Here is a 57671-nt window from a genome sequence, read left to right on the forward strand (position 1 = left end):
AGTCGCGTCATTAGCGACTTTTTCATATTAACATTCTCACAAGAGCCTGTCAACATTTTTTTAAAATCTTTTTTCTTTCGACGCCGTCATCTCTTGGCGACATAAAATAATATAACATCGATAAAACGCAGCGTCAACACTTTTTGAACATTTTTTTTCAAAAAAAGATAAAAACTCTTTTCTTAAAAAATTAACATGTATTTGGACATACACTATTTAGTCATAATACTTTAGTACAAACAAGCTGAATACATTTAAAAAAGTACAATGAAAGTAACCTAACAGTAGGGAATTATTCAATTACATCTATCCGATTTAAGAGAGGTGTAATGAATGAATGATATCGTCTTGTTTTCAAAGCAACATATTATTACATTATTCTTATCTGTTTGATTTACTTCAGAAGTTTAATAAACACTCAGAACATTTGCTATACCTATTTATTACTGGATTATGTCTAAAATGGAAACTACTTATTTTTTGGGGGAGCAAACTTGCTAAGCCTTTTTGGGCCATGGCCATATTTCTTAGTTGTATTAGGCTTAATTCTTATCCCCTATTTTTTTGATTTTTTATCTCCCAATTCATTTTTTAACAAAAAGCTGAAGATAAACCCCCTACCATTTGAACATACTATCAATCAATTAATGTGTGGATGTCCTTTATGTACATTAAATTCAGAATTCATCTATTCCATTAAATAAGTTCCAATTGTTTTCCATGTTAGCACTAACATTTCCTATCTCATTTATGCTATATTTACAATGAATGGGGTGGACAAAGTGGCAAAGAAGAAAAGTAGTAAAATTAATAATATAAGAACGTTTGCACTTTCATTGTTATTTATTGGCTTCATCATTATGTATGGTGGTGTATTTTTCAGAGAGCATAAGATTGTCATGACGATTTTTATGCTTGTGGGATTTTTAGCGATTATTGGTAGTACAGTTGTTTATTTTTGGATCGGAATGCTGTCTACTAAAACAATTCAAGTCATCTGTCCGAATTGTAACAAAACGACTAAAATGCTCGGTAAAGTTGACATCTGTATGTATTGTAATGAGCCACTTACATTAGATCCTTCATTAGAAGGAAAAGAATTTAATGAAAAATATAATAGCAAACGGGATGCTAAACAATAGCATAATAAATAAAGCACATTACAAATTTTGTAATGTGCTTTATTATGATAATGTTTTTTCTTTACATTTAGGACAAATACCGTATACTTCCATTCTATGATTGGTTACTTCAAATCCCGTTTCCTTTTCAACATAAAGATTAATTCCTTCTAATCCGTCGTAATGAAAGTCATTCATTTCACCACATTTTTCACAAATAATATGATAATGATCAGTTGTTATATAATCAAAACGACTAGAAGAATCACCGAAGTTTAATTCTTTAACCATTCCTACTTCACGTAATACTCTGAGATTATTGTAAACTGTTGCCACACTCATATTTGGAAATTTTCCCTCAAGTGCTTTATAGATTTCATCAGCAGTTGGATGTGTTCCACTTCCTATTAAATATTCTATAATTGCATGCCTCTGAGGTGTAATACGTACGCCGCTATTCTTTAAATGTAAAATTGCATCTTGAATATTTTCCTTATGCAACGCCGCTCTCCCCGTTTCTATAAAATAGTTCCAAAATTAATTACTTATTATTAGTTTATTCAACTGCAAGAATATTTGTCAACTTTTTGAGAATTTCTTAAAAAAATTAGCAAATACTTGTATTCCTTAAACCAAAACAAAAAAAGGTGCGAGAATTCTCTCGCACTTCAATATGCTATCATCTGAGGAGGTATGCCCTATACTCCACTATATTCTCTAAAGTAATATAGGTATAGACGAAAAGCTCGATTATTTTAGATAAAACGATTCTTTCTCAAAAAAACTTAACATAAATCAAGTTAATTGACCCTAATAGTTTGTACAATTTTATGATCGACTAATTACATTATAAACATCTTCAACATGATTCTTGACTCTAACCTTTTGCCATACATTTTCGATACAACCTTCTTCATCAATTAAAAATGTTGTACGTTCGATTCCCATATATTCCTTACCAAAGTTATTCTTTAACTTCCATACATCATATAACTTTGCAACTTCAGTTGTTTCGTCTGAAAGTAATAAAAATGGAAGCTGATGTTTTTCTATAAATTTTTCATGTCTTTTTATAGGATCAGGACTAATTCCTAAAATGACAGTTCCACTATTCATAAACCTTTCATATGAATCTCTAAAGTCACAAGCTTCCGTAGTACAACCTGGTGTCATATCCTTTGGATAAAAATAAAGAACTACTTTCTTACCTCTAAAGTCTGATAAAGTTACATCTTCTCCATTACTTGCTGGTAAAGTAAATTCTGGTGCTTTAATTCCAATTTCAACAGTCATATTAATCTCCTTAATCATAAATATTAACGTTCTTCTTTAAATACTTGTAAAACAAAAGCCGCTGGCATCGTATAACCGATGAGCGCTTCAATCATAGCAACCCATCTTCCGATCCCCACTGGTACAATATCCCCATAGCCCACAGACAAAAGGGTGATTGCGCTAAAATATAAGCATAACCCCATTATATGGTAATTAGTCCCTTGAATAGGAATAGAATGCTCAATTAAAATTGGATGTGGCCCTCGCTCTAGTATAAAATACACTGCGCTAAAGCCGATAAGTACTGTTCCATATATTAAAAATAAAAGAATGTAATTATTAATTGAAATAAGACTTTTATTGACTTTTGTAGTTGAAGTATTCCATAAATACACTAGACTATACAAAATTGCAAAAATAGAAATAAAAAAGAAAAAAGCAGTTCCCATTCCAATCACCTCATTTCAATTTATGAAACAAGCTATTGAAATAGAATACTGCTTAGTTACCCGCACCTTTATATTTTTTTACACCTTGATTCCAGATTAACACAGATAGAACAAAAACAACTAATCCCATTACAGGCGTTAAAAATGAATAGACATACCATTCACTTCTACGTAGAAAATACGCAGCCGGATAAACACCAACAAATGCAAATGGTAAAATCCATGTTAATACAAAGCGAATGATTGGATGATAAATATTAATCGGATAACGACCATAGTTTCCTATATTATACATTAACGGCATAATAGACGTTCTTGCATCTGACCAAAAACCGATACTTGCTAATGCAATAAAAATGCCGGCATAAACAAACATTCCACCAAAAGCCATAAGTAGAAATAAAAATGGATCATACCAAGTGATTGATAGACCTAATTTAAAGCCTGCATACATCATAATAATTAATCCAGTAATAGCACCAAGTAAAGATTCTAACTCCATTTTCTCTAATATAACTTGAAAAAGACTATGAATTGGCCGCGTTAAAATACGATCAAATTCTCCCTTTACAATATAACGATCATTAAAATCCCATATATTAAAAAATGAACCAAAGAGAGCAAACGGAACTAAAAAGAAACCATAAATGAATACAATTTCGTCTCGGTTCCATCCTTCAATAAGTGAAGTATGATTGAAAACTAATAATATAAAAATTAAATTCACAGCCTGAGCCATTAAGTCTGATAAAAATGATAAAAAGAAATTTGCTCTATATTGTAATTTTGTTTTTAAATATTGCCCTGAATATTGAAGAAATATATTTAAATAAAACATTCTTTAACCTCCTTGTATAACAAGATGCTTTTTAGCTTTATACCATATAAGAGTAATAGGGATACATAAAATAATAATCCAAATCACTTGAAATAAAAGGCCTCTTAAAATCAATTCGCCTTTTATGCCATGAGCAAAAATCATACTAGGAATATAACTTATTCCTTGAAATGGTAGGTACTTCATTACATCTTGTGCCCAAACCGGAAAGAACGTAATCGGAATCGTTAAACCTGAAAACAAATCAATTATGACACGTTTAGCTTGAATAAATCCCATATTATTTTGAAGGAAGAATGCCATTAAACCTGTTAATAAATTCAATTGTGTATTAATTGCAAAACTGAAAATCGAAGCAATTAAAAATAAACCTAAAGTTTTTAAATTAAATGAAACATTTAAACGAAAAATTAAAGCTACTATAATAAAGCCTGGGATTGAAAAGAAAAAGAATCTGAAAATCCCCTCACCTAGCCCTTGCATCACTTTAGTAAGTAAATAGTTATAAGGTCTAATAAGTTCTATTGCTACTTTACCTTCTACAATTTCTTCAGCAATTTCACGGTCAAGATTATTAAAATAAAACGCCCTTGCCATCCAAGCAATTGCTACATAAGTAGTCATCTGGTTTACTGAAACACCTTGAATTGATCCTTGGTGACCATAGATCGCTTTCCATAAAAAGAAATAAGCACCTATATTAATCGTATAAATAATAATACCGGTGTAATAATTAGTACGATACGCTAACATCATTAAAAAACGGATTCGAATGATTTCAATATACTTACTCATTACTAATACCTTCTTGGTAGATGTTTCGTATAATTTCTTCCGTAGAAATCTCTAACATCTTCATATCTTTAACGGGATTTGATTGAACTACTTTTGCAATAATCAACGAGATAAGTGTTTCATCATTCGGTAATGTAACACTCCAAATATTTTCGCCTTCTTCTTCTTTCCATTTTACATCGGTTCGTCCGATTAGTTCATTTAAAGTAGTATGATTTACAGGCTTAATAAACTGGAATTGAATTTCTTTTTCTTCTCCCCATTGCCCTTTTAACTGATCAAGTTTTCCATCATATATTATTTTCCCTTCATCTAGCATAACTACACGATCACATAATGCCTCAATATCAGAAATATCATGGGTTGTTAAAAGAATTGTAGTGCCATATTTTTGGTTTAACTCTTTTAAAAACTCGCGAATTTTTAATTTTACTAATACATCTAATCCAATTGTTGGCTCATCTAAAAATAATAAAGGTGGATTATGAATTAACGCAGCTGCTAATTCACATCTCATTCTTTGACCTAAAGATAACTTTCTAACAGGTTGATCTAATAAAGGCTCAATATCCAAAGTCTTTATGATGTAACCCATATGTTCTTCATATTGCTTATCTGGTATTTGATAAACTTTTTTTAGTAATCGAAATGATTCTTGTACAGCAATATCCCACCATAATTGAGACCTTTGCCCAAATACGACACCTATTGATTTAACAAAACGCTCACGATCTTTTTGAGGATGGTAACCATTTACTGTTACTTCTCCAGAAGTAGGTGTAAGTATTCCCGTCAACATTTTAATTGTCGTCGACTTCCCTGCACCATTCTCCCCGATATATGCCATCATTTCACCTTTTTTTACAGAAAAGCTTATATTATTAACGGCTGTTTTTGTTTTATAGTTTCTTGTAAACAAATCTCTAAATGCACCTTTTACACCAGAGCGACTCAAGAAAGTTTTAAATTCTTTGTGTAAGCTTTGAACTTCGATTATGTTTTCCATAAGACTGCCTCCATTTTTTATTCCGTCGCTTAGTGTATTTGAAATATGAACTAAGTACAATTAAAAAGTACTAAAAAACAGTTTCCAATTTTTTCGGACTATTTTTTGTAAAAAATATAGATTCTACAAAATGTTCAAATTTCTTTTCAATTTGTAAAGGCTTACATTTACCACGCGCTAAAATTTCGTGCTAGAATGTAATTTAACCACATAATAATGTAAAGATGCCGGTTAAATTCTTTCATTTTTTAATCAATATGGGAGGTACTCCATGAATAATCAAAAGTCAATTGAAATACATAATGAAGCTTTAGAACACATCGTTGGAGGAGTAAACAGTCCTTCAAGATCGTTTAAAGCAGTTGGTGGCGGAGCTCCTGTCACAATGAAGCGTGCAAAAGGCGCATATTTTTGGGATGTTGATGGCAATCAATATATAGATTATTTAGCAGCATACGGTCCTATTATTACTGGCCATGCTCACCCACATATTACAGCTGCAATTACAAAAGCGGCAGAAAATGGTGTCCTTTACGGTACTCCTCATGAACTTGAAGTACAATTTGCCAAAATGCTGAAAGAAGCAATCCCTAGTATGGATAAAGTCAGATTTACAAATTCAGGTACTGAGTCCGTAATGACAACTATTCGTGTAGCAAGAGCATACACTGGTCGAACTAAAATCGTTAAATTCGCTGGGTGCTATCACGGTCATTCAGATTTAGTACTTGTTGCTGCAGGTTCTGGACCATCTACTCTTGGTACTCCTGATTCCGCTGGTGTACCGCAAAGTATAGCGAATGAAGTGATTACAGTTCCATTTAATGACACCACAGCATATGCAGAAACAATGGAAAAATGGGGTCATGAAGTAGCTGGTGTACTTGTTGAGCCAATCGTCGGTAACTTCGGAATTGTTGAACCAAAGGAAGGATTCCTAGAAGCTGTAAATGAAATTACACACAATCATGGTGCATTAGTCATTTATGATGAAGTAATTACGGCCTTCAGATTTATGTATGGGGGAGCACAAAATTTATTAGGAATTGAACCAGACTTAACAGCTCTTGGAAAGATTATAGGCGGTGGATTACCGATAGGAGCCTATGGTGGTAAAAAAGAAATTATGGAAACAGTAGCCCCACTTGGTCCTGCATATCAAGCTGGTACGATGGCAGGTAATCCAGCATCAATTGCAGCTGGAATTGCGTGTCTTGAAGTATTAAAGCAAGAAGGTGTCTATGAAGAATTAGATCGTCTAGGTACTATTCTTGAAAAAGGTATTCAGGAAAAAGCAGATGAACACAACATCCATATAAAAATCAACCGCTTAAAAGGTGCCTTAACAGTTTACTTCAATGTTGACGAAGTAACGAATTATGAAGAAGCAAAAGAATCAGATGGTGAAGTTTTTGGTAGATTTTTTAAACTTCTTTTAGAAGAAGGTATTAATCTAGCACCATCAAAATATGAAGCTTGGTTCTTAACTACAGCTCATACTGAACAAGATGTTCTTACAACAATTAACGCTGTTGGGAACGCGTTCAAAAAATTATCTACGATTAAACTATGATATATGTGAGGTCACTACAACTTGAAGTGGCCTCTATTCATAAATAGTTAATTCTGAATAATCAATTTTTTTACCATAAATTAGGAGGTAGTTAAATGAAATTTCAAACAAAAACAGAATGGTCACCAAGTTTATTTAGAGATTATTACAATAACGAACATGATGCATGTGGAATCGTTGCCTTTATCAATCGTTCTATAACTCAAACAAGAGATACGATCGATATCGCTGCCGAAAGTTTACGAAAGATGAATCATCGAGCGGGATTTACGAACGGTGAAGGTGATGGTGTAGGAATTCAAACTGACATCCCTACTCTACTCTGGCAAGAAAAACTTACATCAGTAGGAATTAGTCCAGAAGTCGTTTCGCATCCGTCATTTACAGTTGGACATTTCTTCTTAGATGAAAAATCAGAAATACAAACTTTGCTCCAAATTTTTGAAGAAAATGGTTATGAAACTTTATATCATAGCTTTAATCAAACCTTTACTTCAGCACTTGGTCCGATCGCTCAAGCAGTAGAACCTGAGTTCTTACAAGTAGCATTACTCCCAATTAAAAATCACCAAAACACAACTCTATTTGATTTATCAAATATAATTAACAAAAAAACAAACATAACTGTTGTCTCTCTCAGTCAAACAACTTGCGTTTATAAAGTAATGGGAACAATCGACACTTTATTGTCATACTATTCAGATTTACAGCATCCTAATTTTCAATCATCTGTTGTGGTAGGTCATAATCGCTACTCAACAAACACAACTTCATCGTTTTCAAGAGTTCAACCATTTAGCATCCTAGCACATAATGGAGAAATTAATACAATCGAACAGTTAAGAATTGAAGCAAAACAAATTGGCGCTAATATAAAGCATGGAAATAGTGATTCACAAGATGTAAATATAACACTTGAGACGCTTATTCATAAATATAACTACTCTTTGAAAGAAGCAATGGAACTGTTATTCCCACCTGTACCTGCAGAATATGAATCTGATCCAGGAGTAAACTCCATTTACAATACGATTCGAAGTACATTCGGCCCATATTGTCAAGGTCCCGCTGGTGTACTTACAAGAGAAGGAAATGAATTTGTTGCTAGTGTCGATGCTTTAGGTTTGCGTCCAGTTTGGTTACTTGAAACAAATGATTATTATGTATTTTCATCCGAGCAAGGTATCCTTTCACCAGAATTATTTATATCTGAGCCACATGCTCTTTCGCCGGGGGAAAAAGTCGGTATTAATTTATTAAAAGACCGTGCTCAACTATTAACACACCGTGAATTAACGCATTTCGTTACAACAAAATTAAACGAAAAATTAACAATGAATCTAGCAAATAAAGAAGCAAATTTAACTGAATATGTTGAACACTCACCTCCTTCAATTCATCCGTTTGAATATGGAGCTTTTGGATGGCAAAAGGAACAAATCCAATTAGTTGAACAAATGGCTGAAAAAGGTGCAGAACCTATTCGTTCATTAGGACATGACGCACCATTAGCATGTTTAGATGAAGCTAGAAAAAATCTTTCTGACTTTATGAAAGAAACAGTTGCGGTAGTAACGAACCCTGCAATCGATCGTGATCGTGAAACAGAGCATTTCTCTATTTCTGTCATATTAGGAAAAAGGCCATCCATTACAAAGAATGATTCTGGAACGGTTCTACAACTCCCTTCTCCGATTTTAGGTGATGGTTTTGTAGGAAATACGTTAAAAGCAAGTCGTCAACAAATTTCGTATGAAGAAATTCTAAATCTATATCAATTAGAAAATAAACTTTATACAATTCAAAGCACATTTTCTAACTTACCTTTAGAAGAAACATTGTCCCAATATAAATACGAAGCAGTAGAAGCTGTAAAAAATGGTGCAGAATGTATTGTAATTACCGATGATGAAGCTCATAAAAATAATCAATACTGGATTGATCCGGCTCTTATTACAGCAATAATTCATAATGGACTAGTGAATGCTAGGTTAAGAAGAAACTGTTCGATTGTTTTAAAGACAGCTGCTGTCCGTAATCTTCATGATTTAATGGTAATGAAAGGATTAGGAGCAGATGCAATTAATCCTCACTTCCTTTTTGGAACTATTTCAGAATTAGAGGCTCCTGAAAAAATAGTAAAACTTTATGATGTTTTAAATAAAGGAATCGAAAAAGTAATTTCAACAATAGGTATGCATGAGCTACGAGGATATGCAAAAATGTTCAGTAGCATTGGATTACAAGAAGATATCGCTTCGTCTTTAGGCGTTATAAATTTCTTCGGTGATCAAACCGTTTCTGGATTCAAATTATTAGAGGCTGATTCAAGAAAACGTTCTGAAGATTACAACGCAAATAACGTAGCTATGCCAAAATCTTTCCACGTATTCCCTCGAATTTGGAAAGCTATTGGTGAAACAGCTCAAACAGGTAGTTATGAAACATACCGTCAAAAATTAAATCAAATTGAAGAAGAGAGACCAACTACAGTACGTCATGCACTTTCTTTAGTTGAGAGTAATAAACCAGTTGATCCAAGTCAGGTTTCATTAGAAATAGGTACTCACTCACTACCATTTATTATTAGCTCTATGTCATTTGGCTCTCAAAATGAGGTCGCTTTTAGAGCATATGCTGAAGGTGCAAATCGACTGAACATGATTAGCTTAAATGGTGAAGGTGGAGAAATCCAAGATATGATTGGAAAATATCCAAACACTCGCGGACAGCAAATTGCTTCAGGTCGATTCGGAGTTAACGCTAATTTACTTCACTCTTCTAACTTAATTGAAATTAAAATTGGTCAAGGTGCAAAACCTGGTGAAGGTGGTCATTTACCTGCGTCAAAGGTTACACAAAAAATTGCAGAAACAAGAAATGCAACACTTGGTTCTGATTTAATTTCACCTTCAAATAATCATGATATCTATTCAATTGAAGATTTAGCTCAAATGATTAGTGAAATTAAAGCTGTTAATCCAAAAGCAAAAGTTGCTGTAAAAGTCCCTGTTGTTCCTAATATCGGCACTATCGCTGTTGGTATTGCAAAAGCGGGTGCAAACTTTATCAATATTAGCGGTTTTGATGGAGGAACTGGTGCTGCCCGTGTTCATGCAATTCAAAATGTAGGTTTACCTGTTGAAATTGGTGTTCGTGCAGCCCACAATGCACTACTAGAATCTGGTTTACGTAATTCTGTCGAGATTTGGGCAGACGGTGGAATGAAAAGCGTAAATGATGTAGTAAAAATGATGATTTTAGGTGCAAATCGAATAGGATTTGGAACTTTATCAATGATTGCAATCGGTTGTACAACATGTCGTGGGTGTCATTTAGATACATGCCACGTTGGTATTGCAACACAAATCGAGTCAGAAATTGAAGCAATGCGTCACGGTTTACGAAAATTCACTCCTAGACAATTAGAAACAGCAGTAACAAATTTAGTACAATTCTTCACTGCATTTAAAGATGAATTGCAAGTGATTGTTGGTTCATTAGGAGTAAAAAATGCTCAAGAGCTTGTTGGTAAAACTGAATTCCTAAAACAAACAAGATTTTTAGATACGTTAAGTTTAACTAACTTATTATCTACTAACGAAATTGAGGATAAAGAATATGTACTTTCGGATGGAGAATCTGCTAAAGTACTTCAAAGTAATGACGTTGGAGTTTATGCAAAGGTTGACAATGAATATCGTCATGCCGGTAGCTTATTAATTCATGACCTAGTAGTAAAAAAACAATCGCAAGGTGTAGCTTCCCCTGTCGAGATTAGCTTCGAAGATCAATCTATTCCAGGAAACGGATTAGGAACCTATACTGTAGAAGATTATTCTGTGTTCGTTCAAGGCGGAGCTCAAGATGGTGTAGCCAAAACTGCTTTTGGTGGAACGATTTTTATTAGTAAAGCTGTAGGTGCTAACGGACAATACTATGGTGGTTCGGTCGGAAAATGCTTTGCATATGGAGCTCAAAAAGGACAATTCTTTATCCAAGGTAACGCTGACTCTCGAGCAGGCATCCGTTTATCAGGAGCCGATGTTGTAATTGGTGGTCGTAATCATTCGGGTCAACCTATTTCACAGAAAACTCGCCTTGGTGCTAAAGCAAATATAAACGGCTTTGCTTTTGAATATATGACTGGTGGTCGTGCAGTTGTTCTTGGAGATCCAGGTCCATGGATGTGTGCTGGTATGACTGGCGGAGTAATTTACGTTCGAAACGCATCTGAATTAGGCCTTACTAAGGAAGCTTACCAAAATCGAATCGCAAAAGGTGCAAGTGTGAGCATTGTACCCGTCGATGAAACTGGTAAAAATGATCTAAATGAATTGTTAGAAAAATATATATCACTTTTAACTCAGCATAATCAGCATGCCGAAGCTGAATTTGTTCAAAGTTTATTAGAAGACATTGAACAAAACTTCTTACAAATTAAACCTAAAAAAGAACAAGCAGATCCATCTGTATCAACTGAATGATTTTATAAAAAAGAAGCGAAAAATTTCGCTTCTTTTTTCATAGCTCTACTACCTTTTTAATAGTAAAGCCCTTTCATTTTTAAGTTCAAAATCTTTTAATTTAATTAATAATTTAATCTTTTTCCTCATTCATATATTTAACATAAATTCTTAAAAAATTGTATTGATAATGCGTGTAGTTCATTGTATAGTTACAGGATGTTACATGAGAAAAAAATAAAAGTTACTTTTAATTGAAGCAATTTTGAAAAACACTCGATGTAATAAATAGTAGTTTAGTAGTAATATAGTTAAACGTTCATATTTCATTACAAGCATTAAGCTAGACAAACAAAAAGGAGTAATACAATGAGATTAGGAGCGCGTGTTCTAAAAACTGGTATAGCTATTACGCTCGCCATTTATAGCGCGATGTTTTTTGATTTATCAACAGCTTCGATTGCTGGTATCTCTGCTATTTCGGCATTAAAATCATCAGTAAACCAATCATATAAATCGTTAATTGAACAACTTCAAGCTAACTTGATTGGTGCGATACTGTCAATTATTGCAGTGATAACTCTAGGAAATAATCCAGTAATTATAGGATTTACATGTATTCTCGTGATTATCATTACATTAAAACTAAAACTCGAAAATACAATTGCTACAACATTAGTTACTGTAGTTGTTATTATGGAGGTAAGTACAAGTACCGAACACTTTGCCATTTTTACATTCGATCGTATTTTGGCAGTAACAATTGGTGTTTTAGCAGCATCATTTGTAAATATTTTCTTAATGCCTCCAAATTATGAAAAAAAATTATCTCGTGGCATGATTTCGATTACTGAACAAACAAATAAATTAATGATGATGGCTCTACACAAAACTGTTAGCCATAATGGATTAAAAGATGAAATTTATCAATTAAAAGAAATCATGAGAAATGTTACGAAAATATATCGCTTATATAAAGAAGACCGAATCATTCTTGTTGGTCGTAAGAAAAAAGAGCATGAAAAATCGCGTAAAATCGTATTGTTTAGACAAATGCTTGTCACAGCCGATAATGCATTTGATACGTTAAAAGCTTTAAACCGATTAGAATATGAGATCAATGCATCACCAAAAGAGTTCCAAGATTTGATTAAAAATGAACTAACATGCTTAATGCAATATCATGAGCATGCACTGATGAAATTAATCGGGAAAGTAAACTGTGATCAAACGTCACCACTTCATAGAGAAGAAAATATATTAAAAGATAAATTAACAAAGGCATTCTTGGACCACCATGATCTTAATGACGAAGAAAAACAAAAAACATGGTTACATTTATTCCAGGTAGTATCTGCCATTTTAGAATATAGCGAAAATGTTGAGCATTTAAATACGCTAGTTGATAGCCATCAAACTTATCACAAAGAATACCAAGTTCAAGTTGAACAGGTTGAAACAATGTAAAAAGCCTCCAATTTTGGAGGCTTTTTGTTTTGAGTATAAACCAAAGTAAAGGATGATCTCGACGGGGTTGTGTATTTGATTTTGATTTTTTTCAACCCTTGGCATGATAATTCACAATTTGCATCTCCTCACACTTATTTGTAGCACAGATTTAATTCATCACTACTCTTCTTCTTACAAACCGAATTTCACATCGTCATAAAAAAAGCACAAAGGATATCTTTGTGCCAATCGACTATACCGAACTCGAGCTAGTTTCTAAATTTTGAATTTCAAATAAGTGATAGTAAGCTTCTTTTTTAGCCATTAATTCCTCATGCGAACCAATTTCGACAATATGACCTTGATCAATATAAACGATTTTATCTACATGTGTAATCGTAGATAATCTATGTGCAATAAATATTGTTGTACGGTTCTTTGCTAGTTCATGAATCGCGTCTTGGATATACCTTTCATTTTCTAAATCAAGAGCTGAAGTAGCTTCATCAAATATTAAAATAGAAGGATTTCTTAAAAAAACACGGGCTATTGCTACACGTTGTTTTTGACCACCAGAAAGCTTTACTCCTCTTTCCCCAACAAGCGTGTCATATCCATCTGGTAAACTCATAATAAAATCATGTGCATTGGCTGCTTTAGCTGCTGCAATAATTTCTTCTTCACTAGCACTCGGATTCCCATAACGAATATTCGATTTTACAGTATCACTAAATAGAAAATTATCTTGTAAAACGATACCGATTTTTTCACGCATACTTTTTAAATCAAAATCTCTTATGTCGACACCATCAATTTTAATTGACCCTTTCGTTACGTCATAAAAACGTGGTATTAAACTAACTAACGAAGATTTTCCACCACCGCTCGATCCAACCAATGCGATTTTTTGACCAGGTTCAATTTGAAAAGTTACATCTTGAATGACCTCATCATCAACGGCATTATATTGAAAAGAAACGTTATTAAAGTGTATTTGACCATCTAACTTCTTTGCATAAATTGGATTATCTCGATTAACGATGTCATACTTTTCATCCATTAGTTCAAAGACACGATCCATTGATGCAAACGATTGTGTTAATGCTGTTGAAGAATTCGCTAATCTTCTAAGTGGATCATATAAACGATCAATATATCCAACGAATGCTACCATCTCACCAAGTGTTAAGTGACCATGAATGACTTGATATGCAGAAAAACCGATAATTAATAATGGTCCAATATCAGTTAATGTATTAATAATTGTAAATGTACTCGCATTCCAACCTGTATGTTTAAGTGCACGATCTAAAAACTCACCATTTTTTTCTTTAAATAGTCCGCTTTCATAATCTTCCAATGCAAAACTACGTGTTACTTGCATACCCTGAATTCTTTCTGTTAAGAACCCTTGTAAAACAGCTAATGCTTGAGATCTTTGACGAGTCAAAAATCGAAGTCTACCGAAAAAGTACTTTACTGCTAATGTATAAAATGGCAAAACGATTAATGATACAAGCGTTAACTTTACATCCATTGTTAACATGATTGTAACTGTGATTAAAATTGTTATTAAATCTAACCAAACATTCATTAACCCAGTAATGACAAAGTCTTTAGTAGATTCAACATCATTTATTACTCGTGAAATGACTTCACCAGTCTTTGCATTAGCATAATATCTTAAGCTGAGTTTTTGTAAGTGTTTAAATAAATGATCCCTAATGTCAAATAAAATTCGACTACCGATATATTGAGCATAATACTGTCTGAAATACTCAATAGGTGGTCTTACAATAACAAAAATTCCAAACGCAATTAGCATGATGTAAATTAGATGTGAGCTTTTCGTTGCAATTGGTAATGATGAATTAATGATATTATCAACTACATATTTTAATAAAAACGGTAAAATTAATGGGATTCCAAATTTAACGATACCGACCGCAATCGTTAAAAAAATATGAAATCGATATGGTTTAACAAATTTTAAATAACGTTTTATACTACCCATATTTTCATCCTTTCATATCATTCAAAAAGAAACTGTTGAGCTATCCTTTTTGAGATGATTCATTCTCAAAAGACTAAGTCCGCTCAACAGTTTCAATTAATCACGATACATTAAGAATCGTTCATACCAATTATCAATAAAATCGGTAGCAAACGGCCCTTTTCGTTGATGAATTAATTCCTTTAAATAACCTAAGTTCTTTTTTAAAATTGGGTCAATAATAGGAGGATAATTCATAATTTGTCGATGATTCTCATATTCATCTTCATCTAACAGCACGTAAGTCATGTCTGGAAAAACTTTAATATCTAGATCATAGTCAATATACTTAATGGCACCATCTTCATAGACGAATGGTGAGCTAATATTACAGTAATAATAAACTCCATCTTCTCTAATCATTCCAATGACATTAAACCAATAATCCATATCAAAGTAACAAATTGCTGGCTCTCGTGTAACCCATGTTCTACCGTCCGATTCAGTTACAAGCGTGCGATCATTTGCGCCAATTACTAACTGCTGCGTCCCTTTTAAAATGGTTGTCTCTTCCCATATACGATGAATATGTCCATTATGTTTATAACTATGTATCTGTATCTTTTCTCCTGGTTTGGGAACGTTCATTGTTTCTCCCTTCTTTCTAGTGTGGACGCATTTCAACACTTTATTTATACTTTACACTTCTATTATAACTAGTTCTTATCCATTTTTAAACAAAAGGGAGGTTAATTTGGTAAAATGCCCCATTGTTTTTTATTTTAATGCAATTTTCCTCTCATCTGAGAAAGATTTAATAATTTGCTGTGTTTGTATTAAAAAGGTGTCTTGGATAGCTTTTAATTCAGATCTCATTATATGTATTTCATCTTGGATAGAAGACAATTTTGACAAATCCTCTAATTCATATAGTTGGTTTTCAATTTCTTGACATCGTTCAATTTCTTCTTGAATCTTTATTAACTGATCCATTGTTTCAAGCTGACGACTTACCAATTCATCGAATACTTGCATACCATTCACCATCCTTATTTCATTATTACACTATTTCTTGAAAACTAACATAATCCCTTTGACTACATTTGACGATATTTGACTATTGAGAAGAAATTAATAATTCTATGTGGATTTAAAATGTTGGATATAATTTTCACGTAGGTAAAAGAGCACCCTTAATATAAGGGTGCTCTTTTTGAACGTTCTTTATAACAACTAGACTGTATGATCTCTCATCAGACAGGAAGATGAATATAGAAAGTAAATTACCTTACTCACTAACTCTCATCAACAGCGCACTTCTAGTAGTTTCTTTTAGATAATTATTGTTGGTTTTGTTGACCAAAGTTGCTAGAAGAAGATCTTTGTGCAGATTTTGCATTAGCTTCTCTTACAGCTTGAACATCAGTTTCACTTGCAAACTCTTGTCCAAAACTTTGGTTTTGTTGTCCAAAGTTTTTAGAAGCAGCTTTTTGAGTAGATTGTGCATTTGCTTCTCTAACTGCTTGAACATCAGTTTCACTTGAAAACTCTTGTCCAAAACCTTGGTTTTGTTGTCTTACTTTGCCAATGTTAGTTCCAGATGCTGTTTTTCCAGCATTGAATTGATTGTTGTTGTTCATGATTTATCACCTCCACGAATAATATGATGTCCATAAGTCGGAGTAATATGTAAAAAACTTTACTTTATTTTTTTGTTTAATGAACTGTTGGAGTGGAAAACTATGAGAAGAAATGAAAAGGAGGGCTTATTATGTACGTTGGCAGAGATCTTTCAGAATTATCAATGACTCCAAAAACGCAATGGAAAGATAGTGAATTGGAATATTATCATCATTCATTTCAGCAAATAACTGGTTATTTAAATATTGAAGGTAGCACAATGCAAAAAGAAATAATAAAAGAAATTGAATCACGTGGTGGTCTTCATCGAAATGAAGCAGACTGGACTAGTGGTACTCGCCCTACTATAGACTAAAGTGACTCATAAAGCACAAAAACCCCAACTCTTAGTCGGGGTTTTTTAAATTACTGAAGCTTTTCGATTTGCTGATAAATTTTTTGATGAACTACCGGGAACGGGAGCTCTTTACACTCATCTAATGTTACCCATTTCTGATTACTTGATAAACTACCTTCATTTATAGCTTTTCCAACATATACTTCCATTTTCCATACAAGATGTGAAAAAATATGCTCAATATTAAATTGATAAGATAACCCTTCAACTACTAATTGTGATTCTTGATTTAAGAAAAAACTAAGCGTATCACTTTTAGATAACATCGTTGATTGTAGCTCTGCAGTTGGAAACTCCCACATATTAGCAAGTAATCCACTAGAAGGTCTTTGTTGAATTAAATATTTATTATTACTATTCCTAATCACACCAACTGCTAAATTAATTGGTTTTGGTGCCTTCTTTTTACTTTTTATAGGTAACTCTGTCACAACTCCAGTTTCAAAAGCTAAACATTGTTCTCTCACAGGACATAGCAAACATGCAGGATTTGTTGGTGTACAAATTAATGCACCTAACTCCATTAAACCTTGATTAAACGCAGAAGGGTCTTCATGACTAATTAAAGCTCTTACTGCTTGTTCAAAAATTTTTCGGTTTTTAGGTATGCCAATATCCTCCCAAATTGTTAATATCCTAGATAATACCCTCATTACATTCCCATCAACCGCTGGCTCTGGTTTACCGTATGCAATACTAAGGATCGCTCCAGCAGTATATGGTCCTACGCCTTTTAATTTGCTTATTAATTCCGGCGTATCTGGTACCTTCCCTGAATACTCTTCATGGACTTCACGTACAGCCGATTGCAAATTTCTAGCTCTAGAATAATAACCAAGTCCTTCCCATGCTTTTAGTACTTTTTCTTCCTCAGCATTCGCTAAGTCAGCAATAGTAGGGAAATTTTGCATAAACTTATTATAAAAAGGGATTACTGTATCTACACGTGTTTGCTGAAGCATTATTTCTGAAACCCATACTCGATATGGGTCTTTATTCTTTCTCCAAGGTAAATCTCTTTGTTCTGCTAAAAACCAATTAACTAAATTATTTTTAAAGTCATTTTTGGGGAAAACTTCTAATGTATTATTTAAATCATTATTCATAACTTATACCTTTCTCTAACAACGATATGTTTTTGATAATCGTAAATACTATAAAAAAATAAAAGGGTAAAGTAAAGGGAGGAACTTAATGGATACTGGTACTCATCTTGTAATGGGATTTACACTTGGCGGATTAGCAACCCTGAGTCCAATTGTCCTACATGACCCACATTTGACAAACTCACTCTTATTAACTACCATCATCGGATCACAATTACCAGACAGTGATACGATATTAAAATTAAGAAATAACGCAAAATACTTAAAACATCATCGTGGAATTACGCATTCAATTCCAGCAGTCATTTTATGGACATTATCACTTTCTGCACTTATGACATTTTTTAACAATAGAGATCATTTTGGACTCTATTTATTTTGGTCTTTACTAGCAGTAAGTGTACACGTATTTGTTGACTTATTTAATGCCTACGGAACACAAGCACTAAGGCCTTTTTCAAAACGATGGATTGCTTTTGGCATTATAAATACTTTCGATCCAATCATTTTTGCAATTCATTTAGTTGGAGTTCCATTTGTCATTTTTCATTTTAGGGCCGGTCCAATCTGTGTCATGCTCTATGTGATTATGATTTTTTACTATGCATTTAGATATCGACAAAAACAAATCGTGATTCAAACAGTCACAAAAAAATTACCAGATGTGAAGCGTGTCTATGTTTCACCTTCTATAAAATACACTCATTATCATATTGTAGCAAGTACAGATTCTCATCATTACGTTGGCAAAATAAAGAAAAGAATCTTTAAAATTCACGACGTATTTAAAAGAATCCCCTTACCAGTAATTGAAGACGTAAAAGTAGCCTTTAAGGATGAAAACGTTAAATCATTCCTTGCATTTTCACCAGTTTATATTTGGGAATTGATTGGACATGACGACCATAAAGAATTAAGACTAATTGATTTAAGATACAGGACCGAAACATACTATCCGTTTGTTGCGGTAGTCAAATTCGACTACGAACATAATATTATCAGTTCATTCACCGGCTGGATCTTTAGTGAGAAAAAATTACAGAAAAAATTAAAAGTGGAATCTTGAAAAACCAAAAAATAACCCTTAGCAATTTATTGCTAAGGGTTATTTAATTAATGAAGAAGATTATCCTTTTCTTTCGTTTCTATAATTTCTAAACCTGGTGGCTTTGCAATTTTTATATCTGTTTCATGCAAATATTTTCCATATTGGAAAATAAATTGTTGTACAACCTTTTTAGACATTTGTTCTCCATGATATTCTCCAGCTTTAGCATAAGTTGCTTCAAAATCTTCCCATAGCCATTCAACCCAAATTTTTGCTTGTGAGTATGTTAAATGACTATTTTCTTTTAATAAGAGCTCAGTTAATTGCTCTAAATATTTCTCCATTTAATTACACCTTCCAATTTTTAAACATTTATTATAATCATATCTGAATTCAAAATGGTCATCATATTGATGATGGTTTATTTCATCAATTCGTTTTAATCACTAGGAGGGATTTTTAAGATGACAACAAAAAGTGAACGTTTTTCAAAACAAAAGCATGATATGGCTATTGATGGTAATATAGATTACAAATCACAAAATGCTTCTATCCGTCCAAACGGGAGCATTAATACAAATCCACGAGATCGTATGGCAAAAAGTAATCGTGATGAATAGAAATGTTACCAGGGTTTTTACATCCCTGGTTTCTTTAATAAAGCGATTGGAATTCCTATTTCTTCTTCACTAGTGCTTTTATGACCCCAAGCAAAAATACCATTCATATATGTGATCATAAATAATACACCTGGTTCTTCAATTAATTCATATTGCTCGCCAGGAATAAATTGACTTACGTCTAATAAATATGATTGAGCCATTGTTTTTTTACGAAGTATAACTTCAAGTTCATTGATCATATCCATTTGTTCAGCTTTTCTAGCTTGATGATTCAAATTGCTGATTTCTTGCACTAATTCATCTTTCGTTAAGTCACTATATCGTTTTGGAATTTCCATTTTAAGTCTCCTCTAAATCTTTTAGATATTTTTATTATATCAAGCTAATAACAGACAACCAATTAATTTAGTTTTAGGTCCGTTGTCAAACGCTTACTTACTTCGTTGCTTCGCCTTTTTCGCGTACGTAATACCTCGAAGGACAAGCGCTTGCAGTCAGTACTAATTTAGTTCTTCTTCTTCTAAAATTAAAATTGCTTTTTCAATTAAATCAATTGGGAAACCTTTTCGAAATAATACTGTTTTCATTTTTTGAGAATATTCCCAACCACTTAATTTTTCATATTTCTTTTTTGCTTTTCTAGCATGTATTAATAGAGCTTGTAATTCATCATCTTCTTCACTTTCATATTGTGTTTCTTCTATTGCAATCGAAGTAATGTTAGCAGAATATCCTTTTCTTCTCAGCAGTTCTTCAAGCTTTGCCTTTTTTTGATTCGTTGAGTACTTCGAAAGTGCAGAAACTTTTTTTTGACAGAGTGAAGTAGCATGTTGAATTTGTTGATCTTTTGAAAATAAAATTAAGCTTTTCTCTATTACTGAATTTTGAATACCTTTTGCTAATAGTTCATTCTTAATGATTGTTGGTCCTTTCAATGTCGTATTAATAGACGTTCGGACATAACTTTCAGCGTATTTTTCTTCATTAATATACCCTTCTTCTACAAGTCGGATAATTGTAGTTTGAATTGTATCAATTAAGAATTCTTGCTTTGTTAAATATTGTTCTATTTCTTTTTTTGTTCTCATCATTCTAGATAAATAAACAATACTAGAAAGATATGCCTTTCTAAGCTGGTCAGCATTTAATATCTCTTCTAGTTCAAATGGCTCAAATGATTGACCTTTTTTTATGTTAAATTTAACAAGAGTATCAGCGTCTACACTAAATGAATACTCTTCACCATTACCATTATCTGTGTAAATATTAAATCGTTCTTTATTTAATTTTTGAACTTGAATTTTCGTAATTATAGACATAATTTACCTCAAAAGAAATTTTGTTTTTATGTACACATAAAAATAATAATAACATATTATGTATTAAGGAGATGCGTGGATGAAGATTCTTCTTACAGGTGGTACAGGGTTTATTGGATCTCAATTAATAAATGAATTTATTCGACATGAATTTCAATGTTATATTGTCACAAGAAATATAAGAACATCATCTAATCCATTTATTACTTATATTAATTGGGATCAATTAACCTCGAATTCTTTCGGGGAGTCCATCGATGTAGTCATTAACTTAGCCGGTGAATCAATAAACAGCGGTAGGTGGACTAAACAATTAAAAGACAAAATTCTACAAAGTCGTATAAAATCAACAAATAATCTAATTACATGGTTTGAAAGACAAGCCCATCGTCCAAACCTTTTTATTAATGCAAGCGCAATAGGGTTTTATGGAACCTCGGAATCAATAACTTTTAATGAAGATGACAAGCCTATTTCAAATGATTTTTTAGCATCAACCGTAAGAGAATGGGAAGCTGTTGCCAGTAAAGCTGAACAACTGGGAATTCGGACTATTTTTGCTAGATTTGGTCTTGTGTTAGGGTTAACTGGTGGAGCACTTCCAAAAATGATTTTGCCTTATAAATTGTTTATTGGTGGTCCAATCGGAAAAGGTACTCAGTGGATATCTTGGATTCATGAGAAGGATGTTGTTGGACTCATACTTCATTCGATAAAAAATACCGATATTAGAGGGCCAATTAATTTAGTGTCACCTAATCCAGTAACAATGAACGAGTTTAGCAGATCCCTTTCAGAAGCTTTACATCGACCAAATAAATTGAAAGTTCCAAACTTTGCCCTTCAATTATTACTAGGTGAAATGAGTATGCTAGTTTTAGAAGGTCAAAAAGTTATGCCTGCTAAAGCCATTCAAACTAATTATAACTTTCAATTCCCATCTTTAAAAGAAGCTTTACTGTTAACTTTAAATTAGTACTTGAAAGGATTTATCATGAATCTATTATTTAAAAATGCAACCATTTTCCCGGTTACATCTCAAGTTTTATATAACCATGATTTGTTAATTGAAAATGGGAAAATTAAAGAAATTGCACCTGAGATTTTTTCGAGTGAAGATCAAACGATTGTTATAGAATGTGCAGGAAAACCACTTTTTCCAGGTTTTATAGATGTACACACTCACTTAGGGCTATATGACGAAGGAACTGGTTGGGCTGGAAATGATGCGAATGAAACAATTGAAGTATTGACTCCACATATTCGATCTATGGATGGAATATTGCCACTTGATGTTGCTTTTACTGATGCCATCCAACATGGAATTACAACAGCTCACATTATGCCCGGTAGTGGAAATGTAATCGGTGGAACAACTTGTACAATTAAAACATATGGTAAAAGTGTCGATAAAATGATTATTCAAGAACCGTCTGGATTGAAAATTGCTTTTGGTGAAAATCCAAAAAGAACTCACAGTAACGGGAATAAAGAATCAATTACTAGAATGGGTATTATGGGAATGCTTCGTGAAGCATTCTATGAAGCTAAAAACTCGCATAACCCAGATGACTTTCGCATCTTACCAATTATAAAAGCTTTAAATAGAGAAATTCCAGTACGAATTCATGCTCATCGTGCAGATGATATTTTATCAGCTATACGTTTTGGCGAAGAATTTAACTTAGATATACGAATTGAACATTGTACAGAAGGTCATTTAATTATTGACCATCTAAAGGATCGAAACCTTCAAGTATCTGTTGGTCCTACATTAACTAGACGTTCAAAAATCGAATTAAAAAATAAATCCTGGACTACATACAAAGCTCTTGCTGATATTGGGGTAAGTGTTTCAATTACAACTGACCATCCTTATACGCCAATTCAGTATTTAAATGTATGTGCAGCTATAGCAGTTCGAGAAGGTTTACCTGAGCTCGAAGCTCTAAAAGCAATTACGATTAATCCAGCAAAAAATCTTAATTTATCTCATAGAATTGGTAGCTTAGAAGTTGGTAAAGATGGTGATGTAGTATTATGGTCCCATCACCCGTTTCATTATATGGCTAAACCATTACTAACTGTCATAGATGGTAGAATTGTGTATAAAAATATCGAATAATTTTAGTTTGCAATTTGTACAAAATCGTTTATTATAGTATAGTAAGAACGTTTGCGGTAAATTAAATAGAAAGTGTGAAAACACTTTTCTTATATAGTATTTTAACGGGAAAGGCAAATGGTGAGCCACCAGTAAATCGCTGGTCCTAGTGGGTTCGATTCCCACCCCGAAATTTTAGGGTGCATTAAAAAATTATTCATAATTTATTCATAGTTAATGCACTTCACAGGACTTTAAATTTTATTGTTTTAGTCCTCACAAAAATTTCGCGGGTGGCGTAACCTTCTTTCGCTACCCTTATTATGAGGAGGAGTAGAGATGCTGAAACAGCGAGATTTACAAGATTGTTCTGTACTTTTTGAACTTATGGTGCATCCTGATGTCTTTCCCTTTGTGCGCCATAAAGCAAATTCGTACGAAGAATTCTTATTTATCACAAAACAAGCAATCGAACTAGAAGAACAAGGAAAAATGATATCAAGAACAATCTTAGATGAGTGGGGTAACCCTATTGGTAACATTTCTTTACATGATATTGAAGATGGATATGGGTTTTTAGGAACTTGGTTAGGCAAACCTTTTCACGGAATGGGTTATAATAAACCTGCAAAAGACGCGTTCTTCCATGAGTTATTTCACGATTTAGGAATCAACTCTATTTTTATGCGTATTCGTAAAGTTAATAAACGCTCTTTTTATGCTGCAAGTAAACTACCATATGCATCATTAGCAAATGAATCACGTAAATGTTTATACGATGAAATAAATCAAAATGAAGAAATTTACGATTTATTTGAAATTACTAAAGACAATTATTTATTGCATACAATGCGTGAAGATTACCAACAACATGAAGTTACACATTTAAAAGAAGCATAATTTAGTATACCAGCCACAAAAAATGGAGAGACTTACTAAGGATTTTATAACTTAGCGAGGTGTTTTTTGTGGAAAAACGAAAAGATAAAACGAGACGTAATTTAAGTTCTACTCAAGAAGTATTATATGCAAAGGAATTTAAGAGAGCTGATCGTGCTGCAGGTTATACTAATTTTAATGGCATAGGCAAATAATTTTATTCAAAAAGGCTTTCTTAGGAAGCCTTTTTTATTTTTCTAGAATAACTTTATAACAAGAAATGCTCCTTGTTAACATCTTTCAAAATTTACAATATCTTAATTAAATTTCACTTGATTCAATAATATAAACCGAAGACGGTCTAACATAATATTCCTTACTAAGTTTTTCTTTTATTCGATGCATTTCATCTTCTATTTTTTCTCCTCGAACAAAAGATCCCCCTTCGATTCCATTTTGATCATCTAGTAAAACATACCAAAAAAATCGAAACTCCTTCATTAAAGTTCACCCTTTAAAATAAGAAACTATAAATAACTATTTTTCATTATATTCACTAACCTCAAATTTATTTTAGTCAATCGTCTAAATAATAATAAAAAGCTTATAAAATAAACTGTCCTTTAAATGTTAGTCGCCTACTAACATTTAAAGGACAGTTTAAGGTAATTCGTTTTATTAACAAATTTGTAATTCTTTCTTTTGAGTTAATAATTGGTAAGCATGATTCACACTTTCATTTGATGGTGGTTGAATATCTTTTAAAGGATATTTTAATCCTAATGCTTCCCATTTGTAGACTCCTAATTGATGATAAGGTAGTACCTCTACTTTCTCCACATTATCTAATTTGTTTATAAAATCACCTAGTTTTATTAGATTATCTTCTGAGTCGGTGATTCCAGGAACTAAGACATGTCTAATCCAAACCGGGATATTTTTTTTGTCCAAGTATTTTGCAAAACTTTTAATCTGCTCATTTGATTTCCCCGTAAGTTTTATATGTCTTTTTTCATCAAAGTGCTTTAAATCTAATAATACTAAATCGGTATATTCTAATACTTCGTCTAATTTTAAAAGAAAGCTTGGGTCAGTACTGAAACATCCTCCAGATGTATCAATCGTTGTATGAATCCCAATTTTTCTACAAGATTTAAACAGTTCTAATAGAAAGTCTAATTGTAATAATGGTTCTCCACCACTAACCGTAACACCACCTCCAGATGATCTCATAAATGGAATATACGTCTTGATATCCTTCATTAAATGATCAACTGACATTTCTTTACCTGCTCCAAGTTTCCACGTATCTGCGTTATGACAATATTGACATCTTAATAAACATCCTTGCGTAAAAATCACATATCTAAGACCTGGTCCATCGACAGTTCCACAAGTTTCAATTGAATGAATATTTCCTGTAATCATTGTCATTCTCCTCTGCACTGATTTTTTCTTTTTTTAGTAATACATTAGAAGCCCAGTGAAGCATGTCCTTCACTAGGCTTGAAACACAGAGATTTCTACATAGAACCGTGGAAAGTTCTATTTATTACGTCAATTTGTTGTTCCCTAGTTAGTTTTATGAAGTTAACTGCATAACCCGACACCCTAATCGTTAATTGCGGATATTCTTCAGGATGTTCCATCGCATCCATTAATGTTTCTCGATTGAACACATTTACGTTTAGGTGATGACCACCTTTTTCAGTATAACCATCTAACATTGCTACTAAGTTTAATATTTGTGTACTCTCGTCCTTACCTAAAGCTTTTGGAACGATTGAAAAAGTATTTGAAATTCCATCTTGTGCATCTTCGTAAGGTAATTTCGCTACTGAACTTAATGATGCTAGCGCTCCATTTGTATCGCGTCCATGTAATGGATTGGCACCAGGAGCAAATGGTTCACCTGCTTTTCTTCCGTCTGGTGTATTACCTGTCTTCTTACCATAAACAACATTAGACGTAATCGTTAGTACTGATGTTGTATGAATTGAATTACGATATGTTTTATGCTTTCTTACTTTTGCCATAAAGCTTTCTACAAGTTCTACAGCAATATCATCTACAAGATCATTGTTGTTCCCGTACTTTGGATACTCTCCCTCAATTTCAAAATCAACAACGATTCCATTCTCATCCCGAATGGTTTTAACTTTTGCATGCTTAATAGCTGATAATGAATCAGCACATACTGACAAACCTGCAATACCTGTTGCCATCGTACGTTTTACATTTGCATCATGTAACGCCATTTCAATTCGTTCATAACTATATTTATCATGCATATAGTGAATACAATTTAATGTATTAACATATAAGCCCGCTAACCAATCTAATAAAACGTCGAACTTAACCTTTACTTCCTCATAGTCAAGATATTCAGATGTAATCGGGGCATACATAGGTGCTACCTGTGCTTTTGACTTTTCGTCCTTCCCCCCATTAATCGCGTATAATAGTGCTTTAGCAAGATTTGCACGTGCACCAAAGAATTGCATTTGTTTACCGATTGTCATAGCGGAAACGCAACATGCAATACCATAATCATCACCATATTCCGGACGCATGATATCATCATTTTCATATTGAATTGAACTAGTTTTAATTGACATTTTAGCGCAATATTGTTTAAATCCATCTGGTAATTTTGATGACCAAAGGACAGTTAAGTTAGGTTCTGGAGCTGGTCCTAGGTTATCTAAAGTATTTAAAAAGCGGAATGAATTCTTTGTTACAAGTGGACGACCATCTAAACCTATTCCACCGATTGACTCTGTTACCCAAGTAGGATCGCCAGAAAATAATTCATTATAATCAGGCGTACGAGCAAACTTGACTAATCTCAGTTTCATTACAAAATGATCGACTAATTCTTGTGCGTCTTGTTCAGTTAAAGTATTTTCTTCAAGATCTCGTTCAATATAAATATCTAAAAATGTTGAAACTCGTCCTAAGCTCATAGCAGCCCCATTTTGCTCTTTTATTGCTGCTAAATAGCCAAAATATAACCATTGGAAAGCTTCTTTTGCATTGGTTGCAGGACTAGCAATATCAAATCCATGTTTTGCAGCCATTTGTTTCAATTCATTTAATGCACGTATTTGTTCATTAAGTTCTTCACGATCTCGTATTACTTCTTCTGACATAACACTTGTTGTTTTATTTAAAGTATCAATTTTATCTTTAATCAGTCGATCTACCCCATATAACGCTACCCTTCTATAGTCACCTATAATTCTTCCACGACCGTAAGCATCAGGTAGACCTGTAATAACACCAGAACGTCTTGCTGCTTTCATTTCTGATGTATAGGCATCAAATACGCCTTGATTATGTGTTTTTCGAAATTCTGTAAATATTTTACTTATTTCATCATCAACCTTATATCCATAAGACTCGCATGATGCTTCAGCCATTCGAATCCCACCAAATGGTTGTAATGATCTTTTAAACGGTTTATCTGTTTGGAATCCAACAATTTGTTCTAATTCTTTTTCTAAGTATCCTGGCTCGTGTGAAGTAATCGTAGATACAATTTTTGTATCCATATCTAAAACTCCGCCATTTTCGCGTTCTTCTTTAGATAGTTTAAGTACAATATCCCATAGTTTGTTAGTTGCATCCGTTGGGCCTACAAGAAAAGAGTCATCCCCAACATATGATTTAACATTTTTTTGAATAAAGTCCCTTACATCAATCGTTTTTTCCCATCGTCCAGTTTCAAATTGTCTCCATTGTTCCATCGTATTACTCCTCCTCTTCTGCAATAATACAGAAAATTAATTAAGTATATAACAGATTACGTATTTAATTTATCATACGATGAACCGAAACAACCGTTTGGATTATGAACATATTGTGAAATATTGAACAAAGTAGTCGGAAGATTAACTCATATAAACATTTAATTCTTTCCACTAAATGACAGTTGCTTCATATATATAGTAATTCAATCTGAAAACTTTCCAGTTAATCCACAAACTGTTATACTCTAAAGATAGTAGCTGTATTAGCAAATTCATGAAAATTTGTGGACAAGACATTCACAATCCAAATATGCGTTAATACTATGGTTAATAAACAAATGAATAATCCAACTGAACAATGTTTATTTAAAGGAGTATTGTATGAATACAAAACTGAATCTTTCTAGTTCGATTAATGAAAAATTAAATTTAATATATAATGAACAAATTCAAAAAGTTCTAAAAGAAGAGCAACTATTAATCGGAACAAAACAATATGTTTCTCAAGACAAAACGATTTTAGAAGATGCAATCACTGCCCTTCTTCTTGGTAAAAATATATTATTAAAAGGTCCAACCGGAAGTGGTAAAACGGTTTTAGCTGAAACTCTTTCAAAATTGCTTTATCAACCGATGCATAGCATAAACTGTTCAGTCGATTTAGATTTAGAAGGTATTGTTGGATACAACACAATCGCCTCTAATACGAACGGATCTGAAGTAGTATTCATCGATGGACCTTTAATGAAAGCAATGAAAAAAGGTCATATTTTATATATCGATGAAATTAACATGGCTAAACCAGAAACATTACCATTACTACATGGTGCACTTGATTATCGAAAAATGATTACAAATCCATTTACTCAAGAAGTAGTAAAAGGTAACGAAAACTTTAGAGTAATCGCCGCAATAAACGAAGGATATGTAGGAACAAGTGAATTAAATGAAGCTTTAAAAAATCGCTTCATTATTATAGATGTTCCATATATTAACGGGGAATCATTACTTCAGTTATTAAAAGATGAATCTGAGCTAAAAGATGAAGAACTACTGAAGAAATTCACAAGCTTTTCAAGTGATTTAATTCCATTAGCAAGTGAAGGCAGAATTAGTGAAGATGCAGCAAGTATTCGTGGTGTTCTTGATGCATGTGATTTATCTGTTCATATACCAGTACTACGAGCAATTGAACGCACAATTATCGCTAAGTTAAGTGATGACATTGAACGTGAGACTGTTAGAGAACTAGCTGAAAGTTATTTTCTTTCTTGAAATGAGTGATGATTAACATATGAAACAAATCATTTTTAACAATAAAAAAATCGACGCTTCCACTTTTCTTCAAATGGAAAATTTATCGATTTCTCTTTCAAAAGATCGTAATTCATTTTTAGAATTTGATTTTCAGGCGTATTACGACGATGAAGAACAAAAATTTACTGTAAGTCATTTTTGGGATACACAAGAGCATAATACACAGTTACAAGGTTTGAAATCAGATGTGTACTTAAAAGCTTTAGGTAATAAACATTACTCAGATTTTAGAGAATTCAAAGAAACACTAAAGGAATTACAAGAAACTCATTTAAAAAGTTTTTTCACACAATTGTTTGTCCTTCTTGAGGATATCCGACTTGAAGAGTTAATTATTCATCAAAGACCAGGTACAAGACAATTATTTTTAACAAGAAAAAAAATATATAGACATTATTTTCAATCACAATTCAAAGCAAATGAAATGCGTAATTTCCAATTAGATCAATTGTTTTGTTTAATTTATCTTTCACTTACTTCTACTCAATTAACTTATCAAACGAATGAACAACTCGAGGATATTCTACCCATCCTCTTCCAAGCGTTTGAAGCTAAAAAAACAAGTGATATTTCTTCTATTGTATTTAGAGTGCAACAGAGACTACTCTCACTGTATAAGGAAGATATGATTCACACATATTTTGGCTATTTACCGTTAAATAAAATTAACGAATTAGCCTCATGTAATAGTAAGGTAAAAGAGCTTCAAAATGATGACCAGCAAGAGGGTCTTGATGAAAGAAATAGCGAAGATGAAAGATTATCAACCTGGCATAGAGAAAGTAAAAATAACGAAACAGATGATAATTTTTTACGATTTGAAGTTGAAAGTGGTACAAAAACTTCTATTAAAGCAAACTTTGCACGAGAAGAAGAGGCCAGCGATCAGGCAATTGCAAATGCATTTGGTTCCTCCAAGCAAGGAGAGAATAAAAAATCAAAACAAACTGATTCATACGAAGCTTCGAATTCATCCTCTTCTCAGCAAAATCCTTTTGGGAAATATAATAGTAATGTTTCTATTATATATAAAGAAGCAACTGGGCAAACAGTTACTGAGAAGAAACAGTATTCTACATTGTCTTCAATGGTATCTAAAGATGTTAAAGATCTAAGAAAAACGATTGAAAAATCATTAGAAAATAAACAAAATGCACCTACAGATAAATACTATGGTAGGTTAAACAAAAAATGGATTCGACTTTTCACTGAAGAAAATCCTAAAATGTTTTATAAAAAACAAACTGAATCGAAAGAATTAGATGCTGTTTTTTACTTGTTAGTTGATTGCTCTGGATCGATGTTTAATAAAATGGATGAAGTAAAGAAAAGCGTCATTTTATTCCATGAAACATTAAAACAATTAAAAATCTCTCATAGCATTAGTGGCTTTTGGGAGGATGCTTCAAATGCTACAAAAGAAAACAAACCTAATATTTTACATCAAGTCATTCCGTTTTCAAGCTCTTTATCACCTTCTGTAGGACCAAATATCATGCAGCTCCAAGAAGAAGAGGACAATCGTGACGGCTTAATGATTCGAATTGTTTCAGAAGAACTCGCTAAACGTTCGGAAAAGCATAAATTTTTGCTCGTATTTACAGATGGCGAACCTTCAGCATTAGATTATTTCCAAGATGGGATTATCGATACGCATGAAGCAGTTAAACAAGCTAGAAAACTTGGAATTGAAGTAATTGGTACTTTCATTGAGGAAGAAGAACATCAAGAAGAAACTTCACAATTAATGAAAAATATTTATCAGCACCATTACTTAATCGCTTCAAACGCAGAAGATTTAAGACTACAATTAAAACCAATGTTAAAAAAATTATTATTAAGAAGCATAGAGTAAGATAGTTGTCCATAAAATGAAAAGAAATAGGCTGGAGCAAACAAAGCTCTAATAACTTGATGATCAGACTGATTCCAGGCGCTTGTCTTTCAAGTCACGAAGGCTGATGGGGAGCAGATTTCCCATAGACGGTAATGACAGACCAAGTAACGAAGAAAGCTAGTGCTTGTCAACTGCCTGATCAGCTTACTAGTAGCCTATTTCTTTTTATTTTATAAGGAGTTAGAATATTTTGTCGAACGGATTTACATAACGATATCGTATTTCCTATTGATTTTTAAAATTAAACGGAGTACGATAAATTTTGACGACTTAGAGAGATGCATATTTAAAAGAAAAGCTAGTGAATGACCGCTAGTTTGTTTTGTATTTAAGGGGGATTAGGACTATGCCTACTTCAATTAAAGCAACATTTTCACGTGTACGATTCGTATTACTGGTTGCGTTAGTAGTTTGGCTAAAAACGTATATTGTTACTCTGTTTGGATTCGATTTAAAAATTGATACAGTCTTTCAAAATGTAATATTATTTATTAGCCCTTTGGCATCCTCATTATTCCTTGTAGGGATCGCACTTTTTTTCAAAGGGAAAAAACGGAATACGATCGCGCTTTTGATTAATTTCATTTTAACCTTGCTATTATGTGGAAACGTTTTATTTTACGGATTCTTTAACGACTTTATAACATTACCAGTACTATTCCAAACTAGTAATATGGGTGATTTAGGATCAAGTGTAAAAGAACTAGCAAACTTTAAAATTCTATTTATGTTTATTGATATTCTTATCCTATATTTAATCTCAAAGAAATTTCCTAAATTTTCAAACACTGGTCGAGTACCTTCATTTATGAAGTCAACTTACTATTTAATTACGATTGCAATTGCAGTTTTAAACTTAGGTTTAGCTGAAATGGAAAGACCTGAATTACTTACTCGTTCGTTTGATCGTGAAATGCTTGTAAAAAATCTTGGATTATATGTTTACCAAGGTTATGATTTATCACTCCAAACAAAGACTTCAACACAAAAGGCCTTTGCGGATAGCAGTAAATTAACTGAAATTGAAAACTATGTAAATAGTAACGGTGTAAAAGCAAATGCAAAGCTTTTCGGTAAATATAAAGGTAAAAATGTTATTGTTATTTCTTTAGAATCAATGCAAAATTTCACAATTGGCGCAAAGGTTAATGGTAAAGAAATAACTCCATTTTTAAATAAATACATTAAAGAAAGTTATTACTTTGACCACTTCTATCACCAAACAGGTCAAGGTAAAACATCTGATGCTGAGTTCATTATTGATAACTCTTTATATCCGTTAGACCGTGGTGCTGTTTATTTTACACATGCAAATAATGAATATATGGCTACACCTGAAATTTTAAAAGATCACGGATATTATTCAGCTGTTTTCCATGCAAATAATAAAAGCTTTTGGAATCGAAATGTAATGTACCCTTCTTTAGGTTACGATCGCTACTTTAATGAAGTAGATTATAATATTACCGACGAAAACTCAGTAAACTGGGGATTAAAGGATGAAGATTTCTTTAAACAATCGCTTCCTCTTTTATCGCAAGTGAAACAACCGTTTTATACTAGATTCTTAACTTTATCAAACCACTATCCTTTCGTACTTGATCCCGGGGATCAATACATTGATCAATATAATTCTGGTGACGAGACACTTGATCGTTATGTAACGACAGTACGATATATGGATGAATCAATTAAACACTTTATTGAAGGTTTGAAAAAATCAGGTCTATATGATAATACAATTCTTGTTATGTATGGTGATCATTATGGAATTTCTGAAAACCACAATCGTGCAATGGCTCAGTTCTTAGGTAAAGACGAAATTACTCCATATGACCATATGGATTTACAACGTACGCCACTTATTATTCATTTACCTAAGCAAAAACAAGGTCAAACAATCTCGAAGGTTGCTGGTCAAATTGATGTAAAACCTACGATTCTTCATCTGTTAGGCGTTGATACAAAAACAGATATTGAATTTGGTAAAGATTTATTTAGCCCAGATTATTCGGAATTTATTGTTTTCCGTGATGGAAGCTTCGTTACAAGTAAATATTATTACGTAGCTGGCTCAAATGAATTTTATAATCGATTAACTGCTGAAAAAGAAGAAGTTCCTGATCAAGAAGCGAAACTATTAATTGATAAAGCAAAAAAAGAACTAACACTTTCAGATAATATTGTTTACGGTGATTTATTCCGTTTCTACAGTGGCAACAAGCATAAAACAGGTACAATGCAAACAATAACTGAACCAAATAAGTAGAAGGTACTTCAAAAGAACCTACAGTCAAGTATATAATTTTTTAGTTTTTTACACCGAGAGATGCTTTTACAAGCATCTCTTTTTGTTATAATATGTTATTTATACATAGTTTTTTAATTAAAATATAGAAGGAGGATATTAATTGTATAAAAACTCTAAGTTATTATTTTGGACGATCGAACTACTATTATTATTCTTAGTATTATTCGTTGGAACAAAAATATCATTCTTATTTCAACCAATTGTCATTTTAATTAGTACTTTATTCGCGCCAATACTTGTCTCAATCTTTCTATATTTCCTATTTGCACCAATAGTTGATTTTTTAGAGCGAAAAAAAGTGCCTCGCTCAATAGGCATTCTTCTTCTCTATCTCGGATTAATCTTAATTGCTGTAGTATCTATCATTAATGTATTCCCAACCTTAACTGAACAATTTAAAGATTTAGTAAATAATATGCCAACAATTGTAAATGAAGCAACAAATAAGATTGGCCTATTAGAGAAGTGGTTAGGAAGTCAAAACTACGTTGAAATTAAAGATTTAGAAAAGAAAGTTGCAGACTATGCTCTAGTATTTATCGGTGGCATAACTGGTGGAATTGGTGCGTTTTTCAATATTTTAAGTAATGTAACGTTAATCATATTAACGGTTCCATTTATACTGTTCTATATGTTTAAAGATGGTCATAAGTTTCCAGCTGCGATGTCTCGTTTTTTACCACAAAGCTTAAGGAATGAAGCGATTCATATTGCAAATGAAACTAGCGAAACATTGGCTTCTTACATTCAAGGTCAAACGATTGTTTGTATTTTTGTTGGAATTGGAACATTTATTGGATATAGTATTATCGGAATACCGAATGCCTTAATTTTAGCGTTAGTAGCTGCTATTACAAATATTATCCCTTACTTTGGACCGTTTATCGGTGGAGCTCCTGCGGTGATCGTTGCGGCACTAATTTCTCCAAAATTAGCGTTATTTGTTGTACTAATCATTGTAATCGTTCAACAAATCGATTCAAACTTAATCTCACCTTATATCATGGGGAAAAAATTAAATATTCATCCTTTAACGATTATTCTATTATTATTATTCGCTGGTAACTTTGCTGGTGTACTTGGTATGGTTTTAGCTGTACCAACCTATGCAATTTGTAAAGTAGTGATTGTTAATATAGCTAGGATCATCAATTTAAGGAAAAAATCAAAATTCGCAGATAAGATTATTGATGACGACATTGAAACAAATATCGAAATAAACATTAACAACGATAACGACCAAAAAGAATAAAAAGGAGCAAGAATAATGAAGTTGGAGTGATATGCACTCTTAATACTTCAGTTATTCCTGCTCTTTTTTTACAACTTAAACGTCTCTCTTCCCTGTTCTCTATTTAAGAGCCATTCTTTCCTCCACAGTCCACCAGCATAGCCAGTTAACTTACCATTTGACCCAATAATGCGATGGCATGGAACAATTATACTTAATGGATTTCTTGCATTTGCATTTGCAACAGCTCTTACTGCTTTTGGGTTCCCTATACGACTAGCAATATCTGCATATGAAGCAGTTTCACCATATTTAATTTTAACTAATTCCCTCCACACACTTTCTTGAAAAGGAGTGCCTTTTGCAATCGATTGAATACTAAATTCCTTCCTAGATCCACTGAAATATTCAATCAATTCATTTCCTGCATCCTTCAAAGAAGGTGGTACTATTTTTTGAATTTCGTCATTCTCTTCTTTGACAAAATCAATGTATGCTACCCCTTTTTCATTTCCAACGATCCTTAATGTACCTAACGGAGTGTCTATATAAGCTGTATCTAATTGGGTCATTAATCATTCTCCTATGTATTAAATTAGATTATTTATCTTTTGGAAAGTACTCCATTGCTTCAATACATTGATTATAACCGTTCCGCTGATAAAAATTAACTCCTTGCTCGCTTGGCCAAACTATAACAAATTCAAACTTCATTTCGCTTACCCATTTATTAACTTTGGAGATTAATTTTCCTCCAATCCCCTTCCCACGATACTCCTTTAATGTATACACATTCGTCATATAAGCAAAAGGATTAGTCACTCTACCAGGCCGGGGTACTTTTTGAATAAGTTCAATATACATATGGGAAACAATTGTACCTTCTATTTCAGCAACCCATATATACCATTGTCTACCGTTCATTGCATTTAGTAAAAAATCATGACATTCACTGTAAAAGTCATTGTATTCACTCTCTTTTATTCTTCCCGTCTCGAAATCTTCTAAAGTAAAGTCCCATCTCATCTTAATTAACTGATCAATATCTTTTATTTCTGCTAATCTATAATTCATTATATCCCCCCTTAATCCGCGGTACCTAAAACATCAGTATTAGGTGGAATATAACCCATCTGGCGAGCCATCGAGACAATTTGTCCTTTATGATGATATTCATGTGTGATCGTATGTACTAGCAATTTCATCGGTGTGATCGATATTTCTTCATTATGATCTCTCCATGGAATCTTTCTAACAATTGGTTTATTCAAATGTTCAGCTGTCATATCCAATAATTCACTCACGAATAAATCAGCTTCTTCAAATCTTGATTTAATATCATTGAGATTAAGATTTACAACGTTTTCCTTTGGTGTAATTGGCTTTTTCGTTTTCAATAATATAAAAGATCCAATCCATGCAATATAACATTCAGCCATATGTAGTAGCGTTTCTCGAACACTTTGAAAACCAAACCCGTCTAATTTACGAGTAAAATCCTCTGGCTTTAATTCACCACAAAAATTTAACAATGCTTCACGATTTTCTTTTACCCATTGATATTCCTTCAAATTCACTGCAACCACCCCTTACAATTTCGATTAATTAAGCTATTCTACCAAGTGGTAAAAATCACCTTTAAGCTAAAAAAATAAAAGGTCTGTATATACCTACAGACCTTGTTGTGTTTATACAAATAACTTTAAACTTACTTGAACAATTAATAAAACAGAAACTGAAATTAATAGAATTCTAGCTAGCTTCATTGGAACAAATTTTGCAAATCTTAACCCAACTTGATTACCAACAATTGAAGCAGCAGCCATCGTCACAGCAATTTTCCATTGGAAGTGACCTGTCATATAAAATATGATAAATGCGGATAAACAACTACCAAAATTCAATACTCTAGCCAACTGAACTGCATTAACATATGTAAACCCTTTTTTAATAAAATACAAGATTGCAAATGTAGAAGAACCCGGACCGAAGCCCCCATCATAAACACCAATGCCAGTTAAAATGCCCCTATCTAGAAATGTTTGCTTTTCAACACCGCTTTTATTCGTTGTTTCATAGTTCCACTTTTTACTTGCAAAAGTTAACCATAATGAACCAGTTAATAAAACTAATGCCACGATATTCATTACATGTTCATCTAACATACTCGTTACAAATGCACCAATACCCCCACCAATAAACGAAACGAATATAAATTGAAAAATGACTGAGGCCTTAAAATCTTTCTTTTTAATTGTATAAAGGATACTACTAAACGACCCCAAACCTGAGGCAAACTTATTTGTAGCAATACCAGTTTGAATAGGAATACCAAGAAAAATCATCATCGGGAGTGTAATTAATCCTCCACCACCTGCTAATGTTCCAACTACTGCAGCGCCAATTCCTAAAATAAAAAGTAATAATAATGAGTCCATTTTCCTATCTCCCTTTTTTGCGTCTATCCTTACTATACACATAATATTCAAAAAAAGGGAAACTAAAGACCTCATTATATGTGAATGATTTATGTATAGCAGGACAAAGGCGAGAAATTAAAAGAGGGTTGGGACTTTATCACTAAAGTGAGGAATGTGATGAAATGTTAAATTTAATTTAAGAAAGCACTGCAAATAAGTGTGAGTGGACTGTATAAAAGAGGACTAACTGTGTTATTGAATGGAGTATTGATGTAAATTAACGTCGAACTGAAATTAAATGTAGAAAATCGAAAATAAGTTAGAAAAATATCTATAGTGGTACAGGTATTAAAACGTAATTAGTAGGTTGAAGTAGCCAATTTTAACTGGAATAATAGCTAAATCGTTCAAAGTATTCTCTAATCGAAGAAAAAACGAAAAAATTTGCTAGTTTACTATAAAGAGTTGCAGTAAAACCCCTTACAAATGAATAGTACTGACGAGTTACCACATCAACATAAAAAGGGCTTGTCCATATGTCAGGTTAGCCAGACTTATGGACAGCCCTCTAGTTAAAAAATACTCAAGTTATATCGGGAAGCTAGTAACTCTAATAATTTTATACCGGCTATACTATTTCCTTTTTCATCAAGTGACGGTCCATAAACACCAATTCCAAATCGGCGAGGTACCGCACCCATAACACCGCCAGAAACACCACTTTTAGCAGGAATTCCAACTTTAATTGCAAACTCACCAGATGCATTATACATTCCACATGTAACCATAAAAGTGTTACAAATCTTTGCAATTTTTTCAGGTATAAGCTGCGTTTTAGAAATAGGATCCCATCCATCAAGCGCAAAAATAAGTCCGATTCTCGCCATTTCTAAACAGTTAACTTCAATTGAACATTGTTTAGTATATAAATCTAGTAACAATTCGACATCCTCAGTAATAATTCCATACTCTTTCATAAAGTAACAAAGGGATCTATTCAAGTGCGCTGTTTCAAATTCAGATGCAGCAACTTCTTTCGAATAAGATAGATCTTTATTATCTGTTAAAATCCTCATAAAGTTTAAAAGTCGTTGAAAGCGATCTTTTATACTATGACCTTTAATCATACTTGTAACAGCCAAGGCTCCCGCATTAATCATTGGGTTTAACGGCTTTCCAGCAGATCTAACCTCTAATTTTGCAATTGAGTTAAACGGATCACCTGTAGGCTCCATCCCTACTCGCTCAAATACAAAATCTTCTCCACGATCCATTAAAACTAAAGCGAGCGAAATTACCTTCGAAATACTTTGCAAAGTAAAACGAATGCTCGTATTTCCAGCCTCAAAATGTCTTCCATCAGGCAAAAACACAGCCAACGATAAATCCTTTTTATTTGCCTTTGCAAGAGCAGGAATATAATTGGCTACTTTTCCATACGGAATAAACTCTTTTGCCTCTTCAATAAGGGCTTTCAATTCCTCTAAATTGTGTACTTCTTTTTCCTCTCGATATCCATTCTGCGTCATAATATCACCTGTTTATTTAATTTTTAAGGGAAAAGACCTTCCCAAAATCACTTTATAAGATTATTCCTACAACTATTAACTACCTACACTTCACGTTTTTCTTATCTACTTCTTCTACTAGATCTGCCGTCATTTCTTGATTTCCCTGCACTTCTTGATCTTCCAACATTTTCTGTTCTTTCGCCTCTCCTAGAATTCCCCGCATTTCCCGTTCTTTCCGCTCTACCTGCAGTTCCTGTTCTTTCTGCTCTGCCCGCATTTCCCGTTCTTTCCGTTCTACCTGCATTTCCTGTTCTTTCTGCTCTGCCTGCATTTCCTGTTCTTGCCGCTCTGCCTGCATTTCCCGTTCTTTCCGCTCTACCTGCAGTTCCCGTTCTTTCCGCTCTGCCTGCATTTCCTGTTCTTTCTGCTCTGCCCGCATTTCCCGTTCTTTCCGTTCTACCTGCATTTCCTGTTCTTTCTGCTCTGCCTGCATTTCCCGTTCTTTCCGCTCTGCCTGCATTTCCCGTTCTTTCCGTTCTGCCTGCATTTCCTGTTCTTTCTGCTCTGCCTGCATTTCCTGTTCTTTCTGCTCTGCTTGCATTTCTCGATCTTTCTGTTCTGCCTGCATTTCTCGATTTTTCTGTTCTGCCTGCATTTCTCGATCTTTCGGTTCTGCTGGCATTTTCTGTTCGATCCGCTCTGCCTGAGCTTTCGCCTCTTTCCATTTCTATTCTCTTAATTGAAAGATTAAGTTCTTTTTCAATTACTCTCATATCTTGAAAATCTTTTGGAGTAGCAAATGTTATCGCAATACCAGTATCTCCCGCACGTCCTGTTCTTCCAATTCGATGTACATAGCTTTCTGTATCCAACGGTATATCATAGTTGAATACGTGAGTAACACCTTCGACATCTATTCCTCTAGCTGCTACATCTGTTGCTACGAGATATTGTATTTTAGCTTCGCGGAACAATTTCATAACTTTCTCGCGCTTGCCTTGGGTTAAATCTCCGTGTAGTTCTTCAGATAAAAGACCTTTTCCTTTTAGCTGTTCATTTAATTTATTAGCTCTTCTTTTTGTTCTGCAAAAAATGATTGCTAGAAACGGCTCTGCCTCTTTGATTTGGTTCAATAAGGCATTAAATTTTCCGCGATCTGTTGTTTCAATAATTAATTGTTCAATTTCGTCTAATGTAATTCTTTTAGCTTTTACTTTAATAATTTCTGGTTTTTTCATGTAACGCTTTGCAAGTGATTGGATTTGATCTGGCATTGTAGCAGAAAATAATAAGGTTTGTCTCGATACAGGAGTTTGATTGATAATATCTTCTACCTCGTGTAAAAATCCAATATGTAACATTTGATCTGCTTCATCTAGCACTAGAAAATCAACTTTATCTAATTTTATTGTTCCTCGTCTTAGATGGTCTAAAAGTCTACCAGGTGTTGCAATGATTAAATGTGCACCACTTTTCAGTTTACGAGCTTGTTGTTCAACATCTTGTCCGCCGTATACAGCAAGTACTCCAAAATCTTCACTAACAATCCTTTTAGCCTCAGCAGTAATTTGAAGGGCCAACTCCCTAGTTGGAGCAACGACTAATGCTTGTGTATGTGGTAATTCTAAATTAATTTTTTCAAGGATTGGAAATAGAAATGCAAATGTTTTACCAGTTCCTGTTTGTGCCTGCCCTATTAAATCTTTACCTTCAAATACGATTGGAATTGCCTTCTCTTGAATCGGTGTAGGCTCTGTTATCCCTAATTCAGTTAAATATTCAATTAATTCCTCACTTAAACCTAAACTAGAAAATTTATTCATTATATTTACCTTACTTTCTATTTTCTATCATTATAAATAATAATGGTTGTTTCATATATTTGTTCAAAAAGTGACTTATTCATTGTATCACATCGTTTATTAATCTTTTAAAATTATTCTTATATAACTGTATATGTATAATTGATTAGATTCTTCTGCATCAAGTTATTTTTGACAATTCCTTGGTAAAATAATCAAGGGTTACTGAAAATTAGGATATTGGAAAAAATAAGGGAATTTATATAGGTTTCAAAAAAGTTGATTTCTACTACATGGTGCCCTTTTTCCATGGGGCTATAAGGAATTTTGCTTAAGAGATCCAGACGGTTCCATATGGGCATTTGTCAAAAAAATCATAAATAAAGGAACAAAATCCACAGGATAAATTCATTTTCCATGTGGATTTTGTTGATATTACTTTGAAATATTCACTTCTTTTTTTAGAAGTCTTCCTTGCTTTTTATACATAGAAAACGTCGACCAATTTGCAATGAATACACCAGATAAAATGAGTATGCCACCAATCGCCATAATTGGTTTGATCGGTTCGTCCATTACAAAATAACCTAAGACGCTTGCAATTAATGGTGATACATAAAGCCAAGTTGAGGGGAAGACCGGGTTCGTTTTAGATAATAACCAGCTGTATAATCCATGCCCCCCTATTGAACCTATAAATACAAGATACAATATTGGCCACACAGCGTCCCAAGAACTTAAAATCTCAATTTTCGGCTTTTCAAATAAAAACGAAACTAATAGTAGAAATATTCCCCCATATAACATTTGAAAAGCATTGATTAAAAATGGCGAAACAGCACTGTATTCTGTTAATATTTCTTTTGAGGAAATCGATCCAAATCCGTAAAAAGCTTCTCCTAATAATACTGCGATACAAGCAGCAACCCATAAGTAAGAGACATGCTGACTGATCCCAGGTAAACACACAAAAATTACACCTGCAAAAGCCATTAATAACGCTATTAGTTGTTTACGCTCAATTGCCTTATTAGTTCTCCTTAATTGGAAAAGTAAGATCATCATTGGACCAGTTGCAGACAAAACTGCGGCTAATCCTGATGTTATATACTGCTCCGCCCAGTATAATGTTGAAAATGTCATAAAAGTTAAGCAGAATCCAATATACATTATTCGTTTTGAAAAAATAAATTTCTTCATCTTTACCCCTTTAAGAAGGAAATAGAAAATGACAATCAGTCCCGCTAATGTAAATCGAATACCTGCTGAAAATAAAGGCGAAACTCCCGACTCGATTCCAAATTTTATTGCTAGAAAAGTTGTACCGAAAATCATGCAAATAAAAATATAATTAATAATGATCATTTCATCACCCCTTTAATAAAAGTATTATATTAAATTCGGAGTATAACAGTATAATAGAGCATATAACAGTTAGCTCTTTTTCAATTGACGATTGATCTTTTTTTAATTAATTTATAACTAAAAACCAGTGGTGAGTATATGAAAATCCAAATCCATAAAAAATCAACAGTTCCAATTTATCTCCAAGTAAGCACTCAAATTGCAGGTAGCATTCAAAGTGGTCTACTTTTCCCTAACGAAAAATTACCATCTTTACGGATTTTAGCAGAGGAACTATCTATAAGCGTTTTAACTGTTAGAAAGGCTTATAAATGGTTAGAAACAAACGGCTATGTCACAGTTGAGCCAGGTAAAGGAGTATTTATTAGTAAGAAAGTAAAAAAAACAGCACAGGTTGATCCAAGTAATAACTGGCAACAGACTTTAGGAATCAATATAGTAAGATCTCAATATTTAATAAATAGAGAACCGTTAAAGTATGATTTTTCAAAGGCAGTTGTGTATCCACGTCTGCTTCCAAATAAATTTTTAGCGGATGAAATGCAAAAACTATTAAGAGATGATGCGTCAATCTTAACGACCTACGGACCGGTTCAAGGAGATATTGAATTAAGATCTGAAATTATTAAACATTTATATGAATTTCAAAAAATACGTTCTAAAGCTGAAAATCTAATTATTACAAGTGGGGTTCAACAAGGAATTGACTTAGTAGCACAAGCGCTATTAAAACCTGGGGATTCAATAATAGTCGAAAGTCCGTGCTATGGTGGTGCACTTGATATTTTTATAAATAAGGGGATTCATATTATACCTGTGGAGATGGATGAAGAGGGAATTCGATCAGACTTAATTGAAGATATGTGTATTAAATTCACACCAAAATTACTTTATGTTAACCCTACCTTTCAAAACCCAACTGGAATCTCAATGAGTAATGGTCGTAGAAAAGAACTAATTGAACTAGCACAACAGTATCAATTTTTTATTCTTGAAGACGATTCATTTAGTGATATTTTTTTTGAAAAAGCATTTCAATATTACCCAATTAAGTATTATGATCAATCAGACCACGTCATCTACATTAAAGGATTTAGTAAAACATTAGCACCCGGAGTTAGAATTGCTGCAATGCTAGCAAATGGACCGATTCTAGAATGGCTACTTGCGGTAAAAGCTTCAATGGACGTGGGTAGCCCTTTACTAACACAAAAAGCGATTTTACCCTTTCTACGAACCGACCGAATGCGAAGTCACGTTGAAAAACTACGAATCGCTCTACAAATTCGGCGTGATACAAGTGTTGAAATACTTTCATCACTTAATGATCAATTAAACTTTCGGATACCTGGTGGCGGCTTTAATTTGTGGCTTACATTTCATGAATCCAATCTAGATATTTTTAATTTTTTAAGAAAGGCTAATCATGAAAATATCTCATTCTTACCTGGTGTAGCATGTTATAACAACAATCCAAATACCACTTCATTTCGGATTAGTTACTCTTTAGTTAGCGAAAATGATTTAGCTGAGGGGTTAAAGAAACTACGCAATATCATTAAGCAAATAGAAAACTAGTGTAAAGAAAGGCTATTTAGAACAAGATGCAAAATTTCAAAAAAATAAACTTATTACCACTCATCATAACCATGCCTGCAATGATAATCGGAGTACTTGCTATGATTAATAGCCATGTATCACCTTCCATTTACGGTCAAAATATATTTATAGCTATTATAGGAGGACTCATCTCCTTTTTAATACTTTTTAGAGATCAAAAATCCACTATGAAAAAAACAAATATCATTGTCATTACGTGCATACTCATATTATTTTTACTTACCTTTTTGGACAAAGGATTACATGGTGTACACCGCTGGATCGCAATTGGACCATTAAGATTTCATATCGCTTTAGTTCTAGTTCCATTATTAATAATAGAACTAGCTAGTTTCATGAAAGCAAAACCATTTTGGGTTACTTTTAGTTTTACATTAATCTTTACAGTATTATTATTTTTTCAACCAGATGCATCACAATTAACAGCTTTTACAATCTCTTTTTCATTTTTATTACTAAATAGAAGTAAGAATAAAAGCGTTCAAATCCTCCTATTCATTGTTTTTATTCTATTAATTATCTTAAGCTGGTCTCACTTAGATCAACTTGCCCCAGTTTCATATGTTGAGGATATTTTAAGTTTAATAAAGGAAATGGGAACTGGATGGCTAATCCTAGCAGTAATTTCACTTTTAATTTTATTAATACCATTTTTCATATTTCCACCAAACAGTTCTAAACAATTATCATTCAGTCTAGGAATCTATTTTTCGATTAGTATTCTTTCAAGCTTTTTTGGAAACTTCCCGCTACCGATTATGGGTTATGGAACATCGCCTTTTATCGGTTACTTAATAGCTATTTCTTGGTATGTATATAATAAAAAATGAACCATTAAATAAAATGGTTCATTTTTATTTTCCTCACCAATGAGATGGTCTTTTAAGTGTTGATGGTATTCTAGTGTGATAATCTCCTTTTGCTGAGTTAATTTGAGCTTGAGTAAGATAAATACTTCCTGTTAGGTCCGCACCACTCAAATTAGCATCACGTAAGTCTGCACCGATTAGATCAGAACCTCTTAAATCGGCTCCCTTTAAATCTGCAGCAATTAGATAGGCTCCTCTTAAATTTGCTCCGATAAAATTCGCACCCTTTAAATTAGCACCAATTAAGTCTAAAGCTCTACCGGTAGCTTTTTGACGCTTCTTATTGTTGTTAAATTTTTTCAAAGCCACGGTTCTTGCTTGCTCACTAACACGTAAAAGTAAGGAGTTAACTTCTACACGGTGGGCTATGATATCTAAGTTTTTTATTAGTTTAGGTTCCATAAGTGTTAATTTTTCAGTCTCTTCTAATGCTATTTTTATTTCATTATGAATCTCACTTGCAGCACTTATCGTCAAACTTTCATTTAAATACCAAAGCATTTCATGCAGTTGCTTCATAATTGGAAATACATCATACATCAAATTAGCCAATTCTGGATTTTGTCGCCAATCTTTTCCATCAAAGGTTACTTGAGATACTTTTTGCCCCGCTCCAAAGCAATCAAAAACAGTACAGCCTTTGAAACCTAACTCTCTTAAATTCATGTGAACTCCGCAACGAAAGTCTGATTGTAAATTATGACAAGGTTTGCCTGCAATTTTATCATTGGCAAAATCAGCCGAGGCAGCAAAAGGTAATGCAACACAGCATAGTCCAAAGCAACTCTCACAGTCAGCTTTTAGATTTTTATAACGCTCGTTTACTAATCCTATATTTTCAATTTTACTAGCCACTCTTGAGCCTCCTTCCCACCTTGTATAAATGAATAATATTTTTTATCGTAACATCGTAATTTTTTTTGGTCAAACATAGAACTTACAGCTTAGTAAGTGCAAGATTCATTAGGCGCTTTTCTTTCTTTGACAATAAAAAAACAGATAATTATATAAAATTATCTGCTTTTAATGTAGCTTTATTTAATTGTTACATCTTTTAAATATGGAACAAAGTTAATCCATGTTTGACCTGGTGAAAGTTTTATTTCAGTTCCATCTAGTGTATACGGAATGATTCGACCATCTACATTCTTCCATTGTATATTCATATACTTTCCATCAACAATATAATATCCTTTTCCTCCGTGTTCAATATCAATTGAACGGCGACCATAACTATCAATAATTTTATGAGTCGCTTCGATCACTAAGATATTTTTTATTTGAAGCTCTTTCCCGTTCAAAGCATCCTTTGCTACAATTTCATTTTGAACTCTCTGAAATTGTTTAGTTGAATTCGAATACTTGTAGGTCACATTATTTCTTGCATCATGAGAGTATTTTATAAATACTTCACCAGCATTTTTCCAAGAGTGATCAAAAACTAAATCTTTATGGGTGAAATCTAACGGAGAAACTTTTTCTGAATAAGAGTAATGCCTTTGAGCAACACCTTTTTCAATACCCTCTTTCAAAATATAAGAATTGTGAGGTGCTTTTCTCGTTTTGTCTCTTTTAAATAACGTACCGTCGTAGATCAGTCCGTTTAATGCATCAATCATTCCTGAATCCATCATTTGTTTCGCTTTAGGACTATTTCCGTGACAAATAAATAATGCATGATACCCATTTGCCAGGTTGATGTAATAATCTCTCGCACTTCTTACAGGTCCTATTTTCTCAGGTATATTGCTTTGAAAAATGGCTAGAAATCTTGTAATATCTCCTTCTGCTAAAATTTCATACACAACATCAGCATTACTTAATCCACTTTGAGGTCTAGCTAAATAATAATTATTAACCATAACCGCAACAGGTCTTTGTTCACTAGCCTGACTTATTGGTAGTCCACTTAAAGGTGCATAAATCGTATCAATTTCTCCTTTATCAATTACATGTTCATTCGAAGGATTTTTCTCATTATTTTTAACTGTTTTTACAGACTTTTCACCATGCTTACATCCTACTAGAAGCATACTTATCACAATTATTGATAAAATTTTCTTATGCATTGGCTCCCTCACAATCTGTTTTTTCTTAAATTGTATTAAATAACTTTTAAAATAGAAAGAATTTGTTAGAATTTTTCAAAAATAAAACATTCAACTAATGATTGAGTATGTAGAAAAAATCTTCAAAATTTGATTTTCAGACTGATTGCAATCGTTTGACTTTGAGGACAAAGTCTTGTTAGGAGCGGTGTTACTCTAAACATAATAAGCACCACCGCAGACAGGCAAAGTAACGAAGAAAGTGAACGTTTGTCACCAATCTAAAAATTTAAGTTATTCAATTTATATGAACTTGTATTGTTAAATAATCAGCTTAAATTTGTTCTTATTTTATTTAATCTTAAATATTGTATAAAGATAAGAATGTAGAGGAGTTGAAGCTATATGATTGTAGTTCATTATATCGAGAAAAACGTTGAACTATTAAACCAACTACTCAAAAATGTCCCCTCTGAAGGAGATGCTATTTTTATTAAAGGTCGAAAAGGTAAAGTATTAAGTGTTAATCAAATAAATGATAAACATGTGCATGTAATTGTAGAACTAGAAGTTATTAAGAAAGTACAGGTTTTAGCAAAAGATGATAAAAAAAGAAGAAGATAAATTTCTAAACTTAATGGGAGATTATTCCCATTATTTTTTTTGAATTTTTTGCCCAGTTTAAGTTTCACAATTCATTTTTCCACATAAAACTATGAACTATACTGTCTAAATGGAATGTATTCTTTTTTCAAACTGCACTAAACATGATAAACTAGGAAAAGTTTCAGTAATCAAAGTAATAAGGAGTTTAATATGGAAATTAAGAATATGCATCATATCGCTATCATTTGTTCTAATTATGAATTGTCAAAGCATTTTTACATAAATTTATTAGGTTGTAAAGTAATTAAAGAAACCTATCGAGAGGAGCGCGACTCTTATAAGTTGGACTTAAGTATTGGAGAAAATGGACAAATAGAGCTATTTTCATTTCCAAATCCACCTAAGCGACATACAAATCCAGAAGCAGTTGGGTTACGCCATTTAGCCTTTACTGTAACTAATATAGAAGAAAGTATTCAATACTTAAAGCAAAATGCTGTCTTTGTAGAACCTATTCGAATTGATGAGTTAACTAATAAAAGATTTACATTCTTCCAAGATCCCGATGGCTTACCTTTAGAATTGTATGAAGAGTAGATATAAAAAAACAAAACCCAATCTAAATAAAAGATTGGGTTTTGTTCCCTTTTTCCTCGTTACTTAAAGAGAGACCTTTATTTTATCTGTTAAATTATATGTTTCACCATTAATTTCTAATGATACTGGTGGACCATATTCCTTTGTGACTATTATCGATTTTTTGGTTATTGTTATTTCAAGTCTTGCTCCTTGCCATAGGAAAGGAAAAATCATTTCATTCCAATTTGAAGGTAATTTTGGATCAATTTTTAAACGATTTATGTCCATGGAGATATTTGCAAAGCCAAAGATTGCTACTAGCCAATTTGCTCCCATAGGCGCAGCATGAATTCCATCATCTGATGATTTTGGATTCGGCCCTAAATCGATTAAACAGCCTTCTTGAAATAATTGGTAAGACTCTTCCCCGTAGTCACATCTTGCAGCAACAATTGCATGAATTGCTTTACTTGTTGGAGAATCATGAACAGTACGCTCTTCGTAGTATTCTAAATTCTTTTTAGCGATTTCCTTTGAAAACAAATCCGGAAAAAGATAGAGCAACATGACAACATCAGCTTGTTTTAACACTTGTAGTTCATAAAGTTCTTGTAGAGAATAATCCAATAGAATTTCTCTACTTGCAATGGATTGTCTATATTCTGTTAAGTCAATCTCAGATTTAGTTAAAAATGAATCATCTTGCGGAATGATATTTTCATCATTTTGGATTGGTAAATATAATCGTTTTAAAAAATCAGTACAATTTTGCTTTAATTGAGCATCAGGATCATTGTATTTCCCCATATAATTTAGCGCATTCTGCACATTATAAAAAGCCATGTAATTCGTATAAGCATTATTATCTACTTGAACTGTATATTCGTCTGGACCGATGACATTTTTAATGATTAAATCGCCATTTGTATCAGTTGCCCTACTCACCCAAAATCGAGCAGTTTCTTTGAGTAGTTCAAGTCCATCATTGGCCATAAAGCTTTCATCTAGCGTATTTTCATAATATTGTACGACAGCATATGCAATATCAGCTACAATATGTTCACTTGATTTTGCTAAATTTGAACTTCGAACGAGCTCGGGTGATTTATTATTCTCTGATCCTTTTTGTGTTTCTTCTTTTCCGGAAAAAGCACTTGCCCAAGGAAATAAAGTACCCTCATAACCTGATTGGTATGCATTTATTTTTGCTTCTTTAATATGATGATAGCGGTATCTAAGTAATCTTTTAGTAACATCTGGTTCAGTAAATAAGTAAAACGGTGCAATAAACATCTCCGTATCCCAAAATATTAAACCATTATTGCCTTCACCAGTTAATCCCCTTGCGCCTATACTCAATCGATCATCATGAGAAGGGGTCATTGCTTCAATGTGGTACAAAGAAAAATCTAGAGCTAACTGATCTGCTTGATCCTTTGAAGTAATGACCACTCTTTTTTGTTTCCAAAAATCCTGCCACTTGATTGTCGTACTATTTCTTAAATTATCATAACCCTCTGATAAATATTTCTGTACAGTATTAACACTAGCCGCAGAAGGTTCTCCTCGTAACATATCATTAGAAGTATAAACTGAGCTAATTTTTGAAAACTCAACAGTTCGATCAACTACTAGATCTTGTGTAATTGAGGCTAGAAGCTGATTATTTAATGTAAAATATGAAACTTCACTCTCATCAGGCGTTACACAGCATGTTGCGATAGCAATTTTATGTTTAGTCTCTGTAGTTTGATAAACACCATGCATAATTCGATTATCCATTATTCTTACTAATTCTTCTGTAAGTTCATTCTTTTGTTGACTGACACACTCTGCATTAATACCTGTTTTTATTTTAAGTTTGGCATTACAGTCTAATGCTGTGACAGTAATTTTTGAAGCAAGTAAATGTAAATCATCCTTTGAAACAAAACGCTGAAACAAAAAGTGGAATCGATTTCCATCTTTATTCTTCCAAATTACTTCTCTTACTAATTCGCCGGTCAGCATATTTAATTTTCGATCATAAAATGTAAATTGACCAGTTGAATTCGAAAAAATATCACCATTTATTTCAATTTCCATTCCAATTAGATCTGGAAGATTCACAATCTTTGTCGTTTGACTTGGAGATAACTGATTATAGATACCAGCTATATACATGCCCCTAGTTTGTCCTTCATAATCTTCTTCATGGCAAGATCTCAAACCTAAGTAACCATTACCTAATGCCATTAAGCTTGCATATTTATTAATTAATTGCTCGTCAAATTCTTTTTCAGTAATCATATTTACTTCATTCATATCGTTAAACTCTCACCTTTATAAAAATTCATATAGTAAAAGTTTGCAATAAATCTTCTTATTTTAAACTTGAAATTATAAAATAATAGCTGATTTGTTAAAAATAGCTTTAGCCTTATTAACCCAAAAAATCGTGTCACTATTTGCGACACGATTTTTTCTTACAATTCTTTATTAATTTTTTGTAAGCGTTAATTGCCAAGATACACCATATTTATCATTCACCCATACAAACTTTTCACTGAACGGATATGACTGTAAAGGCATTAATACTTCTCCATCTTGACTTAATTGTTTGTATGCATTTTCAATTTCTTCATTTGTTTCACAAGTCACATACAATGAAACAGCTGGCGTAAACGTAAACTTATGTTTAACAGTACTATCAATGCACATAAATTGTTGGCCATTTAATGTGAAAGTAGCATGTACTACTTTCCCTTCAAACTCACCCATATCTGCTCCATAACGCGTAATATTCACAACTTCTGAATTGTTAAATAGTGACATATAAAAATTCATTGCTTCTTCTGCTTGTCCTTCAAACATTAAAAACGTTGTAATTTTTTGCATTTAAGTCAGCTCCCTTTTTCTTTATTCATTGCTTAACAATTTTTGGTTTTAGAGTGATATCATTTCTTCGTTTAATTTGGTAAAAATACTTTGAAGATCCTCTTTAGAAATTGTTGAATATAAATCTCCAATGCTAATCTCGCAATAACAAACTTCCTCATTAACAGGTCTTAAATTACCAGTAATACCAATTTTTGTTTCTTCATGAATAGATTGAAGAATGATTTTAATCTTTTCGATCGGAGCATTAAAATGAACATGAAACATATTAGAAACAGGAATAGTTGGTACAGTATGGATTGCTTGGCAACTATTAAAAAATTTGGCTAACTCTACTGCATCTTCATAGTATTGTCCCATCTTATTTACTCTTTGATCAAAATAATAATTTGCACTTATTATGTAAGGATAAAGACTAATTAAATCTCCACCATGTCTTCTTTTCCAAACTTTTGATTCGGCGATAAAATCTCGATCACCAGCAAGAATTGCTCCCGCTACTCCTCCAATACCTTTATAAAAAGACAGATACACACTATCAAATAAGCTACATAATTCAGAAGCTGTCTTCTTATAATATGGGAGAATTTCCATTAATCTAGCACCATCTAAATGCAATTTAATTCCCTTTTCACGGCAGTATGAAGAAATTGATTCAAGTGTTTCGTATGATGGTAGTTGTCCACCAATTTCCCGTTGTGGTAATTCTAGTAATAAACAAGAGATTTCCTCATCCATTGCTAAAACATCCTCTAACTCAATAACACGACTTTTATCTGCTAGTAAAATAGGCTGTATATTATGTAGTTTTTTCAAACCATCTTCCTCGTGAATTTCTAAATGTGATAAAGGATGATAAGCAACTTTATTCATTCCTTTTTGATCACACCAAATTCTTAATGCGATTTGCTGAGCCATCGTACCGCTAGGAAAAAACACTGCAGATTCCTTACCTAAAAACTGTGCCATTTTTTCTTGAAAATCTTCAATAAAATTCCCTGTCCCATAAAGATCGCTTTCTTCACTACCATTGAAGACTTTTAGTGCATCCATTAGTACTTGAATAGTTCTAAACCCATTACCTGCTAATTGTTGTTTTGTATTTTTAAATGATTCTATAAAAGGATTCATATTATTCAAATTGAACTCTTCCTTCCGTCTATTAAATTATCCCACTTAAAAAATTCTATAAAAAGACCAATAATTCCTTGAATCATATTAATTTAGTAAGTTAATCGATAGACTAAAAATCTTTCATTTTGATTTTTCTTATAAGCATCTGCTAATAAAATTTCTTGTTTTAATTCAAAGGCAGTCTGGTTTTCCAAAAAATAAATATAATCATCTGAACTATAATATAAAATGATGTCAACATTTCTCTTAGCTTGCTCAACCGAAATTAAAATGTTATTGATAATATTCATAAAAATTTGGATTGAAAATGGATTAAAAAAATAGAAACAATTATCTAAGGGGTTAACTTGATAATCTTCAGCCAAGCAGCAATAAAATAGAATCTTGTCTTCATTCACCTTTGATTTCTTTATGTAATTCTTTTTATTTTCAACAGCCTCGTTATAATATTTTTCATTCATTTCAATCCCAACAACAGTTGCATTAAATAAGCTATTGAGATAGAAATTCAATCTTCCTTTACCGCACCCGAAATCAACTATTCGATCATTGCTTGAAAGTATGTATTGTTTAAATAATTGCTGCAAAGCGCTATAAGGCGTTGGTTCATATCGATGATAATGAAAGGATTCGTTAAATCCTTTTTGCTCTCCCTCTGTTTTTATATTCAGCAAATTATCATAATACTTATCGTCCATTTTTCCACGACCATTCGACCTAATATTTTGTATGTATCTTTATCATACCGTTTAAAAATGGCTCAGTCTAACCATATAAAAAGAAGCGTGTTATTTAAAACGCATTAATGTGTAGACAAAGTCCTCAAAATTTGATTTTCAGACTATTTAAACACGCTTCATCTTAAATTTCTTACCCGCTCCAATATATTGTAACAATGATAGATCTTCTTCAATAATCATCCCTATTACATTTACTTTCTCATCGATTGGTAGATTAGTAAGCATAATTTGTAGCTCACCACCCTATCTGCCATATAATTCATTATCAATTGTAATAGAGCCCATGTTTCTTATGATCGTATTTGCTGGTTTTAGACTTTTCTCACCAAAGCTACCGTATAATCTAGATTCCATTGATCGAATACAATCGCGTGCAGGATCTTCACGATTGGTGTGAATTTGCTCCACTGTGGAAAGTATATCTTCATCTTTTGAGAACGGTCTATATCTTAATTCAATAAATTCCTTTGTTTTTGAAAGAGCCTCCATCGTTTCTATTTTTATACTAACATCACCTACTAAAACTTTATCAATGTAACAGTTTTGAGTTAAGTCTAAATAAGCTAGGAGAGGATTAATCCCACGATGTTTTTCTAACGTTGGTAGTCCTTTAAAGAGTGGGCCTCTCAGCTCATCATTTCCAGGCATAAATGCCATTGTTGAAATTCCAAAGGTTTTTAACCATTTGTTTTTTTCGATTAAATAATTTGTAGCTAATCCGGTTTCTGGACGGGGATAAAAATTATGCCAAGCTTCTACATTTTTAGTTTGTAATCCGCATTTAAGCAATTCATCTAAAAATGCAGGCGTAAGTGTGCTAGCATTAAGTGCGATCTTCATTTTTTTAGAAAGGTCTGCTATTTGTTTTTCATTTAGTCCGTAATCTACTCGTAATCCAGTAACTCCCCAATTTTGTAATTCACATACGTTTGAGTAATCTAAGCCTAAGTGATTTAGTGACTTTGCTGAAATATCTGCCATAAGCTCCATTCCATTTTCCATGGCATCTTTACCAAGCAGTTGAAGAAGTGTTTTATAAGTTGAAGGGTCATCTTCTGGTATGTGTAATGATGTAAAGATAGAATGAAAGCCATTTTTTTTTGCTACTTCGATATATTTTTTATTGTTCTCAATATTTTTTTCAGATAAATAGATTGATATACCTAGCATAGTCTCATTCCTTCTTCCTACTAATAGATTTAGCTATTTGGTTATCATTTTAAACTTTCGAAATAGAAAGTCAATATAATGCATTAGATATACGAAATTACATTTCACATTAAAGGAAATATATTCTTATTTTGTTTAGAGGTTTCCTATTAATCTCTAAAAAAAAGAAAGACAACATTAAGTTGCCTTTCTTCTGTTCATTATTATTTATAAACTACGATTGATCCAACTGATTTGTCAGTAGATTGACCATTAACTCGAACTTTTAAACCGTAGTGTCCGATGTTACGACCAGCATCTGGTAAGAATGCATTATTGTAGTCTTTGCTATCATTAAATAAAGAGATGCTTTCCTGACTTGGAGATTTCAATACTTCCCCTGTTGGATATGAGATATTATAACCTGATGTCGGATTTAATCCGAATGCTGCATCCGCTACATGGAAACGAGAAGATGCTTCAGCGCCATAGTTCCATAATAAGTTTGTATCGTCGTGAGCATCTACAACACCTAAGAAACCATCACCTGGGTGAACACCTGTCCAGTTCTCTGTAAAGCTATCATCAACATACCATACTACTAAACCACCGTCATAGCTTAATAGAGAGTTTCCACGTTTAATGTGAGCTAAACCTTCGTCAGCACCTTTATGGTTACGCCATTCTAATAAGTAGTAATGATCTGCATATTTGTTTCCATCGAATTTTGAGAATCCTTTTAAAGTGAATGGTGAAGTTGCATTTTCAGCACCGTCATCAACAATTGTAGCACCATCTGCTACTACTTTAATATTATCTGCAAAGAATCCAATGTTTGAAGTACCCCAGTCAGTAGCAGAACGTAGGCGAAGCTGAATTTTTTGGCCTTTATATGCTGATAAATCAAAGCTTTGTGCTTCCCATCCATTTGATTTCCCAGTGAAACCAGGCATTGAATTTAAGATTGTTGGATATCCTTCAGCCACAACATCACTTCTAGTGTGAGTGTTTCCTAATGATTTCCAAGTTGCTCCATTGTCAGTTGAAACTTGAACAAATGCGAAATCCCATTGCTCTTCCATATCGTACCAAGCATCAAACGTTAATGTTGCAGAAGCTTTTCCTGTTAAGTCAACATTCGTTACCATGCTGTTATCCATTTCGTCTGCTTGTCCACCCCAATACTCATAAGTGCCAGCAGCCGGTTTATTGACTGGTAAAACTTTTTTCGGTAAATTCACTTGAATTGCTTGGTTGTTTTGGCCAAGTGGTGAATTTGCTTGATCTAATAAGAATTGAGTACCTTTTGTCGATACATCTTCCCAATTTACAACAGTTGGGTTAGTCCATTTTCCACCTAAAGTTGATTGAAAATATGATTTTGCCCATGGAGAGAAACCTGTTGGCTCTGTTCCAGGGATTTTCCCTGCCCAAGAACCAGCTGACATAATTGACCAATATTCAACGGCCTCACCAGCACCAGAGTAAATTGTATCATACTCATCAGGTAGCCCTAAATCATGACCATATTCGTGTGCAAATACTCCTGTTGCACCGTCTTCTGGCATCATTGTGTAGTCGTAAAAACCAGGTAAACCATTTCCAAGTCCATCTGGATCAACAAATTTAGCAGAACGGTGAGACCAAATTGCATTGTCTCCTTGTGCTCCACCGCCAGCCTCTTGGCCCATACCTGAGTGAATGATTTGAAGGTGATCAACTAAACCATCTGGCTCCCAATAGTTTCCATCTCCATCTAAATCATGTGGATCTTCTAAATCGTAATCTTGTAAAGGAACGCCTGCAGCTTTTGCAGCAGCATAAGCATCAATTACTAATTGTTTTGATCCACCTGGTGTTACGTTATCATGCCCAGTTTTAGAATCTTTTCCGTAAAATGCTGCTGTTCCTGGTACTTTTAACCAGCCATATGCTTGACCATCAACTGTATAAGTTCCACCAGATTGTTGTTCATAATATTGTTTTTGTGAAAGGAAAGTTTCTCCGTTTGGACCTTTCACACCATTTTTACCAAAAATCATATCTTCATAGTGTTGTGGAGTATAATCTGGGTACCAGTTGTCTGTTTCCTGCTTCTTAATATTGTTATGAGGAAGATCAGAAAACTCTACCATAAGCGTTAAAAGCTTACCTTTCTTTTGAATCCCCGGTGAAGCTGATTCCGAAACTGGATCTGGAGTGCCTTTTAATTGACCATTTTTCTTACCGTTTCCGTGTAATAGGCCATTAGTAAAGTCTTTAAATTCACCATGTTTAGCAGCTTCTGCTTTCTTTACTTTTCCAGCAATTGGATCTTTCTCTGTTACTAGATCCACTTGACCTTTAACCGCTAAATAATTTTGTAATGCAGCTTGTTTCTGAGCTTCAGATGCATTTGCAGAAACTACCCCACGTTTAACTAACGCAGCTAATAACTTTTCGTCATTTACTAATGATAGATCTAAAGTACTTTTTGAATGCTTAGCTAATGCACTATGTACTTTACTTAAGCTTTCAGATGATGCTGTTTTTAATGGAATTCCTGAAAATAAAGTTCCAGCAACCATTACTGATGCAAAACTAGTTACAACAAACTTGTTCAAAATAAGCCCCCCTTAATAATTTTCAAAGTACATTTTAATAATATTCTAAAAATTCTTATGATTATAGAGGGTTTTATTCATCAAATACTTACAAAATTCATAATATTTTTACAAAAAATTTACTTTTCTACATAAAAGCTCGTCGAATTTCGTCAATTTTTATAACTTGTTTTTTTTTAGCATCTATCTTTAGTCTTATATTAATCTTTTTATCTACTTTTTATATCTAGAACTTTTGAATGATTAAAATTGCATTAAAATAAAAAACAAAAAATAATACATGTAATTTTAACTATATAATATAAATTTCTATTTTCAAATTTTGACATTTTTTTCCTTACCAGTATAACAAAAAGAAGATAAGTAAAAATTTTTTTACCTATCTTCCTTGACTAGATTTAATTTATCTTCTAAGTTTGCCAGCTTCTTCACTATACTCATGAAGTTTACTAGATACTTTGTTACCGATTCGATTAAAGCATATGACATATAAAGAATCGATTATGTTTTGTTGAGCCATTTTAGAGGCAATACTTCCTATTCGATTATCTTGTTCCATGTCAGGTGTGCAAAGCTTGATATCAGCTTCCTTAAATAACGGAGATTTGCCAAGCTTTGTAATTGCAATGATCGTTGCTCCCTTTTTCTTAGCAAAACGAGCAAGCTCTAATACATCCTTTGTTTTTCCTGAATTAGAAACGGCAACAAAAATATCGCCTTCTTCCATATGACCTACTAAAGTGATTACCATATGAAAGTCTGGAGACATAATCGCATGGTAGCCAATTTTACCGAATTTATATGCTCCGTCCATAGCTGATACAGCTGAACCGCCTACTCCATAAAATATAATTTTCTTAGCTTTTACTATTTCTTCGGTTGCTTTATCTAATTCTCTTTTATCTAAAGTTGATACCGTTGCTTCAATAGCCGCTTTATTTACGTAAGTGACTTTATTAAATAAATCATACGGCGTGTCCTTCTTATCCATTACAGAAAAATCATTAATATTCATTTCAGCTACAGTCAAATCTCGAACTAATGCTATTTTAAAGGCTTTAAAACTACCGATACCTATTGTTTTACAAAATCTAACAACACTTGCTTCACTAGCTCCAGTATTGTTAGAAATATCTTTAGTCGTTAAGTTTGGTACTATTTCAGCATGATCCATTATATATACAGCGATTTTTTTTTCGGCTTGCGTAAATCGATCCATATAATTTTCAATTTTTGATAAGATTGTTAAATGTTTCATTTACTAAACACCTTTCTATAAAAAAACAAACAAAATACTATTATTCTCTATTATGAACCAAATGTTTAGAAAATCATATTAATAACCAAATTAATGTTAATTTTTAGTACTTTTTACATTTAAAAACCTACTAAAAATAAAAAAGTGTAGGAAAATTGCTTCCTACACTCAGTTTGTAGACAAAATACTTAAAGCTTGATTTTCAGACTGATTGAAAGCGCTTGTCTTTCGAGGCACGAAGCCTGGTGGTGGTGCGGAGTTACCTTAGACGGTAATGAGCACCGCAGACAGGCGAAGCAACGAAGAAAGCGAGCGGTTGTCAACAGTCTGAGTGTAGGAAAATTGCTTCCTACACTTTTTATCATTATTGCTGTACTGTAACTGTATGTGGTGTTACTGAAACTTTAAATCCATCTTTACTAGATACATCAGCAGATATGGTATACGTACCATTTGGAACATCTGCTTCTGGAGTCCAATTTAAGTGAATTTCATTTTTA

Annotated in this window: 51 protein-coding genes and 3 pseudogenes (1 of these 54 running past the window's edge); 19 read left to right on the top strand and 35 right to left on the bottom strand. The window is 32.9% G+C overall.

All coding sequences use genetic code 11. The features are described from left to right. Positions 1–782 precede the first annotated feature (782 nt). On the top strand, positions 783–1142 hold the full coding sequence (locus RAH41_RS17895; protein WP_091023209.1) for a YgzB family protein: 360 nt from the start codon (positions 783–785) through the stop codon (positions 1140–1142). Positions 1143–1184: 42 nt separating this feature from the next. On the opposite strand, the gene RAH41_RS17900 is transcribed toward RAH41_RS17895, so the two are convergent. The 7 genes and pseudogenes from RAH41_RS17900 to RAH41_RS17925 form a co-directional block, all read right to left on the bottom strand. Further along, positions 1185–1622: a Fur family transcriptional regulator gene (locus RAH41_RS17900; RefSeq protein WP_025672070.1), complete on the bottom strand. Its 438-nt coding sequence runs from the start codon at positions 1620–1622 to the stop codon at positions 1185–1187. Between the two features lie 327 nt (positions 1623–1949). Next, on the bottom strand, positions 1950–2414 hold the full coding sequence (bcp, locus tag RAH41_RS17905; protein ID WP_091023207.1) for a thioredoxin-dependent thiol peroxidase: 465 nt from the start codon (positions 2412–2414) through the stop codon (positions 1950–1952). Positions 2415–2437: 23 nt separating this feature from the next. Beyond that, the gene (locus tag RAH41_RS17910) at positions 2438–2845 is read right to left on the bottom strand and encodes a potassium channel family protein (RefSeq protein ID WP_331224413.1); all 408 of its coding nucleotides are present in this window, start codon (positions 2843–2845) and stop codon (positions 2438–2440) included. 52 nt (positions 2846–2897) lie between these two features. Then, positions 2898–3683: an ABC transporter permease gene (locus RAH41_RS17915; protein WP_331224415.1), complete on the bottom strand. Its 786-nt coding sequence runs from the start codon at positions 3681–3683 to the stop codon at positions 2898–2900. A 3-nt stretch (positions 3684–3686) separates the two neighbouring features. Continuing rightward, on the bottom strand, positions 3687–4478 hold the full coding sequence (locus RAH41_RS17920; protein ID WP_331224417.1) for an ABC transporter permease: 792 nt from the start codon (positions 4476–4478) through the stop codon (positions 3687–3689). After that, positions 4471–4608 (bottom strand): annotated as a pseudogene (locus tag RAH41_RS22685) (daunorubicin ABC transporter ATP-binding protein); the annotation flags it as partial. The pseudogene RAH41_RS22685 and the gene RAH41_RS17920, both read right to left, overlap by 8 nt. An 86-nt stretch (positions 4609–4694) precedes the next feature. Then, positions 4695–5484 (bottom strand): annotated as a pseudogene (locus RAH41_RS17925) (ABC transporter ATP-binding protein); the annotation flags it as partial. Positions 5485–5755: 271 nt separating this feature from the next. Here RAH41_RS17925 and RAH41_RS17930 point away from each other — a divergent pair. From RAH41_RS17930 to RAH41_RS17940, 3 genes are all read left to right on the top strand, one after another. Next, entirely contained in the window at positions 5756–7057 is a 1302-nt protein-coding gene (locus RAH41_RS17930) for a glutamate-1-semialdehyde 2,1-aminomutase (protein WP_331224420.1), read from the top strand. A 95-nt stretch (positions 7058–7152) separates the two neighbouring features. Further along, positions 7153–11544, top strand: coding sequence for a glutamate synthase-related protein (locus RAH41_RS17935; RefSeq protein ID WP_331224422.1), 4392 nt, complete (start codon positions 7153–7155; stop codon positions 11542–11544). Between the two features lie 348 nt (positions 11545–11892). Continuing rightward, complete coding sequence (locus RAH41_RS17940; RefSeq protein WP_331224424.1) at positions 11893–12990, top strand: FUSC family protein; 1098 nt, start codon at positions 11893–11895, stop codon at positions 12988–12990. A gap of 235 nt (positions 12991–13225) precedes the next feature. Here the strand turns inward: RAH41_RS17940 and RAH41_RS17945 are convergent, their stop codons facing one another. The 4 genes from RAH41_RS17945 to RAH41_RS17960 all read right to left on the bottom strand — a co-directional run bounded on the left by RAH41_RS17945 (position 13226) and on the right by RAH41_RS17960 (position 16605). Further along, complete coding sequence (locus RAH41_RS17945) at positions 13226–14986, bottom strand: ABC transporter ATP-binding protein (protein ID WP_331224425.1); 1761 nt, start codon at positions 14984–14986, stop codon at positions 13226–13228. 96 nt (positions 14987–15082) lie between these two features. Next, complete coding sequence (locus RAH41_RS17950) at positions 15083–15613, bottom strand: DUF402 domain-containing protein (protein WP_025671837.1); 531 nt, start codon at positions 15611–15613, stop codon at positions 15083–15085. 129 nt (positions 15614–15742) lie between these two features. Further along, entirely contained in the window at positions 15743–16000 is a 258-nt protein-coding gene (locus RAH41_RS17955) for a YgaB family protein (protein ID WP_331224427.1), read from the bottom strand. Positions 16001–16305: 305 nt separating this feature from the next. After that, positions 16306–16605 carry a gamma-type small acid-soluble spore protein gene (locus tag RAH41_RS17960; protein WP_331224429.1) on the bottom strand — a complete coding sequence of 100 codons (300 nt, stop codon included), beginning with the start codon at positions 16603–16605 and terminating at the stop codon, positions 16306–16308. A 131-nt stretch (positions 16606–16736) separates the two neighbouring features. Between RAH41_RS17960 and RAH41_RS17965 the strand changes: the two genes are divergently transcribed. After that, positions 16737–16961: a hypothetical protein gene (locus RAH41_RS17965; protein WP_056468341.1), complete on the top strand. Its 225-nt coding sequence runs from the start codon at positions 16737–16739 to the stop codon at positions 16959–16961. Positions 16962–17011: 50 nt separating this feature from the next. Here RAH41_RS17965 and mutY read toward each other — a convergent pair whose 3' ends face one another. Next, the gene (mutY, locus tag RAH41_RS17970) at positions 17012–18109 is read right to left on the bottom strand and encodes an A/G-specific adenine glycosylase (protein WP_331224432.1); all 1098 of its coding nucleotides are present in this window, start codon (positions 18107–18109) and stop codon (positions 17012–17014) included. 88 nt (positions 18110–18197) lie between these two features. Between mutY and RAH41_RS17975 the strand changes: the two genes are divergently transcribed. Beyond that, positions 18198–19175, top strand: coding sequence for a metal-dependent hydrolase (locus RAH41_RS17975; RefSeq protein ID WP_331224434.1), 978 nt, complete (start codon positions 18198–18200; stop codon positions 19173–19175). 47 nt (positions 19176–19222) lie between these two features. Here the strand turns inward: RAH41_RS17975 and RAH41_RS17980 are convergent, their stop codons facing one another. Next, positions 19223–19501, bottom strand: coding sequence for a YfhJ family protein (locus tag RAH41_RS17980; protein WP_088014818.1), 279 nt, complete (start codon positions 19499–19501; stop codon positions 19223–19225). Positions 19502–19621: 120 nt separating this feature from the next. Here RAH41_RS17980 and sspK point away from each other — a divergent pair, with 120 nt between their 5' ends. Continuing rightward, a complete protein-coding gene (gene sspK, locus RAH41_RS17985) occupies positions 19622–19777 on the top strand; it encodes a small acid-soluble spore protein K (RefSeq protein ID WP_084007022.1) in 156 nt (51 codons plus the stop codon). 17 nt (positions 19778–19794) lie between these two features. Here the strand turns inward: sspK and RAH41_RS17990 are convergent, their stop codons facing one another. Together RAH41_RS17990 and recX are read right to left on the bottom strand one after the other, a co-directional pair. Beyond that, complete coding sequence (locus RAH41_RS17990) at positions 19795–20118, bottom strand: YfhH family protein (protein ID WP_056468329.1); 324 nt, start codon at positions 20116–20118, stop codon at positions 19795–19797. 162 nt (positions 20119–20280) lie between these two features. Beyond that, positions 20281–21099, bottom strand: coding sequence for a recombination regulator RecX (recX, locus tag RAH41_RS17995; protein WP_331224435.1), 819 nt, complete (start codon positions 21097–21099; stop codon positions 20281–20283). Positions 21100–21178: 79 nt separating this feature from the next. Between recX and RAH41_RS18000 the strand changes: the two genes are divergently transcribed. The 4 genes from RAH41_RS18000 (at position 21179) to RAH41_RS18015 (ending at position 24297) form a co-directional block, all read left to right on the top strand. After that, positions 21179–22075 carry a TIGR01777 family oxidoreductase gene (locus tag RAH41_RS18000; protein ID WP_331224437.1) on the top strand — a complete coding sequence of 299 codons (897 nt, stop codon included), beginning with the start codon at positions 21179–21181 and terminating at the stop codon, positions 22073–22075. Positions 22076–22093: 18 nt separating this feature from the next. Continuing rightward, the gene (locus RAH41_RS18005) at positions 22094–23224 is read left to right on the top strand and encodes an amidohydrolase (RefSeq protein WP_331224438.1); all 1131 of its coding nucleotides are present in this window, start codon (positions 22094–22096) and stop codon (positions 23222–23224) included. A 318-nt stretch (positions 23225–23542) separates the two neighbouring features. Continuing rightward, complete coding sequence (locus RAH41_RS18010; protein ID WP_025671591.1) at positions 23543–24103, top strand: GNAT family N-acetyltransferase; 561 nt, start codon at positions 23543–23545, stop codon at positions 24101–24103. A gap of 68 nt (positions 24104–24171) precedes the next feature. Next, positions 24172–24297 (top strand): YfhE family protein, encoded by a 126-nt coding sequence (locus tag RAH41_RS18015; protein WP_331224439.1) that lies wholly within the window; start codon positions 24172–24174, stop codon positions 24295–24297. A 106-nt stretch (positions 24298–24403) separates the two neighbouring features. Here the strand turns inward: RAH41_RS18015 and RAH41_RS18020 are convergent, their stop codons facing one another. The 3 genes from RAH41_RS18020 to pflB form a co-directional block, all read right to left on the bottom strand. After that, entirely contained in the window at positions 24404–24583 is a 180-nt protein-coding gene (locus tag RAH41_RS18020; protein WP_331224441.1) for a hypothetical protein, read from the bottom strand. Positions 24584–24760: 177 nt separating this feature from the next. Beyond that, positions 24761–25510 carry a pyruvate formate-lyase-activating protein gene (pflA, locus tag RAH41_RS18025; protein WP_331224442.1) on the bottom strand — a complete coding sequence of 250 codons (750 nt, stop codon included), beginning with the start codon at positions 25508–25510 and terminating at the stop codon, positions 24761–24763. Positions 25511–25605: 95 nt separating this feature from the next. After that, positions 25606–27831 carry a formate C-acetyltransferase gene (gene pflB / locus RAH41_RS18030; protein ID WP_331224443.1) on the bottom strand — a complete coding sequence of 742 codons (2226 nt, stop codon included), beginning with the start codon at positions 27829–27831 and terminating at the stop codon, positions 25606–25608. Between the two features lie 384 nt (positions 27832–28215). On the opposite strand from pflB, the gene RAH41_RS18035 reads away from it, so the two are divergent. From RAH41_RS18035 to RAH41_RS18050, 4 genes are all read left to right on the top strand, one after another. Then, positions 28216–29109 carry a MoxR family ATPase gene (locus RAH41_RS18035; RefSeq protein ID WP_331224445.1) on the top strand — a complete coding sequence of 298 codons (894 nt, stop codon included), beginning with the start codon at positions 28216–28218 and terminating at the stop codon, positions 29107–29109. A gap of 19 nt (positions 29110–29128) precedes the next feature. Further along, a complete protein-coding gene (locus RAH41_RS18040; RefSeq protein WP_331224447.1) occupies positions 29129–31006 on the top strand; it encodes a VWA domain-containing protein in 1878 nt (625 codons plus the stop codon). 388 nt (positions 31007–31394) lie between these two features. Beyond that, a complete protein-coding gene (locus RAH41_RS18045) occupies positions 31395–33317 on the top strand; it encodes an LTA synthase family protein (RefSeq protein WP_331224448.1) in 1923 nt (640 codons plus the stop codon). 142 nt (positions 33318–33459) lie between these two features. Further along, a complete protein-coding gene (locus tag RAH41_RS18050; RefSeq protein WP_331224450.1) occupies positions 33460–34611 on the top strand; it encodes an AI-2E family transporter in 1152 nt (383 codons plus the stop codon). 68 nt (positions 34612–34679) lie between these two features. On the opposite strand, the gene RAH41_RS18055 is transcribed toward RAH41_RS18050, so the two are convergent. The 7 genes from RAH41_RS18055 to RAH41_RS18085 form a co-directional block, all read right to left on the bottom strand. Further along, positions 34680–35162 (bottom strand): methylated-DNA--[protein]-cysteine S-methyltransferase, encoded by a 483-nt coding sequence (locus RAH41_RS18055; protein WP_331224452.1) that lies wholly within the window; start codon positions 35160–35162, stop codon positions 34680–34682. A 28-nt stretch (positions 35163–35190) separates the two neighbouring features. After that, positions 35191–35664: a GNAT family N-acetyltransferase gene (locus tag RAH41_RS18060; protein WP_331224455.1), complete on the bottom strand. Its 474-nt coding sequence runs from the start codon at positions 35662–35664 to the stop codon at positions 35191–35193. 11 nt (positions 35665–35675) lie between these two features. Continuing rightward, positions 35676–36167: a DinB family protein gene (locus tag RAH41_RS18065; protein WP_331224457.1), complete on the bottom strand. Its 492-nt coding sequence runs from the start codon at positions 36165–36167 to the stop codon at positions 35676–35678. Positions 36168–36278: 111 nt separating this feature from the next. Next, entirely contained in the window at positions 36279–37028 is a 750-nt protein-coding gene (locus RAH41_RS18070; protein WP_331224459.1) for a sulfite exporter TauE/SafE family protein, read from the bottom strand. A 554-nt stretch (positions 37029–37582) separates the two neighbouring features. Further along, positions 37583–38539, bottom strand: a complete 957-nt coding sequence (gene glsA / locus RAH41_RS18075; RefSeq protein ID WP_331224460.1) for a glutaminase A — start codon at positions 38537–38539, stop codon at positions 37583–37585. Positions 38540–38640: 101 nt separating this feature from the next. Further along, the gene (locus tag RAH41_RS18080; RefSeq protein ID WP_331224461.1) at positions 38641–40344 is read right to left on the bottom strand and encodes a DEAD/DEAH box helicase; all 1704 of its coding nucleotides are present in this window, start codon (positions 40342–40344) and stop codon (positions 38641–38643) included. 414 nt (positions 40345–40758) lie between these two features. After that, complete coding sequence (locus RAH41_RS18085) at positions 40759–41688, bottom strand: DMT family transporter (protein WP_331224462.1); 930 nt, start codon at positions 41686–41688, stop codon at positions 40759–40761. 138 nt (positions 41689–41826) lie between these two features. On the opposite strand from RAH41_RS18085, the gene RAH41_RS18090 reads away from it, so the two are divergent. After that, complete coding sequence (locus RAH41_RS18090; protein ID WP_331224464.1) at positions 41827–43266, top strand: PLP-dependent aminotransferase family protein; 1440 nt, start codon at positions 41827–41829, stop codon at positions 43264–43266. 26 nt (positions 43267–43292) lie between these two features. Continuing rightward, positions 43293–44138 carry an FtsW/RodA/SpoVE family cell cycle protein gene (locus RAH41_RS18095; protein ID WP_331224466.1) on the top strand — a complete coding sequence of 282 codons (846 nt, stop codon included), beginning with the start codon at positions 43293–43295 and terminating at the stop codon, positions 44136–44138. Between the two features lie 33 nt (positions 44139–44171). Here RAH41_RS18095 and RAH41_RS18100 read toward each other — a convergent pair whose 3' ends face one another. Beyond that, positions 44172–45032 (bottom strand): pentapeptide repeat-containing protein, encoded by an 861-nt coding sequence (locus RAH41_RS18100; RefSeq protein WP_331224468.1) that lies wholly within the window; start codon positions 45030–45032, stop codon positions 44172–44174. A gap of 179 nt (positions 45033–45211) precedes the next feature. After that, on the bottom strand, positions 45212–46246 hold the full coding sequence (locus RAH41_RS18105) for a DUF3048 domain-containing protein (RefSeq protein ID WP_331224470.1): 1035 nt from the start codon (positions 46244–46246) through the stop codon (positions 45212–45214). 384 nt (positions 46247–46630) lie between these two features. Between RAH41_RS18105 and RAH41_RS18110 the strand changes: the two genes are divergently transcribed. Both RAH41_RS18110 and RAH41_RS18115 read left to right on the top strand, forming a co-directional pair. Next, positions 46631–46849 (top strand): hypothetical protein, encoded by a 219-nt coding sequence (locus RAH41_RS18110; protein ID WP_088014064.1) that lies wholly within the window; start codon positions 46631–46633, stop codon positions 46847–46849. 192 nt (positions 46850–47041) lie between these two features. Further along, positions 47042–47428 (top strand): VOC family protein, encoded by a 387-nt coding sequence (locus RAH41_RS18115; protein WP_331224472.1) that lies wholly within the window; start codon positions 47042–47044, stop codon positions 47426–47428. 63 nt (positions 47429–47491) lie between these two features. Here RAH41_RS18115 and RAH41_RS18120 read toward each other — a convergent pair whose 3' ends face one another. The 8 genes and pseudogenes from RAH41_RS18120 to RAH41_RS18155 all read right to left on the bottom strand — a co-directional run. Then, a complete protein-coding gene (locus RAH41_RS18120) occupies positions 47492–49714 on the bottom strand; it encodes a glycoside hydrolase family 65 protein (protein WP_331224474.1) in 2223 nt (740 codons plus the stop codon). A 174-nt stretch (positions 49715–49888) separates the two neighbouring features. Next, complete coding sequence (locus RAH41_RS18125; RefSeq protein ID WP_331224476.1) at positions 49889–50287, bottom strand: VOC family protein; 399 nt, start codon at positions 50285–50287, stop codon at positions 49889–49891. Between the two features lie 48 nt (positions 50288–50335). Further along, positions 50336–51427, bottom strand: a complete 1092-nt coding sequence (locus RAH41_RS18130) for a threonine aldolase family protein (RefSeq protein ID WP_419471627.1) — start codon at positions 51425–51427, stop codon at positions 50336–50338. Positions 51428–51510: 83 nt separating this feature from the next. After that, positions 51511–52119, bottom strand: coding sequence for a methyltransferase (locus RAH41_RS18135; protein ID WP_331224477.1), 609 nt, complete (start codon positions 52117–52119; stop codon positions 51511–51513). Positions 52120–52266: 147 nt separating this feature from the next. Continuing rightward, positions 52267–53331: pseudogene (locus RAH41_RS18140) on the bottom strand (DUF871 domain-containing protein). 203 nt (positions 53332–53534) lie between these two features. Beyond that, positions 53535–55913, bottom strand: coding sequence for an immune inhibitor A domain-containing protein (locus RAH41_RS18145; protein WP_331224479.1), 2379 nt, complete (start codon positions 55911–55913; stop codon positions 53535–53537). A 403-nt stretch (positions 55914–56316) separates the two neighbouring features. Beyond that, on the bottom strand, positions 56317–57171 hold the full coding sequence (locus RAH41_RS18150; protein WP_331224481.1) for a MurR/RpiR family transcriptional regulator: 855 nt from the start codon (positions 57169–57171) through the stop codon (positions 56317–56319). 364 nt (positions 57172–57535) lie between these two features. Next, positions 57536–57671 carry the 3' end of a S8 family serine peptidase gene (locus RAH41_RS18155; protein WP_331224482.1) on the bottom strand. The gene runs 3371 nt beyond the window's last position, so 136 of the gene's 3507 nt are visible here — the last part of the coding sequence; the start codon falls outside the window, past its right edge — the gene reads right to left on this strand; it ends in the stop codon at positions 57536–57538.

It is taken from the genome of Gottfriedia acidiceleris, from assembly GCF_036421055.1.
GTDB classification, from domain to species: domain Bacteria; phylum Bacillota; class Bacilli; order Bacillales; family Bacillaceae_G; genus Gottfriedia; species Gottfriedia acidiceleris_C.

Coding starts and splice junctions, on each gene's coding strand:
- RAH41_RS17935 (WP_331224422.1), top strand. CDS start 7,153: ATGAAATTTCAAACAAAAACAGAATGGTCACCAAGTTTATTTAGAGAT.
- RAH41_RS17975 (WP_331224434.1), top strand. CDS start 18,198: ATGGATACTGGTACTCATCTTGTAATGGGATTTACACTTGGCGGATTA.
- pflB (WP_331224443.1), bottom strand. CDS start 27,831: ATGGAACAATGGAGACAATTTGAAACTGGACGATGGGAAAAAACGATT.
- bcp (WP_091023207.1), bottom strand. CDS start 2,414: ATGACTGTTGAAATTGGAATTAAAGCACCAGAATTTACTTTACCAGCA.
- pflA (WP_331224442.1), bottom strand. CDS start 25,510: ATGATTACAGGAAATATTCATTCAATTGAAACTTGTGGAACTGTCGAT.
- RAH41_RS18035 (WP_331224445.1), top strand. CDS start 28,216: ATGAATACAAAACTGAATCTTTCTAGTTCGATTAATGAAAAATTAAAT.
- RAH41_RS18095 (WP_331224466.1), top strand. CDS start 43,293: ATGCAAAATTTCAAAAAAATAAACTTATTACCACTCATCATAACCATG.
- RAH41_RS17965 (WP_056468341.1), top strand. CDS start 16,737: ATGTACGTTGGCAGAGATCTTTCAGAATTATCAATGACTCCAAAAACG.
- RAH41_RS18110 (WP_088014064.1), top strand. CDS start 46,631: ATGATTGTAGTTCATTATATCGAGAAAAACGTTGAACTATTAAACCAA.
- RAH41_RS17910 (WP_331224413.1), bottom strand. CDS start 2,845: ATGGGAACTGCTTTTTTCTTTTTTATTTCTATTTTTGCAATTTTGTAT.
- RAH41_RS18060 (WP_331224455.1), bottom strand. CDS start 35,664: ATGAATTATAGATTAGCAGAAATAAAAGATATTGATCAGTTAATTAAG.
- RAH41_RS17915 (WP_331224415.1), bottom strand. CDS start 3,683: ATGTTTTATTTAAATATATTTCTTCAATATTCAGGGCAATATTTAAAA.
- RAH41_RS18125 (WP_331224476.1), bottom strand. CDS start 50,287: ATGCAAAAAATTACAACGTTTTTAATGTTTGAAGGACAAGCAGAAGAA.
- RAH41_RS18150 (WP_331224481.1), bottom strand. CDS start 57,171: ATGAAACATTTAACAATCTTATCAAAAATTGAAAATTATATGGATCGA.
- RAH41_RS18105 (WP_331224470.1), bottom strand. CDS start 46,246: ATGCATAAGAAAATTTTATCAATAATTGTGATAAGTATGCTTCTAGTA.
- RAH41_RS17980 (WP_088014818.1), bottom strand. CDS start 19,501: ATGGAGAAATATTTAGAGCAATTAACTGAGCTCTTATTAAAAGAAAAT.
- sspK (WP_084007022.1), top strand. CDS start 19,622: ATGACAACAAAAAGTGAACGTTTTTCAAAACAAAAGCATGATATGGCT.
- RAH41_RS18080 (WP_331224461.1), bottom strand. CDS start 40,344: ATGAATAAATTTTCTAGTTTAGGTTTAAGTGAGGAATTAATTGAATAT.
- RAH41_RS17955 (WP_331224427.1), bottom strand. CDS start 16,000: ATGCAAGTATTCGATGAATTGGTAAGTCGTCAGCTTGAAACAATGGAT.
- RAH41_RS18005 (WP_331224438.1), top strand. CDS start 22,094: ATGAATCTATTATTTAAAAATGCAACCATTTTCCCGGTTACATCTCAA.
- RAH41_RS17960 (WP_331224429.1), bottom strand. CDS start 16,605: ATGAACAACAACAATCAATTCAATGCTGGAAAAACAGCATCTGGAACT.
- RAH41_RS18000 (WP_331224437.1), top strand. CDS start 21,179: ATGAAGATTCTTCTTACAGGTGGTACAGGGTTTATTGGATCTCAATTA.
- RAH41_RS18055 (WP_331224452.1), bottom strand. CDS start 35,162: ATGACCCAATTAGATACAGCTTATATAGACACTCCGTTAGGTACATTA.
- RAH41_RS18010 (WP_025671591.1), top strand. CDS start 23,543: ATGCTGAAACAGCGAGATTTACAAGATTGTTCTGTACTTTTTGAACTT.
- RAH41_RS18040 (WP_331224447.1), top strand. CDS start 29,129: ATGAAACAAATCATTTTTAACAATAAAAAAATCGACGCTTCCACTTTT.
- glsA (WP_331224460.1), bottom strand. CDS start 38,539: ATGACGCAGAATGGATATCGAGAGGAAAAAGAAGTACACAATTTAGAG.
- RAH41_RS18020 (WP_331224441.1), bottom strand. CDS start 24,583: ATGAAGGAGTTTCGATTTTTTTGGTATGTTTTACTAGATGATCAAAAT.
- RAH41_RS17940 (WP_331224424.1), top strand. CDS start 11,893: ATGAGATTAGGAGCGCGTGTTCTAAAAACTGGTATAGCTATTACGCTC.
- recX (WP_331224435.1), bottom strand. CDS start 21,099: ATGTCTATAATTACGAAAATTCAAGTTCAAAAATTAAATAAAGAACGA.
- RAH41_RS18115 (WP_331224472.1), top strand. CDS start 47,042: ATGGAAATTAAGAATATGCATCATATCGCTATCATTTGTTCTAATTAT.
- RAH41_RS17945 (WP_331224425.1), bottom strand. CDS start 14,986: ATGGGTAGTATAAAACGTTATTTAAAATTTGTTAAACCATATCGATTT.
- RAH41_RS17990 (WP_056468329.1), bottom strand. CDS start 20,118: ATGGAAATTCCAAAACGATATAGTGACTTAACGAAAGATGAATTAGTG.
- RAH41_RS17930 (WP_331224420.1), top strand. CDS start 5,756: ATGAATAATCAAAAGTCAATTGAAATACATAATGAAGCTTTAGAACAC.
- RAH41_RS18070 (WP_331224459.1), bottom strand. CDS start 37,028: ATGGACTCATTATTATTACTTTTTATTTTAGGAATTGGCGCTGCAGTA.
- RAH41_RS18120 (WP_331224474.1), bottom strand. CDS start 49,714: ATGAATGAAGTAAATATGATTACTGAAAAAGAATTTGACGAGCAATTA.
- RAH41_RS17920 (WP_331224417.1), bottom strand. CDS start 4,478: ATGAGTAAGTATATTGAAATCATTCGAATCCGTTTTTTAATGATGTTA.
- RAH41_RS18135 (WP_331224477.1), bottom strand. CDS start 52,119: ATGGACGATAAGTATTATGATAATTTGCTGAATATAAAAACAGAGGGA.
- RAH41_RS18085 (WP_331224462.1), bottom strand. CDS start 41,688: ATGATCATTATTAATTATATTTTTATTTGCATGATTTTCGGTACAACT.
- RAH41_RS18090 (WP_331224464.1), top strand. CDS start 41,827: ATGAAAATCCAAATCCATAAAAAATCAACAGTTCCAATTTATCTCCAA.
- RAH41_RS18045 (WP_331224448.1), top strand. CDS start 31,395: ATGCCTACTTCAATTAAAGCAACATTTTCACGTGTACGATTCGTATTA.
- mutY (WP_331224432.1), bottom strand. CDS start 18,109: ATGAATAATGATTTAAATAATACATTAGAAGTTTTCCCCAAAAATGAC.
- RAH41_RS17950 (WP_025671837.1), bottom strand. CDS start 15,613: ATGAACGTTCCCAAACCAGGAGAAAAGATACAGATACATAGTTATAAA.